At 58.1% G+C, this 57538-nt stretch carries 52 protein-coding genes and 6 pseudogenes (2 of these 58 only partly in view); 19 read left to right on the forward strand and 39 right to left on the reverse strand.

The features are described from left to right. Positions 1–1193, reverse strand: the 5' portion of a protein-coding gene (locus BFR47_RS17075; protein WP_245748989.1) for an alkaline phosphatase D family protein. The gene continues 745 nt to the left of window position 1, outside the view; the window shows 1193 of its 1938 coding nt (coding positions 1–1193); it begins with the start codon at positions 1191–1193; the stop codon falls past the left edge of the window. Between the two features lie 304 nt (positions 1194–1497). Between BFR47_RS17075 and BFR47_RS17080 the strand changes: the two are divergent. Then, a pseudogene (locus BFR47_RS17080) lies at positions 1498–2516 on the forward strand (AI-2E family transporter). A gap of 103 nt (positions 2517–2619) precedes the next feature. Here the strand turns inward: BFR47_RS17080 and BFR47_RS17085 are convergent. From BFR47_RS17085 to BFR47_RS17095, 4 genes are read right to left on the reverse strand one after another with little or no spacing between them, the layout of a single operon-like run. Beyond that, complete coding sequence (locus tag BFR47_RS17085; protein ID WP_245748990.1) at positions 2620–3111, reverse strand: ureidoglycolate lyase; 492 nt, start codon at positions 3109–3111, stop codon at positions 2620–2622. Positions 3112–3160: 49 nt separating this feature from the next. After that, a complete protein-coding gene (gene uraD, locus BFR47_RS17090; protein ID WP_071474181.1) occupies positions 3161–3676 on the reverse strand; it encodes a 2-oxo-4-hydroxy-4-carboxy-5-ureidoimidazoline decarboxylase in 516 nt (171 codons plus the stop codon). Continuing rightward, positions 3676–3975: a hypothetical protein gene (locus BFR47_RS18900; protein WP_245748991.1), complete on the reverse strand. Its 300-nt coding sequence runs from the start codon at positions 3973–3975 to the stop codon at positions 3676–3678. The genes uraD and BFR47_RS18900 overlap by 1 nt, the downstream gene beginning before the upstream one ends. Further along, on the reverse strand, positions 3972–4595 hold the full coding sequence (locus tag BFR47_RS17095; protein WP_245748992.1) for a polysaccharide deacetylase family protein: 624 nt from the start codon (positions 4593–4595) through the stop codon (positions 3972–3974). Before BFR47_RS17095 ends, BFR47_RS18900 begins: the two co-directional genes overlap by 4 nt. Before the next feature lie 396 nt (positions 4596–4991). Here BFR47_RS17095 and uraH point away from each other — a divergent pair, with 396 nt between their 5' ends. After that, the gene (gene uraH / locus BFR47_RS17100; RefSeq protein ID WP_071474182.1) at positions 4992–5345 is read left to right on the forward strand and encodes a hydroxyisourate hydrolase; all 354 of its coding nucleotides are present in this window, start codon (positions 4992–4994) and stop codon (positions 5343–5345) included. Between the two features lie 93 nt (positions 5346–5438). Next, positions 5439–6782 carry an NCS2 family permease gene (locus BFR47_RS17105; protein WP_071474183.1) on the forward strand — a complete coding sequence of 448 codons (1344 nt, stop codon included), beginning with the start codon at positions 5439–5441 and terminating at the stop codon, positions 6780–6782. A gap of 84 nt (positions 6783–6866) precedes the next feature. On the opposite strand, the gene BFR47_RS17110 is transcribed toward BFR47_RS17105, so the two are convergent. Further along, a complete protein-coding gene (locus BFR47_RS17110; RefSeq protein WP_071474184.1) occupies positions 6867–7208 on the reverse strand; it encodes a DUF3461 family protein in 342 nt (113 codons plus the stop codon). A 233-nt stretch (positions 7209–7441) separates the two neighbouring features. Between BFR47_RS17110 and BFR47_RS17115 the strand changes: the two genes are divergently transcribed. Then, the gene (locus tag BFR47_RS17115; RefSeq protein WP_071474185.1) at positions 7442–7693 is read left to right on the forward strand and encodes a hypothetical protein; all 252 of its coding nucleotides are present in this window, start codon (positions 7442–7444) and stop codon (positions 7691–7693) included. Positions 7694–7749: 56 nt separating this feature from the next. Here the strand turns inward: BFR47_RS17115 and BFR47_RS17120 are convergent, their stop codons facing one another. Together BFR47_RS17120 and BFR47_RS17125 are read right to left on the reverse strand one after the other, a co-directional pair. Beyond that, complete coding sequence (locus BFR47_RS17120) at positions 7750–8163, reverse strand: DUF3461 family protein (RefSeq protein ID WP_071474226.1); 414 nt, start codon at positions 8161–8163, stop codon at positions 7750–7752. A 212-nt stretch (positions 8164–8375) separates the two neighbouring features. Next, on the reverse strand, positions 8376–9707 hold the full coding sequence (locus tag BFR47_RS17125) for an aldehyde dehydrogenase family protein (RefSeq protein ID WP_071474186.1): 1332 nt from the start codon (positions 9705–9707) through the stop codon (positions 8376–8378). Between the two features lie 268 nt (positions 9708–9975). On the opposite strand from BFR47_RS17125, the gene BFR47_RS17130 reads away from it, so the two are divergent. From BFR47_RS17130 to BFR47_RS17160, 7 genes are all read left to right on the forward strand, one after another. Continuing rightward, positions 9976–11772 (forward strand): SulP family inorganic anion transporter, encoded by a 1797-nt coding sequence (locus BFR47_RS17130; protein WP_071474187.1) that lies wholly within the window; start codon positions 9976–9978, stop codon positions 11770–11772. A 140-nt stretch (positions 11773–11912) separates the two neighbouring features. After that, complete coding sequence (locus tag BFR47_RS17135; RefSeq protein ID WP_071474188.1) at positions 11913–12893, forward strand: AAA family ATPase; 981 nt, start codon at positions 11913–11915, stop codon at positions 12891–12893. A gap of 195 nt (positions 12894–13088) precedes the next feature. Beyond that, positions 13089–14855: a cobaltochelatase CobT-related protein gene (locus BFR47_RS17140; protein WP_071474189.1), complete on the forward strand. Its 1767-nt coding sequence runs from the start codon at positions 13089–13091 to the stop codon at positions 14853–14855. A 201-nt stretch (positions 14856–15056) separates the two neighbouring features. Continuing rightward, on the forward strand, positions 15057–16181 hold the full coding sequence (locus tag BFR47_RS17145; RefSeq protein ID WP_245748994.1) for a TRAP transporter substrate-binding protein: 1125 nt from the start codon (positions 15057–15059) through the stop codon (positions 16179–16181). A gap of 65 nt (positions 16182–16246) precedes the next feature. After that, entirely contained in the window at positions 16247–16801 is a 555-nt protein-coding gene (locus BFR47_RS17150) for a TRAP transporter small permease (protein ID WP_071474190.1), read from the forward strand. 15 nt (positions 16802–16816) lie between these two features. Then, positions 16817–18160, forward strand: coding sequence for a TRAP transporter large permease (locus BFR47_RS17155; protein ID WP_071474191.1), 1344 nt, complete (start codon positions 16817–16819; stop codon positions 18158–18160). 76 nt (positions 18161–18236) lie between these two features. Beyond that, positions 18237–18761 carry a universal stress protein gene (locus BFR47_RS17160; protein ID WP_071474192.1) on the forward strand — a complete coding sequence of 175 codons (525 nt, stop codon included), beginning with the start codon at positions 18237–18239 and terminating at the stop codon, positions 18759–18761. Positions 18762–18856: 95 nt separating this feature from the next. Here the strand turns inward: BFR47_RS17160 and BFR47_RS17165 are convergent, their stop codons facing one another. The 14 genes and pseudogenes from BFR47_RS17165 to BFR47_RS17225 all read right to left on the reverse strand — a co-directional run bounded on the left by BFR47_RS17165 (position 18857) and on the right by BFR47_RS17225 (position 35024). Next, positions 18857–19150 (reverse strand): DUF6506 family protein, encoded by a 294-nt coding sequence (locus tag BFR47_RS17165; RefSeq protein WP_071474193.1) that lies wholly within the window; start codon positions 19148–19150, stop codon positions 18857–18859. 26 nt (positions 19151–19176) lie between these two features. After that, positions 19177–20124 (reverse strand): bifunctional enoyl-CoA hydratase/phosphate acetyltransferase, encoded by a 948-nt coding sequence (locus tag BFR47_RS17170; protein WP_071474194.1) that lies wholly within the window; start codon positions 20122–20124, stop codon positions 19177–19179. A gap of 215 nt (positions 20125–20339) precedes the next feature. Then, on the reverse strand, positions 20340–21191 hold the full coding sequence (locus BFR47_RS18905) for a thiamine pyrophosphate-dependent enzyme (RefSeq protein ID WP_425434034.1): 852 nt from the start codon (positions 21189–21191) through the stop codon (positions 20340–20342). 3 nt (positions 21192–21194) lie between these two features. After that, positions 21195–22099: pseudogene (locus BFR47_RS18910) on the reverse strand (thiamine pyrophosphate-binding protein); the annotation flags it as partial. A 409-nt stretch (positions 22100–22508) separates the two neighbouring features. Next, a complete protein-coding gene (gene pdxR, locus BFR47_RS17180) occupies positions 22509–23975 on the reverse strand; it encodes a MocR-like pyridoxine biosynthesis transcription factor PdxR (protein ID WP_071474195.1) in 1467 nt (488 codons plus the stop codon). A 133-nt stretch (positions 23976–24108) separates the two neighbouring features. Further along, positions 24109–25533, reverse strand: coding sequence for an NAD(P)/FAD-dependent oxidoreductase (locus BFR47_RS17185; RefSeq protein WP_071474196.1), 1425 nt, complete (start codon positions 25531–25533; stop codon positions 24109–24111). A 41-nt stretch (positions 25534–25574) separates the two neighbouring features. Further along, positions 25575–25970 (reverse strand): nuclear transport factor 2 family protein, encoded by a 396-nt coding sequence (locus BFR47_RS17190; RefSeq protein WP_071474197.1) that lies wholly within the window; start codon positions 25968–25970, stop codon positions 25575–25577. Between the two features lie 266 nt (positions 25971–26236). Then, positions 26237–26977: a GntR family transcriptional regulator gene (locus BFR47_RS17195; protein WP_071474198.1), complete on the reverse strand. Its 741-nt coding sequence runs from the start codon at positions 26975–26977 to the stop codon at positions 26237–26239. A gap of 188 nt (positions 26978–27165) precedes the next feature. Next, a pseudogene (gene guaD, locus BFR47_RS17200) lies at positions 27166–28487 on the reverse strand (guanine deaminase). 15 nt (positions 28488–28502) lie between these two features. Then, positions 28503–29351 (reverse strand): xanthine dehydrogenase accessory protein XdhC, encoded by an 849-nt coding sequence (gene xdhC / locus BFR47_RS17205; protein WP_071474199.1) that lies wholly within the window; start codon positions 29349–29351, stop codon positions 28503–28505. 282 nt (positions 29352–29633) lie between these two features. Beyond that, complete coding sequence (gene xdhB, locus BFR47_RS17210) at positions 29634–32030, reverse strand: xanthine dehydrogenase molybdopterin binding subunit (RefSeq protein WP_071474200.1); 2397 nt, start codon at positions 32028–32030, stop codon at positions 29634–29636. Beyond that, positions 32023–33468: a xanthine dehydrogenase small subunit gene (xdhA, locus tag BFR47_RS17215; protein ID WP_071474201.1), complete on the reverse strand. Its 1446-nt coding sequence runs from the start codon at positions 33466–33468 to the stop codon at positions 32023–32025. The genes xdhB and xdhA overlap by 8 nt, the downstream gene beginning before the upstream one ends. A gap of 331 nt (positions 33469–33799) precedes the next feature. Continuing rightward, the gene (locus tag BFR47_RS17220; RefSeq protein WP_071474228.1) at positions 33800–34420 is read right to left on the reverse strand and encodes a TetR/AcrR family transcriptional regulator; all 621 of its coding nucleotides are present in this window, start codon (positions 34418–34420) and stop codon (positions 33800–33802) included. A gap of 172 nt (positions 34421–34592) precedes the next feature. Continuing rightward, positions 34593–35024 carry a GlcG/HbpS family heme-binding protein gene (locus tag BFR47_RS17225; protein ID WP_071474202.1) on the reverse strand — a complete coding sequence of 144 codons (432 nt, stop codon included), beginning with the start codon at positions 35022–35024 and terminating at the stop codon, positions 34593–34595. Between the two features lie 244 nt (positions 35025–35268). Between BFR47_RS17225 and BFR47_RS17230 the strand changes: the two genes are divergently transcribed. Next, entirely contained in the window at positions 35269–35841 is a 573-nt protein-coding gene (locus tag BFR47_RS17230) for a superinfection exclusion B family protein (protein WP_071474203.1), read from the forward strand. Positions 35842–35862: 21 nt separating this feature from the next. On the opposite strand, the gene BFR47_RS17235 is transcribed toward BFR47_RS17230, so the two are convergent. The 15 genes and pseudogenes from BFR47_RS17235 to BFR47_RS17305 form a co-directional block, all read right to left on the reverse strand. After that, on the reverse strand, positions 35863–36324 hold the full coding sequence (locus BFR47_RS17235; protein WP_071474204.1) for a methylglyoxal synthase: 462 nt from the start codon (positions 36322–36324) through the stop codon (positions 35863–35865). 130 nt (positions 36325–36454) lie between these two features. Then, positions 36455–36646: a bacterioferritin-associated ferredoxin gene (locus tag BFR47_RS17240; protein ID WP_071474205.1), complete on the reverse strand. Its 192-nt coding sequence runs from the start codon at positions 36644–36646 to the stop codon at positions 36455–36457. Between the two features lie 221 nt (positions 36647–36867). Continuing rightward, the gene (locus BFR47_RS17245; RefSeq protein WP_071474206.1) at positions 36868–37290 is read right to left on the reverse strand and encodes a protein tyrosine phosphatase family protein; all 423 of its coding nucleotides are present in this window, start codon (positions 37288–37290) and stop codon (positions 36868–36870) included. 166 nt (positions 37291–37456) lie between these two features. Next, the gene (gene tuf / locus BFR47_RS17250; protein ID WP_071474207.1) at positions 37457–38641 is read right to left on the reverse strand and encodes an elongation factor Tu; all 1185 of its coding nucleotides are present in this window, start codon (positions 38639–38641) and stop codon (positions 37457–37459) included. 63 nt (positions 38642–38704) lie between these two features. Next, positions 38705–40804 carry an elongation factor G gene (gene fusA, locus BFR47_RS17255; RefSeq protein WP_071474208.1) on the reverse strand — a complete coding sequence of 700 codons (2100 nt, stop codon included), beginning with the start codon at positions 40802–40804 and terminating at the stop codon, positions 38705–38707. 76 nt (positions 40805–40880) lie between these two features. Continuing rightward, positions 40881–41351: a 30S ribosomal protein S7 gene (rpsG, locus tag BFR47_RS17260; protein ID WP_071474209.1), complete on the reverse strand. Its 471-nt coding sequence runs from the start codon at positions 41349–41351 to the stop codon at positions 40881–40883. 84 nt (positions 41352–41435) lie between these two features. Further along, positions 41436–41810 (reverse strand): 30S ribosomal protein S12, encoded by a 375-nt coding sequence (rpsL, locus tag BFR47_RS17265; protein ID WP_071474210.1) that lies wholly within the window; start codon positions 41808–41810, stop codon positions 41436–41438. Positions 41811–41945: 135 nt separating this feature from the next. After that, entirely contained in the window at positions 41946–42230 is a 285-nt protein-coding gene (gene tusB, locus BFR47_RS17270; RefSeq protein WP_071474211.1) for a sulfurtransferase complex subunit TusB, read from the reverse strand. Between the two features lie 7 nt (positions 42231–42237). Beyond that, entirely contained in the window at positions 42238–42594 is a 357-nt protein-coding gene (gene tusC, locus BFR47_RS17275; protein WP_071474229.1) for a sulfurtransferase complex subunit TusC, read from the reverse strand. 12 nt (positions 42595–42606) lie between these two features. Next, positions 42607–43008, reverse strand: coding sequence for a sulfurtransferase complex subunit TusD (tusD, locus tag BFR47_RS17280; RefSeq protein ID WP_071474212.1), 402 nt, complete (start codon positions 43006–43008; stop codon positions 42607–42609). A gap of 49 nt (positions 43009–43057) precedes the next feature. Then, complete coding sequence (locus BFR47_RS17285; protein ID WP_071474213.1) at positions 43058–43441, reverse strand: RidA family protein; 384 nt, start codon at positions 43439–43441, stop codon at positions 43058–43060. A 30-nt stretch (positions 43442–43471) separates the two neighbouring features. Continuing rightward, on the reverse strand, positions 43472–44167 hold the full coding sequence (locus BFR47_RS17290) for a helix-turn-helix transcriptional regulator (RefSeq protein WP_071474214.1): 696 nt from the start codon (positions 44165–44167) through the stop codon (positions 43472–43474). A gap of 121 nt (positions 44168–44288) precedes the next feature. After that, the gene (locus tag BFR47_RS17295; protein ID WP_071474215.1) at positions 44289–44591 is read right to left on the reverse strand and encodes a DUF2845 domain-containing protein; all 303 of its coding nucleotides are present in this window, start codon (positions 44589–44591) and stop codon (positions 44289–44291) included. Positions 44592–44696: 105 nt separating this feature from the next. Further along, positions 44697–45191: an acetolactate synthase small subunit gene (gene ilvN / locus BFR47_RS17300; protein ID WP_071474216.1), complete on the reverse strand. Its 495-nt coding sequence runs from the start codon at positions 45189–45191 to the stop codon at positions 44697–44699. Next, positions 45191–46908: pseudogene (locus tag BFR47_RS17305) on the reverse strand (acetolactate synthase 3 large subunit). Before BFR47_RS17305 ends, ilvN begins: the two are co-directional and overlap by 1 nt. A gap of 890 nt (positions 46909–47798) precedes the next feature. Between BFR47_RS17305 and leuA the strand changes: the two are divergent. The 4 genes and pseudogenes from leuA (at position 47799) to leuD (ending at position 52473) form a co-directional block, all read left to right on the forward strand. Continuing rightward, on the forward strand, positions 47799–49364 hold the full coding sequence (gene leuA, locus BFR47_RS17310) for a 2-isopropylmalate synthase (protein ID WP_071474217.1): 1566 nt from the start codon (positions 47799–47801) through the stop codon (positions 49362–49364). 2 nt (positions 49365–49366) lie between these two features. Beyond that, on the forward strand, positions 49367–50467 hold the full coding sequence (gene leuB, locus BFR47_RS17315; RefSeq protein WP_071474218.1) for a 3-isopropylmalate dehydrogenase: 1101 nt from the start codon (positions 49367–49369) through the stop codon (positions 50465–50467). Then, a pseudogene (gene leuC / locus BFR47_RS17320) lies at positions 50467–51863 on the forward strand (3-isopropylmalate dehydratase large subunit). Before leuB ends, leuC begins: the two are co-directional and overlap by 1 nt. 10 nt (positions 51864–51873) lie before the next feature. Next, positions 51874–52473 carry a 3-isopropylmalate dehydratase small subunit gene (gene leuD, locus BFR47_RS17325; RefSeq protein ID WP_071474219.1) on the forward strand — a complete coding sequence of 200 codons (600 nt, stop codon included), beginning with the start codon at positions 51874–51876 and terminating at the stop codon, positions 52471–52473. A 60-nt stretch (positions 52474–52533) separates the two neighbouring features. On the opposite strand, the gene BFR47_RS17330 is transcribed toward leuD, so the two are convergent. Beyond that, positions 52534–52824 (reverse strand): PilZ domain-containing protein, encoded by a 291-nt coding sequence (locus BFR47_RS17330; RefSeq protein WP_071474220.1) that lies wholly within the window; start codon positions 52822–52824, stop codon positions 52534–52536. A gap of 188 nt (positions 52825–53012) precedes the next feature. Here BFR47_RS17330 and thiB point away from each other — a divergent pair, with 188 nt between their 5' ends. Genes thiB through thiQ form a run of 3 tightly spaced genes read left to right on the forward strand, consistent with a single transcriptional unit; the run spans position 53013 to position 56276 of the window. Beyond that, positions 53013–53996 carry a thiamine ABC transporter substrate binding subunit gene (gene thiB / locus BFR47_RS17335; protein WP_071474221.1) on the forward strand — a complete coding sequence of 328 codons (984 nt, stop codon included), beginning with the start codon at positions 53013–53015 and terminating at the stop codon, positions 53994–53996. Continuing rightward, positions 53996–55597, forward strand: coding sequence for a thiamine/thiamine pyrophosphate ABC transporter permease (gene thiP / locus BFR47_RS17340; RefSeq protein WP_071474222.1), 1602 nt, complete (start codon positions 53996–53998; stop codon positions 55595–55597). The genes thiB and thiP overlap by 1 nt, the downstream gene beginning before the upstream one ends. Further along, positions 55581–56276, forward strand: a complete 696-nt coding sequence (gene thiQ / locus BFR47_RS17345; protein WP_071474230.1) for a thiamine ABC transporter ATP-binding protein — start codon at positions 55581–55583, stop codon at positions 56274–56276. The genes thiP and thiQ overlap by 17 nt, the downstream gene beginning before the upstream one ends. Here thiQ and BFR47_RS17350 read toward each other — a convergent pair. Then, positions 56273–57538 (reverse strand): annotated as a pseudogene (locus BFR47_RS17350) (PhoH family protein) (it continues 112 nt past the right edge of the window). The gene thiQ and the pseudogene BFR47_RS17350 sit on opposite strands and share 4 nt — an antisense overlap.

A 57538-nucleotide genomic window follows, 5' to 3' on the forward strand; every position in this document is an offset into this window, starting at 1 on the left:
AACAGATGATCGATCAGTCGATCCTGGGATTGCGCGGTCGGCCGCTTGCACCAGGCATCGAGCAAAGCCATCGGTTCATCTTTGAAGGCATCGGGATCGTTGCCCCAACCCTGACAGAGCAGGTAGCCCACCAGCGCATTGCCGATGATCCTGCGCGAAAAAGGATGACCATAGGCGCTTTCTTCCCAGGCCGCGGTCAGGTTCCAGTCATCGGTGACATCATGATCGTCGAAGATCATCAGGGTCGGCAGGTGAGCGAGCAGGCGGCGCACCGCCGGCAATCCCTCCACAAAGGCGGCCAGCCGTTGCCGTTCGGTCTGATATTGCTGCTGTCGTTCCGGGCTCAGTTCCGGCTGCGCGTCGGACAGGCCGCGCCAGGGCTCCGGTGACCAGACCAGAAGATACATGGCCAGCACCTCGGCCAGGGTGATCAGATGGTTGTCGGCACTGCTGGTGGTGAAGATGGGCTTGCGCGCCCCTTCGAAGAAACGCTGCTGCAGCGTCTGGTTGCCTTTGATGCTGGGCAACAGCTCGCTGCGACGATAGTAGTTGAGCGGACTGGCGAAGAGCTCGGCGCTGTCGGCGACCAGGGCGCCCTCCAGGGTTTCCGGATACAGCCCCAGCTCGTCGATCAACTGATGAATGGCGGTGAGCATGGGCCCGGCCACGTCGTCCGCATAGATTTGATCCCCACTCAGCATCAGCACCGCCGGGCGACTCAACGGCTGGGCATGGCATTGCTGCAGCCAGGCATCGGCCGCCACCAGTCCGTCGGGCGCGGCGTGATGGGGTTTGCGACAGGAGCCGTGCAATACCTCGTCCAACCGGCTGCGGATCACCAGACTCGGCAGGCACTCCTCCGGATAACACAGTTCGGCGGCCCAATCGGCCATGCCGTGCCAGTCATCCTGTGCCGACTCACGCCATTGCAGATCGTACGCAATCAAGGTGTCGGCCGGCAGCGGGGTTTCAAGCGTGATGTCCAGCAGCTGGATAAAACAACGCTCTCCCACCTGCAACTGCTGCTGCCGGTCGCCGGTGATGTCCTGGGGCGGGCTGTCGGGCAACAGCAGCCGGAATTGTACCGGCGTCCGGCTGGCCAGCCAGAACACCAGTCGCTCGCAGCTGGCCCGGCGCAGTAGGGGTCCGGCGAGAATGGTCGTATTCATGTCGTGTTCGGTAGCTAGATTCATGCCAGCATCATAACGGGGTCGATCACCACAGGAAAGACAAGACGCTCGGGCTGCGCCGAGCCCTGCCGTTATCCCGGCCTGAAGAGCGAGCCATGTCTGGTCTGAATGGCAGATGCCGGCGCCAGCCCCTTGCTGCCACGAGGGGAGATCAAGGCTGGCAGCCAGGACAAGTCCTGTGCTGGCGCCAGCCTTTGTCGCCGAACCACTGGCTTCGGCCTCCGCCCTTCTTTACCATGGGTTCAGTGTCTTATCAGGGATCACCACTACCATGCGCGAAAAACTCGAACAACGCTCTTTTCTGTTTATGCTGCTGTTGGTCAGCCTGCTGTTCGGGTTGCTGCTCAAGCCCTTCTGGGGCGCCATTTTCTGGGCCTGCGCCATCGGGGTCATCTTCAACCCGCTGCAGGAGCGCATTCTGCGTCTGATCGGCCCCAAACCCAATCGTGCCGCCCTGCTCACCCTGCTCCTCTGTATGTTCATCGTGGTGCTGCCGGTGCTGCTGATCGCCACCTCCTTTATTCAGGAAGGGCTGGCGCTCTATCAACGTATCGACAAGGGCGAGATCAACCCGGCCGGGTGGCTGGAACAGATGCGTGACGCCTTTCCGTTGATACCCGAGCTGCTGGAGCGACTGGGCATCGATATCGACAGTATCCGGCAGAAGCTGTCCGAAGGCGCCGTGGCGACCAGCAAGCTGCTGGCAGAAAAAGCCATCGGTGCCGGCCAGAGTACCTTCGCCTTCGTGATGAACGTGGCCTTGATGCTCTACCTCAGTTTCTTTCTGCTGCGCGACGGCCACCAGCTGATCGAACTGCTGGTCAAGGCATTGCCGCTGGGGGATGCACGTGAACGCCGGCTGTTCAGCAAGTTTTCGGAAGTCACCCGGGCCACGGTCAAGGGCAACATTCTGGTGGCCATGGTCCAGGGCGCCTGGGGGGCTTTATCTTCTGGGCGCTGGCGATTCCCGGCCCCTTGCTGTGGGGAGTGGTGATGGCCTTTCTGTCGCTGATCCCGGCGGTAGGCGCCGGCCTGGTGTGGCTGCCGGTAGCGTTGTACCTCTATGCCACCGGCAACTGGATTGCCGGCTCGGTACTGGTCGGCTTCGGAGCCCTGGTGATCGGCCTGGCCGATAACGTCCTGCGCCCGTTGCTGGTAGGCCGCGATACCAAGTTACCCGATTATCTGGTGCTGTTCTCCACCCTCGGCGGCCTGAGCCTGATGGGCATCAACGGCTTCGTGATCGGCCCGCTGGTGGCGGCGCTGTTCCTGGTGTTCTGGGATATTTTCACCCGCGAATTCAACGGAGAAGATCCGTATCAATAGCGAGGCGTGAAGCGTGAAGCGTGAAGCGTGAAGCGAGCAAGAATTGGAGCTTCCTCTTGCCTGCGGCAAGAGGAAAAATACACGGCTTAGTCGAGTTCTACGGTCAGCCGGATGGACTCGTCAAAGTAGAATTCGTCACAGTTGTTGCCGGGACCGCGCGATCGACCACCAGGAACTCGTCGCCATCGTGCAGTGCCATGATCGGATGATGCCAGACGCCACGGTGATAGTTGACGCCCTGACGACCGCCGGCGCGGAAGGCGCGCACGGTCGCCGGGTCGATATTCATGCTGCCGTCGCCAACAGGGGCAACCACCAGCAGAAACTCGTGGCCGGACAGCGGGATAAAGGACTGGGAACCGAACGGGTGACGTTCCAGCATCTTGATCGGCAGCGGATACGCCAGGGTGTCGGCCCGGAAAATATTGATAATGCCCTCGCCCTGTTCGTCCAGCTGCACATCACCCAGCTTGTGGTAACGACGGGTAGAACCGTTGTTAATCATGAAGTAATCGCGACCTTCAGACTCGATCACGTCGCCAAAAGGGGCGAACGCTTCCCGAGTCAGCGGCTCTATCTTCAGGGTCTTGATCATTGCTCCCTCCGAAAAGCATAACAACGGGGTGAAACCACCCCGTCCCTTATTACATAGCGCTCAGACGGAACTGAGCTATCTTGTTGATTTCTTTAACTGCACGGGCAAATTCGGTGTCGTAGTCATTGTGAATACGCTCTTCGAATGCCGCCAGGATCTGGTGCCGGTCAGACCCTCTCACCGCCATGATGAAAGGAAAGGCGAACTTTTCCTTGTAGGCGTTATTCAGCTCGGTAAAACGGGCAAACTCTTCGGCGGTACACTCGCTGATGCCGGCGCCGGCCTGCTCGCTGGTAGAGGCTTCGGTCAGCTCGCCGCGCTGGGCGGCCTTGCCGGCCAGATCCGGGTGAGCGTTGATCAGATCGAGCTGCGCCTGCTGGTCGGCATTGCTCATCACCGCCGCCATGCGGCGGTGCAGCTGTTCGATGTGGTCATCTTCCGCGGTCAGCCCCTGATCGAAGGTCTGCTCGGCCACCCAGGGAGAGTGCTCGTAGATGTCGGCGAACGCGGCCACGAATTCGTCGCGGCTCATGGTGCTGGGAGTACAGGTAGTAAAACGGCTCATTACTTGTTTCCTTTATAGGGATGGTGCTCGTGCCAGTGCCGGGCTATATCGATACGGCGGGTAAACCACACCTGATCGTGGCTGCGGGCGTACTTGATGAAACGCTCCAGACCCGCCATCCGGCCAGGGCGCCCCAGCAGGCGGCAGTGCATGCCGATGGACAACATCTTGGGCGCCTCGGCCCCCTCTTCGTACAACACGTCGAAGGCGTCTTTCAGGTACTGGTAGAACTCTTCACCGTTGTTGTAGCACCCCTGACCGAAGCGCATGTCGTTGGTGTCCATCACGTACGGGATCACCAGGTGGCCCTGACCATTGTTGTCGACCCAGTAGGCAGATCGTCGGCGTAGGAGTCGGAGTCGTACATAAAGCCGCCCTCTTCCATCACCAGCTTGCGGGTGTTGGGGCTGTCACGGCCGGTATACCAGCCCAGCGGCCGTTCACCACAGACTCGCTCGAAGATTTCCAGCGCCTTGTGCAGATGCTCCCGCTCTTCTTCTTCGCTCATGAACTGGTAGCTGATCCACTTGTAGGCGTGGGAGCAGATCTCGTGACCTTCGTCCATGAACGCCCTGGCGATTTCCGGATAACGCTCGATGGCGGTGGCCACGGCGAAGATGGTCAGGGGAATGTCGTAACGCTTGAACAGGCGCAACAGACGCCACACACCAGCACGGCTACCGTATTCGTAGATAGACTCCATGCTCATGTGACGGGCATCGGGAAACGACACCGCGGCCGGCATTTCGGACAGGAAAGCTTCGGATTCGCCATCGCCATGCAGCACGTTACGCTCACCGCCTTCTTCGTAGTTCAGCACAAAGTTGATGGCGATACGGGCCTGGTTCGGCCACCTGGGGTGAGGCGGGTTGGCACCATAGCCGACGAGATCGCGAGGATAGTCGTTGTGTTGGCTCATCGAAAAAACTCCTTGAAACGCAGGTTTGAGACACCAGCCGAGACAAGATATGCAGCAGGGGCTGGCCAGTCATAATATTGATTTTATTGTATACAATAAAATCAATATGTGTAAATAACAGGTTTGATTTTTGTATCACATCATACCGAAAATCTTGCTTTGAACCACCAAAGTAAAGACAATCCTGCCTGGTCAGGATAATAAATAATGCAATGTCACCGGAAATTGTGATCATTATGCTTGATTATGTTAATTAAATGTAGACTAGGCGATATTATCTTGATATAAAACTAACCCTGTCACCGCACTCTCCTGGCCACAATATGGAACAAGGAAAACCGCGAAGACAGTACCTTGAATGAACGGAGACGCGTAATACGCGCAAGGTAACGAACCATGGGAAGATTAACCACACATATCCTCGACGCTTCGAAGGGCCTGCCCGGCTCCGATATTAAAATCGAACTGTATCGGGTTGAAGGTGAGCACACTACTTTGATCAATACTGTGTACACCAATAGCGATGGCCGTACCGATGCCCCCGTGCTGGAAGGCGAAGACTATGTGCCCGGCAAATACCAATTGGTGTTTCATACCGGTCCCTATATGAAGAGACAAGGTGTTGAACTGCTGGAGCCAGCCTTTCTGGATGACGTCGTCATTCGCTTCGGCCTGGCCGAAGGCCAGGAACACTATCATGTACCACTGCTTATCTCACCCTACAGCTACTCTACCTACAGAGGCAGCTAACGGGTAGCATACAGCACCAGCCAACGCCGAAGGTCACCACATATCGTTCGGCATTGGCTGTCTGTCATTCCATCTACTCGAGGACTTCCGGTCATGGAAAATGCCAAACATGAGTCAACCCCGCAATCCATCCCAACTTCCGGGGGCATGCTTGAAAAGTGGTTTAAATTGAGTGCCCATGGCACCTCGGTCAAAACCGAACTGGTTGCCGGCCTGACCACTTTTATCACCATGGCCTACATCATTTTTGTTAACCCCAATATCATGGCCGCCTCGGGCATGGATGCCGGCGCCGTCTTCGTGGCCACCTGTATCGGTGCCGCCATTGCCACTCTGTTCATGGGTCTGTACGCCAACTGGCCGGTCGGTCTGGCGCCGGGTATGGGCCTGAATGCCTTTTTCGCCTTCACCGTGGTCGGCGAAATGGGTTACAGCTGGGAAGTCGCGCTCGGCGCCGTGTTCTGGTCCGGCGTGATTTTTACCGCCATGAGCTTCTGGAAAATTCGTGAATGGGTGCTCGACGCCATTCCCGAATCGTTACGCTATGCCATGACGGCCGGTGTCGGCCTCTTTCTTGGCCTGATCGGCCTGAAAACGGCCGGTATCGTCACCGCCAGCCCGGCCACCCTGATCACCCTCGGCGATTTGACGCAACCCAGTGCCTGGCTCGCCGCCGTCTGTTTCCTGACCATCGCCATTCTGGTACATCGCAGGATATTCGGCGCCGTATTAATCGGCGTGATCGGCGTGACTCTGGCGGGTCTGTTGATGGGCATCGTCGAATACAACGGCGTCTTCGCCATGCCCCCCGGCATCGCCCCCACCTTCATGAAACTGGATATCATGGGTGCGCTGGATGTAGGCATGATCACCGTGATCCTGTCGTTTCTGTTCGTGAACATGTTCGACACTGCCGGCACCCTGATGGGCGTGGCCGAGCGGGCCAACCTGCGTCGGCCGGACGGCTCCATCGAAGGCCTGAAAAAGTCCCTGAAAGCCGACAGCGCCTCTTCCGTCATCGGTACCTTCGTTGGCTGCCCGCCGGTAACCAGTTATGTGGAAAGCGCCGCCGGCGTGGCCGCCGGGGGCCGCACCGGCCTGACCGCGGTCACCATTGCCGCGCTGTTCCTGCTGTCGATGTTCCTGTCACCGCTGGCCGGCATGATACCGCCCTACGCCACTGCCGGTGCCCTGCTCTACGTGGCCTTCGCCATGATGAGCAGCCTGGCCAGGATCGAATGGGACGATTATACCGAGATGGCCCCGGCCGCCATCACCGCCCTGATGATGCCGCTGACCTTCTCCATCGCCAACGGTATCGCCATGGGCTTTGTCAGCTACGCCGTTCTCAAGTTGGCCACCGGTCAGGCGCACAAGGTCTCGGTCGGCGTCTATGTGCTGAGCGCCATCTTCATTGCCAAGTTCATTTATATGTAACGCCACGATGTAATGGCTCGGACAAACAAAAAACCACCGGCTCAGACCGGTGGTTTTTTTATGGTGGCCAGACGATGCCGGTAGTCAGTCCGGCAGTTCGGCCAGCCTTCGTTTGAGTTCCGCCATCTTGTCCTCCATGACCTGCTCGAGCTGCTCCAGATTCTGTACTATCGCCATTCGTGGATCGGGCTGGCGTTGTTCCAGTATCTGCTCAAGCTCGGCACGAACCTGCTGCAACGTGGCCTGAACCTCGGAATGGTTATCGCAGGGAAAACGAAACTTGAGGCTGGCCGGCAGGCAGGAGTCGGCGGGGCGTTCGAAATAGACCTTCAGCACCTCATGATCATGATGACGGCTGATGGTGAAACGACTGATGGCATCGATGTCATCGATGCCCATGGCGGTCAATGTCGTGGAAACTGGCATACCGATAATCCCTATTGGCCGGAAAGAAGACAGCGTAGCAAAACCGACCTTGAAATGACATTACAAGCTGTTAACACAGCCTAGCGGCTGTTTGCCCCCGCGATTAGAACCAGTCAACCTGAACGATGAGTCCAGCTGGCCCTATCGTTCTGGTGACGCTGGTGCTAGCCGTCAACCGCCGTGCCTTTTAGATTGGTATCTGTACCCAATCTCAACCAATAAGGAACCGGTTTATGTCGGAACAAAAGGAAGTGACCATCCATCTGAACGATGCCACCGCCCGTCTGTTTGCCGAGTACGAAGCCTTTACCCGGGTCACGCCGGAAGTGTATGTGCAGCAACTGATCGAAAAGACGATGCCGACGCTGGAAGCCATGGTTGGGGCATTACGCGATGCCAATGGCGATGAAGAGGCGGTCATGGAGTTGTTTGGCAAGAAAATGGCGGAGTCGATGTTGAGACAGCAACAGGCTCAGGCATCCTGAGTCGCCGTCACCAGAACAGCAGCATCGAAAAGGGCGGCCGAGCCGCCCTTTCTGCATTAGCTGAGTGCTTCAATCTGCCGGCGGAGTTCGTCCAGCTTCGCCTTCATCACCTGCTCCATATGCGCCAGATCGGCCAGCAACTGCTGTTTGGTATCCTGCGCCGCTACGTCATCACCCGCCGGCACCTCGGCGGGCTGCAGCAAGGCCTGCAATTCTGCCAACGCCTGACGAAGGATCGGGCTGGTGTCTTCCAGCTTGTGCCATGCTTCGGTTTTCTGAAATTCGACCGGTACATTGGTCCTGGCGCGGGCAAAGGTGAACTTCTTGCTGCGCGACAGGAAAGATCCGCTCGGCCGGCGATAATAGACCTTGAGCACATCGGCCCGGACCTCGCGGCGCAGGCTGTAACGGCTGATGCTGTCGAAAGAAGTGATTCCCATCTGTTCCAGGGTTGGATACGTTGCTGTCATCTGTTTGCCCAAAAAAGTAATACGACTAAAAATATACTGCTACAACAAGCAAGTAGCAGTGTATTGCACTAGGGGCGTCGGATCCGTGACAGTAGATAAAGACGGGGCCATTCCTGGCGGGAGAACTCACGCAATACATAATAGCGGGAATTGTAAGCAAACCCTGCCAGAAATGACAGGGCCAGATGTTAATACCGGCTGGAACCAGCCTGCTAGACCGATATCAGCAATGTCTTCAGGTGGCAGAAGGCCTTGATGTTGAACCGCCCCTCCGGCGCCGGGCTGAATCCGGACGGATAGCCCTTGCCCTGATAAGGATCCATATTCACCAGGCTGGATCCAAACGGCAGCCGTCGCGCCAGCCGTTCGCCCTGAGTCAGATCCCGGGTCCAGATGCTTACGGTGCCGTCCGGCCCCAGCTCCTGACACATCTCGCTGATCGCATCCATGTGCGGCACCCGGAGCACGCAGGCCAGGGGACCACTCAGTTGCCGGCGAAACACCGGCATCTCGGGTTGTACCCGATCCAGCAGGGAAGCGGGATAATACCAGCCTTCCCCGGCCGGCAACTCACAACCCTGTTCGACCCGGGCACCATCGGCCAGTGCCGCTTGCACCTGTTGGTGCAATTCATCCCGCTGTAACCGGGTGGCCAGCGGCCCCAGCGTGGTACTCAGTTTGTCCGGCTCTCCCGGCTGCAACTCGGCGAGCCGGGCCGAAAGCCGGGCCACAAAGTCATCGGCAATGCCCGGAGTCACCATGAAGCCTCTCGCCGCATGACCCAGCTGGCCGGCATTGCGAAAACGGGAGCGCAGTGCCGCCTCCACCGCCATATCCAGATCCGCATCATCCAGGATGATATGCAGCTCGGTTTCATCCAGTTCCAGCACTATCGGCTTCAACTGCTGTCCGGCCAGTGCCGCCACCCGGCTGGCATCTTCCCGGTTGCCACTGAACGCCAGCGCCTTCACCCGGTCGTCGGCAATCAACGCGGCAACCTGCGACTTGGTAATCAACAGGCTGGACACCAGCCCATCGGGCGCACCGGCCTCGGCCAGCAGCAATTCGATTTCCCGGGCACAGTGCGGCAGGTTCTCGGCCAGCTTCAGCAGCATGACGTTACCGGCCATCAGAGTTGGCGCCAGCACGCGAAACACCTGCCACAAAGGGAAACGCCAGGAGCTCAGCAGCAGTATCGTACCCATGGGTTCGAAGGTGGTCATGCTTCGCGCCAGCGGCAGCATGGCCTGACCGTGGGCGGCAAAGTAGGCACACTCCAGCGCACAGCGGTCCACCTCGGCCAGGGCTTCGCTCAGCAGCTTGCCCATGTCCCGGGTCATGCACAGTGCCAGTCGCTCCCGATTGGCGGACAACAGTGACGCCAGCCGGTTCAGCAAGGCGCTGCGTTCGGCAAAGGCGCTATGCCGCCACGCCTGTGCGGCCTGACAGCTCTGCTGTACGCGTCGTTCGAGTTCGGAGGCAGACAGCGTATCGATACGCTCCACCTCAGCCCCGGTTGCCGGGTGATACGAGATAAATGCCATAATGCCCCTCCCAGCTGTTTTCTGCCTGGCTGGCGGTGCAGAATGGCACCTCCACTTCGGCAAGGGATGACGGCTGCGGTGATATAATAAAAAATACGAACTGCGCCACCGCCGCCGGCTCATTGTAAAATCGTTTCTGCCGTGACGTTATCCGGATGTTAACAGTGCAACAATGGCCAGTTATCCTCGATCGATAGATCCAAACCTTATCGCCCGCCGCCAGGTTCCTGACGGCAACGGATGCACGACAACACAAGGGAGAATAAAGATGGCAAACAAGGCCCTGAGCAAACCGGATATCTGGACCCGGTTGCTGCCGTTCCTGCAGTGGACGCCGCTGGTCAATGGTACCAGCCTGCGGGCAGACGCTCAGGCCGGGCTGACCAACGCCGTTATCGTGTTGCCCCAGGGCGTGGCCTATGCCCTTATCGCCGGCTTGCCGCCGGAATACGGACTCTACGCCGCCATCATACCGGCCATTATCGCCGCCCTGTTCGGCTCTTCCTGGCACCTGATCTCCGGCCCGACCGCCGCCATGTCCATCGTGGTATTCACCTCGGTCAGCCCGCTGGCAGAACCGGGGACGGCCGAATTCATCGCCCTGGCGCTGACCCTGACCCTGATGAAGGGGGTCTTTCAACTGGTGATGGCTGCGGCCCGGCTCGGCGTGCTGGTCAACTTCGTTTCCCACTCGGTGGTGATTGGTTTTACCGCCGGCGCCGCCGTGGTCATCGCCGCCAGCCAACTACAGAATCTGCTGGGATTGTCGCTGCCAACCGACGGCAGCTTTACCGACAATGGCTGGCAGGTATTGAGCCATTTGTCCCAGGCCGATCCCTACAGTCTGGCGGTGGGTCTGCTGACCCTGGTAAGTTGCATACTGATCAAGAAAATCCGTCCGCGCTGGCCCAATATGCTGCTGGCCCTGGCGCTGGCCAGCGGACTGGCGCTGTTACTCGACCCCGGGCAACAGCATATCGCCATGGTGGGGGCCATTCCCGCCAGCCTGCCACCATTGAGCATGCCCGATCTCAGCTTCGGCAGTATCAGCGCGCTTTCCTCCGGCGCCCTGGCCATCAGCCTGCTCGGGCTGGTCGAAGCCTCTTCCATCTCCCGGGCCATCGCCAGCCGCTCCCATCAGCGACTGGATGACAATCAGGAGTTTATCGGCCAGGGCCTGTCGAATCTGGTCGGCGCCTTCTTCTCCTGCTATGCCTCTTCCGGCTCATTTACCCGCACCGGCGTCAACTATACCAGTGGTGCCCGAACCCCCCTGGCGGCGGTATTTGCCTCGCTGTTCCTGCTGGTGATACTGCTGCTTTTTTCCGGCATCACCGCCTGGCTGCCCATCCCGGCCATGGCCGGTCTGCTGCTGGTGGTGGCCTGGAACCTGATCGATGTGCGTCACATCAAACTGATCTTCCGTGCGGCCAGGTCCGAAACCACGGTCCTGCTGGTCACCTTTGCCGCCACCTTGCTGGTGGCACTGGAGTTTGCCATTTATGCGGGGGTGATACTGTCACTGGTGTTTTATCTGAAACGAACCTCGACCCCGCGCATCGTGTCCATCCTGCCGGACCCGGATGCCAGGCACCCGTTCTTTGTCAGCGCCGAGCAACGACGCCTGCCCTATTGTCCGCAGCTGCGCATCATTCGCATCGAAGGTTCGCTGTTTTTCGGGGCGGTAAACCATGTGCAAGAATACCTGCAGAATATCCGCGAGCCCCGCCTGCTGATCGTGGGCAACGGCATGAATTTCGTGGATATCGTCGGTGCCGAAATGCTGTTGCAGGAGTCTCAGCGGCGACGGGCCGCCGGGGGCGATCTCTATCTGGGCAACCTCAAGGAGGGGGTGCTGCGGACCTTGAAGCGCAACAACCTGATCGAGCAACTGGGTGAGGATCATATTTTCATCAACAAGGGCCAGGCCATTCACCGTATCTACAACCAGCTGGATCCGGCGGTTTGCAAAACCTGTACCGCCAGAATTTTCCAGGAATGCCATATCGCCCCGCCGGGTGAAAAGCCGCTCGAGGGTAGCACCATCACGCGACAGAAAGTCTGAACACTGCCGGCAGCTCAGGGGCCTGCCGGCGGCCCACTGGCTACATCCCCCCGTGCTAACTGGCCCCTGCCCGGGGCCGGACCGGCAGATACACTGTTAACACTCTGTTTACCCGTGTCGCCGCAAACGAGGGCAATACCATGACCAGTCTTATTCACGACCATCCCAGCCGGCTTGTTTCGGTACGCGAACTGTTCAATATCGATTCCGACTTCAAGGTGCCGGTGTTCGATAACAAGGACGAGCACGTGCCCGACATCGATCCGGCCTATTGCTTCAACCCGGACGTGACCATGGCCATACTGGCCGGCTTTACCCGCAATCGCCGGGTACTGGTTCAGGGCCTGCACGGTACCGGCAAATCCACCCATATCGAACAGGTCGCCGCCCGGCTGAACTGGCCCTGCGTGCGGGTCAATCTGGACGGTCATATCAGCCGGCTGGATCTGGTGGGCAAGGACACCATAGCGCTGAAGGACGGCAAGCAGATCACCGAGTTTCAGGAAGGCATAGTGCCCTGGGCCCTGCGCCGGCCGGTGGCGCTGATCTTCGATGAATTCGATGCCGGTCGCCCGGACGTGATGTTCGTGATCCAGCGGATACTGGAACAGGATGGCAAATTCACCCTGCTCGACCAGAATCAGGTGATCAACCCTCATCCCTACTTCCGGCTGTTCGCCACCGCCAATACCGTGGGCCTGGGCAATGTCAACGGCCTCTATCACGGCACGCAGCAGGTCAACCAGGCGCAAATGGACCGCTGGAACATCGTGGCCAGTCTGGATTACCTGCCCCGGGAAGACGAAATCAGCATCGTGCAGGGCAAGGTTCCCCGCTACGCCGACGAGCGTGGCTACCAGCTGATCAGCACCATGGTGGCGGTGGCCGAGCTGACCCGTTCCGGTTTTGCCGCCGGCGATCTGTCCACCCTGATGTCGCCGCGCACCCTGATTGCCTGGGCCGAAAATACCGAGATATTCGGCGATCCGGCACTGGCGTTCCGGCTGTCGTTCCTCAACAAGTGTGACGAGGCCGAACGCCCGCTGGTGGCCGAGTATTACCAGCGCTGTTTCGATCAGGAACTGGAAGAGTCTCAGTCGCTCAAACTGGCCCTGATGTAATCGATATGATCGGATTGAACCGACGTTAATCAAGGTGGATACCCGCATGCTGCGTGAGGGAGGCAAAACGGCTGACTTCCCGGCTCGCCGCCACTCCTGCATGGAGACTCGGCGGCACGGTTCATGACGCAGATGGCCGGCCAAGCGAATCCTTTCCCGTCGGTTCCCTCTCTCGCCTTGTGAGGAAGCCCCAAGATGACCAAGCCCCACACTACTCCGGGTACTCCGGACTCGGATCAGGCCCAGCAAGAACGCCGGCAGCAACGACTCGAAGAACTGAGCGCCGCCCTGATCCGCGCCCTGTCGGACCAGCATGCCCTGCGTTACCGCGGCCACCGGCTGGAATGGCAGGGACGGCCCTATCCGCTGCGCGCGCCTCATCTGCACCCACAGCAGGGACTGGACGACCTCGGCTCCTTTCGTGGCGTCGCCGATGCCATCGCCCTGCGACTGCGCCACAACGATGCCGACCTTCACCGGCAATGGTTGCCGACGCCGCCCGTCGCCCGCCTGATATTCGAACTGTTGGAGCAGCTCCGGGTCGAGTCTCTGGTCGAATCCTGGCACCCGGGCAGCCGACATAATCTGCATCACCGCTTTGAGGCCTGGAGCAATCAATTCCAGGCCTCGGGCCAGACCGAAAGCCATATCGGACTGCTGTTGTTCACCCTGGCCCAGATGAGCTGGGTTCAGCTTGGCGGCGGGCCGCTGGACGAGCCCACCGAGATGATGATTGAGTCGACCCGCATGTTCCTGTTGCGGGAAATCGGTCCCGCCTTCGGCCTGATCCGCCGCCACCGCCATGATCAGGCCGCCTTTGCCGAGCAGGCCCTGTCCATCGCCCTGTGTATGAACGAGCTGATCGATGATCTCGGCCAGCGGCAAGGCGCCGATGGTAAGCAGGAAGACGCGCTCACCGAAGATACCAAACGGGCGTTCGGTCTGTTGCTGGATCTGGATGGCGGCGATGAGGCCGGCCTGCTCTCGGCCGAACAGGCCTACAATAACCGTCTGCGCGAGGCCGCCGATAATCTGGACTACCGGGTTTACGACCGCGGTTTCGATCGGGAATGGCCAGCCCACAAGCGGGTACGGCCCGAGCTGTTGACCCGACTGCGTGAAGGTCTGGATAACCGGATCCGAGAGCAGGGCCTGAACCTGAATGTGCTCACCAAGAAACTGCGCCAGTTGCTGGCTCGCCCACAACGCCAGGGCTGGCGCTTCGGCGAAGAGGAAGGCCAGCTCGACGGTCGTCGTCTCTCGACGCTGGTCACCTCGATAGCCGACCGGCGCGTCTTCAAGCAGGACAAACTGGAGCCGAAGGGGGATGCGGTCGTGACCTTCCTCATCGATAACTCCGGCTCCATGCGTAACCATATCGAAAGCATCAGCATGCTGGTGGATACCCTGGCCCGGGCGCTGGAGCGAGTGGGTGCCAGGGTGGAAATACTGGGCTTCACCACCGGGCACTGGAACGGTGGCCAGCCACTCAAACGCTGGCAGCGCCAGGGACGCCCGGCCAACCCCGGCCGGTTGAACGAACGCTGTCACCTGATTTACAAGGACGCCGATACTCCCTGGCGACGGGCGCGCCGGGATATCGCGGCGCTGCTCAAGGATGATTTGTTCCGCGAGGGGCTGGATGGCGAGGCGCTGCAGTGGGCCGAACAACGACTGTTGGCACAGCAGGCCCGGGATAGACTGTTGCTGGTGATCTCCGACGGTTGCCCCATGGATACCGCCACTCGCCAGTGCAACGAACAGGATATTCTCGATCTGCACCTGCGTCAGGTCAGTGGCCGGCTGGAACGGGAGGGACGGATTGCGCTCTGCGCCCTGGGCGTGGGGCTGGACCTGAGTGATTATTATCGGCACAGCCAGTTACTGGATCTGAGCCGGTCTCTGGACAACAAGGTGTTCGACGAAGTGCTGGCACTGATCGGCAAATCAATGCGAGATTAGGGAACAAAAAGATAACAAATACTTTACATTGATGTGCTCGTAACTGCCTAAAATTAAGGGGTTTTAATACTGGTCCCAGTCTGATGATTCATGTGGCCCTAACCATTTCAAGCGCCAGCTTCGACTATTGTCAGTGGGTCATTCGTCTCATCCTGACCAGAAACAGGGGTCACCCGGCCCGTGATTTTGGCATGAGGCGGCATGAATAAAGCCAGTTGTAGGCAGAGTGAAAGCTTTCACCTGCTTGGCATCACGGAAGGTCCCCGCTCCCCCTCAGTGGCGGAGCATCAGAAACTGGAGCAAGAAGCCATGATTTTAAAACAACGCTTTGTAAAACCCCTCACAGTCGCACTTTGCCTGACGGCGGCGGCAGTCACCAGTTCACTGGCTCAGGCCGCCACCTTCAGAGTGGCGGTGGGTGACGGCGCCGGCAGCGCACAGCACGCACTGGGACTGAAATTTGCCGAAGAGTTCAAGGCAAAGACCGGCGGCAAGCATGACACCAAGCTGTTCCTCAACGGCCAGCTGGGCGACGAGCAGGCCACCGTCAACGACGCTTCCATGGGGCTGCTCGACTTCTCCATCCTCGCCATCAACAACGTCACTCCCTTTTCTCCCACCGTCGGCGTACTCACCCTGCCCTACATGATGCAGAGCCTGGATGACGCGGTGAAACTGACCCAGGGTGAGGTCGGCAAGGAGCTGACAGAAAATACCATCCGCGACGCCGGTGTTCGCATCGTCGGCTGGACCTATACCGGTTTCCGGGTACTGACCAACTCCAAACACCCGGTGAACAGCCTTCAAGACCTGCAGGATCTGAAGATCCGCGTTCCTCAGAACGAAATCATGATCGATACCTATCGCGCCTGGGGCATCAATCCCACCCCCATGGCCTGGTCCGAAACCTTTACCGGTCTGCAGTTGGGGGTGGTCGACGGGCAGGACAACCCGTATCTCACCATTTATTCCATGAAGTTTGATGAAGTACAGAAGTACATCACCGACATCCGTTATCTGTTCTCCATCGAACCGCTGGTTGTGTCTGAAGCCGTTTACCAATCTCAGCCCGCCGATGTACAGCAGGCCATTCTGGAAGCCGGCAAGGCAGCCACCGAGCACAGCGCCAAGTGGCTGGTTGAGCAGGAAGACAAGATCAAGGCCGAGCTGACCAGCAAAGGCATGGAGATCACCACCCCGGCCGATGGCGAAAAAGAGTGGATGGATAAAGCCGTCGAACAGGTCTGGCCCAAGTACTATGAACAGCTCGGTGGCAAAGAAAAGTTGAATGAAATCCTGACTTCCCTGGGACGCGACACCATCTAAACCGTTGCTTCAACCAGAATGCACCCGGCTTCTTGCGGGTGCATTCTTCTCAGAGAGGTATCGCCATGACCATTGGCAAACTGCTATTCAAGATCATCGATAATATAGAAAATGTCATCTGCAGAACGCTGCTCGCTTCTTTTGTTATTCTGCTGTTCATACAAATCGTATCGCGCCAGGTATTCAATTACTCCATTTCCTGGAGCGAAGAGTTGTCAACCTACATGTTTGTGTGGTTCGTGTATTTCGGCGCCAGCTATGCCACCAAACTGGCGGCCCACAACAGGGTGACTTTTCAGTTCAAATTCTTTCCTCCTGTCGTTGCCGTCATTTCAGAGGCCATAGCGGATCTGATCTGGGTATGCTTCAACGGTTACTTCGTCTTCCTCAGTTATGACTTTGTATTCAACAAGATGAATCTGTTCTGGAAATCCCAGACCCTGGGCTTCCCGATGAAATATGTCTATATGATTCTGCCCATTGCCTTCGCATTGATGACGCTGCGCATTTTGCAGGTCAATTATTACAAGCTGGTCAAAGGCATCGATATCCGGGATCCGGAATCTCTGGAAGTCGAGAAACTGATCGAATCCTCCGACCAACAAAACAAATCGAGTTAAGGCAGGAGCAAACCCATGGTTGAATCATCTGTCGTCATGATATTATTCGGGAGCTTCCTGCTGTTATTGCTGCTTGGCGCTCCCATCAGTGTGTCTCTGGGGGTATCCGCTCTCGCCTCTTTCCTTTATCTCGGCGAGAACCCCATCAAATTCGTGCAAATCGCCTTTACCTCTGTGGGCTCTTTTCCCCTGATGGCGCTGCCGGCCTTTATTCTGGCCGGTGCCCTGATGGAGGCGGCGGGCATCTCAAGGCGGCTGGTGGATCTGGCCGAAAGTTTCGCCGGCCCCTTTACCGGCGGCATGTCCGCCGCCACCGTAATGGCCTGCATGTTCTTCGGCGCCATTTCCGGCTCCGGCCCGGCCACCACCGCCGCCGTCGGCATGCTGATGATACCGGCCATGGTGGATCGCGGTTACAGCAAGGGTTACGCCTCGGCCATTACCGCCTCTTCCGGTGGTCTGGGCGTGGTGATCCCGCCTTCGATCCCGATGGTTATTTTCGGTATTTCGGCCATGGGCATGATGCCGCCTCCCGAGGCCATTGCCGCACACGGCCAGTTCCAGTCGGTTTCCATCCCCAAGCTGTTTATCGCCGGCTTCCTGCCGGGCATGGTGCTGGCCGGAGGCTTGCTGATCATGAACTATTTCCTGTGCAGGAAGCATGGTTATAAAGGCACCACCGAAAACTGGTCGGCCGCCACAACCCGTACCGCCCTGCGCAAGGGATTCTGGTCGGTACTGGCACCGGTCGTGATACTCGGGGGCATTTACAGCGGTCTGTTTACGCCGACGGAATCGGCCATTGTCGCCATCTTCTATACCCTGGTGATCGGTTTCTTCGTGCACCGGGAGCTGAAATTCAAGGATGTGATGCGCTCGCTGGAAACCACCACCTGGCTCACCGGCCGTGTGTTGCTGATCCTGTTCACCGCCACCGTCTTTGGCCGTTTGCTGGTAGAAAACCAGATCCCGGCCATCGTCGCCTCCTCCATGCTGGAGATGACCACCAACCTGTACATTATCTGGGCCCTGATCATCTTCTTCCTGCTGTTTGTCGGCATGTTCATGGAAACCCTGGCCGCCATCATGATACTGACCCCGGTACTGCTGCCGGTGGCCTATAACCTGGGTATCGATCCCATTCACTTCGGTATTGTGGTGGTGTGCTGTCTGTCCATCGGCTTCCAGACCCCACCGCTGGGCGAAAACCTGTTTATCGCCTCCGGTGTGTCCGGTACCTCCATCGAGGAAATATCGCTGCGTGCGCTGCCATTCGCCATAACGTCGGTGCTGGCCGTGTTTATCATCGCCTACATACCACAGATCACCCTGCTCCTGCCCCGGCTATTGGGGTATTAGCGCCAGGCTGACTATCATTGAACAAGGGTCGGCACCTGTCGGCCCTGTCTTTGCATTTACCATGAGGAATGCGCCGATGTTGCCGGAAGTGAACAAAATTCTCTACTGTACCGACCTGTCCAAGAATGCCTCGTACGCCTTCCAGTATGCCGTTTACCTGGCCAGAAAGACCGGTGCCGATATCCATATCCTGAAGGTGGTCGAAGAACTGTCCAGCGACGAACGACTGACCCTGCAGTCCTACATTCTCAACCAGAGCAGTCGCGAGGAGTTTTTACACCACCGGATTAACAGTGCCCGGGAGCAGCTACAGCAGCGCCAGGACTATTTCTGGGAGGTCATCGCCCCCGAAGACAAGGACATGCGCACCAAAATCGTCGGCTGCGAGGTGGTGGAAGGCTATCCTACCCAGACCATTCTCAAACGTGCGAAAGAGCTGGACTGCGATCTGATCGTGATGGGCGCTCACGAGAAGGGCTGGTTTCATACCCTGCTTGGCAGCGTGGCCAAGAATGTACTGCGGGAGTCGCGTATCCCCACCCTGATAGTGCCGCGCCCGGAAAAAGTCGCCACTGCCGAACCGGCGATCCAGAAGCACTGACTCCCGCCCTAACGGCAAGGCCAAAAAAAGACGAGACCGGAGTCTCGTCTTTTTTCGTTGATGGCGGATCCAGCGCGGGATCCGTCGAAGCAGATTCAGGGCCAGTCGACCCGGCTCTGATCCTGCTCACGGTACTGCACCCGGCCCAGGGGCACATGATCGTTGATCGCCTCGCGGATCTGCGCTTCCTCCTCGGCACTGAAACCACCGCACAGCTCAATCACCTCGATGCGACGGGTCAGCATTTCCTGGGCCGCCATGATGGCTTCTTCCAGGCTCTGTACGCCGGACACGGCGATATCGAACAACTCACTCTTGATGCGGCCATGGTGCTTGAACAGCTCCAGATCCGCTCCTTTTACAATAAAACCATAACGGCTGAGCGACATAATCGACTCCTTCACAAAAGCTGAATTCAGGATACCGGCACCATAACAGTCGCCGTCTGATGCGCGCAATACAGGGACGCCAGGGCACAGGAGGCCAGGCGAGCCTCCGGTGGATCGGCACGCGAGGTCAGGATGATCGGCACCCGGGCACCCAGCACCAGACCGGCGGCAGTGGCTCCCATAAAATACACCATCTGCTTGAACAGGAAATTACCCGACTCCAGGTTGGGCACCAGCAGAATATCCACCTGTCCGGGAACCTTCCCCTTGATGCCCTTGATGGCCGCCGCTTCCGGCGACACCGCATTGTCGAACGCCAGCGGACCTTCCACCACGGCGCCGGGCAGCGCCCCCATGGCCGCCAGCTTGACCAGCTCGGCCGCGTCCTGACTCGATGGCATGCTCTTGCTCACCTCCTCGGTGCCCGACAACAGGGCGACCTTGGGTTCGTGATTACCCAGCGCATGCATGAAGCCGACGGCGTTACGGGCAATATGCAGCTTGTCGAGTACCGATGGTTGCACGTTGATCACCGCATCGGTGATACACAGCGCCTTATCGGTACCGGGCACCGTCATGTAGAACACATGGCTCAGCCGGCTGTCGGTACGCAGACCCGCCGCCTTGTTGAGCACGGCACGCAGCAGAATGTCGGTGTGTACATGCCCCTTCATGATGGAATGCGCCTCACCCTGACTGACCAGCGCCACCCCCAGCCGGGCCGCCTCGGTTTCATCGGCGGCATGGACCAGGCGCACCTGCTCCAGTGGCCAGTCCAGCGCCTCGGCCTGACGGCGCATGGTCTCGATATCTCCCACCAGTATCGGTTCGATCAGTCCCTGTTCGCTGGCCATGCGGGCGCTGGCCAGCGAGACCTCGTTGACGGGGTTAATCACTACTGTGGTGACTCGGGGTTGTTGACGGGCCTGCGCCAGCAAGCGGGCGGGGCACTCCTTTGGCTTGGTACTCAACATGATTCCCTTCCTTCCTGACTGACAGAAGACAACCGGACACCACTGAGGGCAGTGATCTCGGGTTATATCCCGTGTTGGACTCTTCATAAAAACGATAATGAAGCAGAGGAAAAAAAGGGCGGGTTCACACCGCCCTTGTTATCACCGTTCAACGACATCGCCGATGGATAAATCTCATCCGGCATGGCTGCCCGCCGGGTGGGCAGCCAGCGCTATCAGCAATAGTCCTTGTACTTGTCCAGGTGACGTACCGGCTTGGACAGGGCGTCACGACGGAAGGGGTCGCCCAGTTCGCGGGTACAGAGAATTTCGATAACGGTAGTCTTGCCTTCCTTCTGGGCGGCACAGGCGGCCTTCAGCGCCGGACCTACGTCTTCCAGACGGTCAACCGTGACCCCTTCGGCACCCATGGAGCGGGCGATGGACGCGAAGCTCGGGTTTTCCAGGTCACCGGCGACGAAACGACGGTTGTAGAAGTCGACCTGGTTCTTCTTCTCGGCGCCCCACTGACGGTTATGGAACACGATGGAAGTTACCGGAATGTTCTCACGCACACAGGTCATGATTTCCATCATCGACATACCCCAGGCGCCGTCACCGGCATAGGAGATGGCGGTACGCTCGGGCGCGGCCACCTTGGCACCGATGATGGTGGGCAGGGCGTAACCACAGTTGCCGAAGCTCATGGCGGCGAAGAAGGAACGCGGCTTCTCGAAGCGCAGGTAGCTGTTGGCCACCGAGTTGATGTTACCGATATCGGTGGACACCATGGCGTCTTCCGGCATGGCTTTTTCCAGCTCGCGCAGTACCTGGCGCGGATGCAGGAAGTTGCCCTCTTCTTCGGCCTGCTCGGCAATCATGTCCAGCGAGTAGTCGTCTTTTTCGTGGATCCACTCGTCCAGTTCTTTTTCCCAGGCTTCTTTCTCGGCGGCGATTTCGCTGGCACGGGCGCCCTTGGTTTCCAGGCAGTGCACATTCATCGCTTCCAGGCGACCCAGCATGGATACCGCGGCGGCCTTGGCATCGCCACAGATACCGACGGAAATCTTCTTCACCAGACCCAGCATCTTGGCATCGCAGTCAACCTGGATGATCTTGGCGTCTTTCGGCCAGTAATCCATGCCGTGCTGCGGCAGGGTACCGAAGGGACCGAGGCGGGTACCCAGCGCCAGTACCACGTCGGCACGGGAAATCAGCTTCATGCCGGCCTTGGAGCCTGGTAACCCAGGGGACCACACCACAGCGGGTGGCTGGCGGGGAAGGAGTCGTTGTGCAGGTAGCTGTTCACCACAGGGGCACCGAGGAACTCGGCCAGCGCCTTGCACTCTTCAACCGCACCAGACATGACCACACCGCCACCGGAGATGATGACCGGGTTCTTGGCCTGGGCCAGCAGCTCTGCCGCTTCCTGCAGGCTCTGCTCACCACCGGCACCACGCTCGATGCGGATCGGCTGGGGGATTTCCACGTTGATGTCGCCGTAGAAGAAATCACGGGGAATGTTCAGCTGGGTAGGACCGTTTTCCAGCATGGCACGGTCGAAGCAGCGAGCGGTCAGCTCGGCCATGCGAGCCGGGTTGGCCACATGCCCCTGATACTTGGTGATGGTTTCGAAGAACGGCAGCTGCTGTGCTTCCTGAAAACCACCCAGGCCCTGGCTCATGGAGCCGGTTTCGGGAGTGATACAGACCACGGGGCTGTGTGCCCAGTAGGCGGCGGCGATGGCGGTAACAAAGTTGGTGATGCCGGGGCCGTTCTGGGCGATACAGACCCCATGGCGACCACTGACACGGGAATAACCGTCGGCCATGTGGCCGGCACCCTGCTCGTGGACTACCGGGATCAGGCGGATACCGGCCGGAGCGAAAATATCCATGGCATCCATGAAGGCAGAACCCATGATGCCAAAGGCATCGGTTACACCGTTGGCCGCCAGAGTTTCGACCAGAGCTTCACTAGGAGTCATACGTGGCATAGCTGTCTTCCTTTTGCTGTGTCCTGTCGGTAGCGGTAGGTTCCGCCACCCCGGAGTGTTCAATCCAATGTTCGGTTCAAGCAGGTTTACGTTCGTTATTATTGATTCAGGGCGAATCGCAAGCGCACGGTCATCTTGGTCTCTCCCCCAGGCTTCCCCTCCCGGACGAACTGACTTTCGCGGATGACGCCTGATGGCGTTGATGCGATTCACTGAGGAGTAGAGTAGGAACTGGGGGGGTAACTGAGTAGGACCAGTTACATAACAAGCGTTACGCCAGCAGAAAATCAATTACTATTCAATGATTTAAAATGTAAAGAGGCGCCACTGGGCGCCTTTTAATTAACACTTTATAAACATTGATCATCACCGGAGTAAACCGCTGGCTACCGGCAAGCAGGCGAAGGCCTCAGACCATGTCCTCGATCAGCTCAACCAGTGCCTTGATGCCCGGCCGTATCTTGTCGGCCGGTATCGAGGAATAACCGAGGCGGAAATAATTGAGCGGCGCCGGCTGCTCCTGAAAGTAAATATCACCGGGCTCGATCAGAATGCCCCTGTCGGCCGCCTCCTTGCGCAGCAACCGACAGTCCAGCCCTTCCGGCCCCCGTACCCAGTAACAGGAGCCACCGAAGCTGGGCTGACGGCTGGACGAAGGAAGGTATTCATTCAGCGCCTCCCCCATCGCCTGCCAACGCTCTTCGTAGGCCTTGGCGATATTCATGATCAAGGCGTCGTGATAGCCCCGCTCCAGAAACAGCGCCACCGAACGCTGGTTGTTGGCCGCCGGATGACGCAGGATCAGCCGGCGCAAGGCCCGGGCTTCGCGGATCAGATCGGCGGGACCAACCAGATAGCCCAGTCGCAGCCCCGGCGCCAGCGTCTTGGACAGACTGCCGACGTACAGCACCCGGTCGTTGGTATCCAGGCTCTTCAGTGCCGGTATCGGATTGGTCTTGAAGTTACTTTCGCACTCGTAGTCATCTTCGATGATCAGAAAGTCCTGCTCACAGGCTTTTTCCAGCAGCGCGTAGCGGCGCTCCAGCGGCATGGTCACCGTGGTCGGACACTGGTGGCTGGGGGTGGTGTAAATGGCATCGCAGCCATCGAGCCGCTCATCGACCATCAGTCCCTGCTCGTCGACCGGCAGACTGCGTACCCGGGCCGGATTCATGGTGGCGATATTGCGGATATCCACATAGCCCGGCTCTTCGATGCCGATGGTGCTGTCTTTATCCAGCAGCAGCCGGGCCAGCATATAAAGTGCCTGCTGGGCCCCCACCGTCACCAGGATCTGATCCGCCGAGGCCCAGACTCCGCGCCGTGGCAGCAGCCGGGTGCGGATCTGCTCGATCAGCAACGGGTCATCGGCATCGAAACGATCCGAAGCCCAGTCCCGGATCGCCGGCACGCTCACCGCATCCCGGCAGCACTCGCGCCAGTTGTTGTTGGGAAACAGGTTGGTGTCGAACTGGCCATAAATAAAGGGATAGGGATACTTCTGCCAGTCTTTGGGCTTGGTAATATTGTGCTGGCTACTCGGATTAATCTTGAATTTTCGGCTCCAGTCCGGCAGATGGCCGCCCTCTTTGTTTTTGCTCGGTTGCGGCAGCTCCGGCCGGCGGGACAGGATGTCGGGATTGACGAAATAGCCACTGCGTTCCTTGGCAATCAGATAGCCATCATCCAGCAGGTGTTCATAGGCCAGCACCACCGTATTGCGGGCGATACTCAGTTGTTTGGCCAGCTTGCGGCTGGAGGGCAGTGGACTGTCCGGGGGAATGTTGCCGTTAAGAATGGCGGCGGCAATCTGCTCGCGCAGTTGCTGCTGCAGGCTGGTGGTTTTTTCCGTGGAGAAATGAAACAGCGGGAACATGAAGCGACTTACCTGTCTGCAAGTGAGAAATCAGGCTACAACAATGCCGGGGCACCCTGCGCCATTAGATTACCCATTTGTAACCCAATGTGTGCAAAAGTAAAGCCCCGGCACCGAACGCCTTCAGCTCAGCTTATAAATGCTCGTCTCGCAGCTGGTACCAGTGATACAGCATTCTCTGCCCCAGCCGACGGAAGGGAGCGAACATATGGCCCGGCAATGCCGAATTGTAAATCGGCAGTTCGAAGCCTTCCTTGATACCCGCGACGCGCTGGGCCATGCGCCGACCGGCGTGAGCCGAGAACATGACCCCATTGCCGCCGTAACCCAGCGCGTAGAATACCTGTTCTTTCTCGTCGGGCTGGGCAATGCGCGGCATCATGTCGTGACTCACATCCACCCAGCCCCACCAGGAGTAATCCACCTTGATGCCGTTGAGCGCCGGAAACTTGCGATGCATGCCGTCGATCAGCAGTTGCAGATGCTTGGGGTTGGGTGCATCACTGCCGGTAATGGAGCTGCGGCTGCCAATCTGCAAGCGATTATCCGGCAACTTGCGGTAGTAATGGCGCAGGGTACGGGTATCGGTAATCACCTCGTTGGTCAGGAAGTTACAGTCTGCAATTTCCTGATCCGTCATCGGCCGGGTCACCAGCGAGTTGGACAGTATCGGCATGATTTTGTTGCGCAACTGGCTGTGCAGCCCCTGGGAAGTATAGCCCCCGGTTGCCACCGCCACGGCCCGGGCACGCACAATACCCCCCGGCGTCTTCAGGTAATGGATGCCATTTTTGGTTTCCCAGCCGATCACCGGGCTGGACGGATGTATGGTCGCCCCCAGCTCGCGCGCCATACGGTGATAACCCTGGGCCAGTTTAAGCGGGTGCACACCGATGCCGTCCGGCTCGTGCATGGCCCCGACCGCTTCGGCCTCGTTGACATAGTTGCGGCTCAGGGTGTCTTTATCGAGGATCTCGGTGTGATAGTTGAATTTTTCCCGCAGCACCTTTGCTTCGGCTTCCAGCTTGCGCAGCGCCTTCTCCCGGTGGGCGATGTACAGGTGACCGCCATCCTGAGGGTTACAGTCGATATTGCCATCCCGGATCAGCCCCTTGAAGGTATCGAAGCCTTCCCGCACTTCCTCGTGCATCTTCTGGGCGGTATCCAGACCCCAGCGCTGGATCCACTGGGAACGGCTCAACCGGCCCGAGGCGTTCTGAGCCTGACCACCATTACGGCTGGTGCAGCCCCAGCTGATCTGGTTGGCTTCCAGTACCGTGGCCTTGATGCCGTGCTCCTTGGCCAGAAAAACCGCGCAGGTCAGGCCGGTAAAACCGCTGCCGATGATCGCCACGTCCACGTCCACATCCTGGGTAATGGGGCCATCATCTTCCGGCGGTGTGCCGGCAGTGGCCACCCAGTAGGTGGGCGCATACTGCTGGCCGCGCCCCGGCGTGGCCGCCACCAGCGGATCGTAGGTGGGATCATAACTGTTCAGCACACTTTTGGCCTGAGCCGGCTGGCGGAGATCCGCCTGGGTTTTGTTGGCAATATCCATATTCTTGTTCCCCGGATGAGAAGGTGAAGCCCTGATGATGATTACTGGGGATCCAGCAAGGGACGGTCTTTGCGGAAGGCCTGCTTCAGCACCAGCTTGCCGTCTTTCAGGGTAAAGATATCGACGCCATCAGCCTCGATACGCTTACCATCCGGACAGGTGGCACAGAAAGTCCACTGGGACACGCCCTTGTCACCGGCGGCAAAATGGCTGGTACCCTGCCAGCTGACATCGGGATAGGTGGTCCACACCTTGACGAAGGCGGCGGCCACCTCGGCGGCACCGTTGAAACGGGTACCGTACGCTTCGGCACCGGCGGCGCCCTCAAACACACAATCCTCACTCATGCAGGCCATGACACCTTCGATATCGTGACGGTTGAAGGCGGCAAACAACTGCTCCAGCAAGGCAACGGTTTTCTGATTTTCGGCTGACATGACATTCTCCCTTGGCAACCCCAAACGGGCTGTGCGATGACCATAGATTCAACAGCCGTGGCTGTTGTTTACATGTTCACAACATTAGGAGTCCGGCGACGATGTCGGTAGCGCCAGTTGGACGTCTTGACTTGGACCACGGTATTTTCGAGGCACAGCATCGGCAAAAAGCACCGCAGCAGAGCAGCGGCTTGAACAGGAGAAAAAGCAGGAAAACAGGAAGATAAAAGCAGCGGGGCCGTTGATTTGCCCCGCACTCAGGGGGATTAACGACTACGGCCGGGCTTTTTTTTCACCACACCGGAAAACACCACATGCAGATCGGTGGACGCGGCTTCGTTGTCCAGATTCAGTTTGCCTTCGATATGATCCAGATGCTCTTTCATCATGGCGACGGCCTGCTTCGGGTCACCGGATTCGATAGCCTGCAGCAACGCTTCGTGCTCGTTGAAGGAGCAGTGCGCCTGATGCCCCACTTCGTACTGAGCGATAATCAGCGAGGTCTGTGACACCACGCTGCGCTGGAAGTTGAGCAGCGGGGTATTGTTGGCCATGTGGGCCAGTTCAAGATGAAACTCACCGGAAAGACGAATACCGCTGCCCCTGTCGCCACGGGCAAAGGCGTCCTGCTCTTCCTGCACCATGGCACGAATACGCTGCAGACTCTCGGGAGTCGCGTTCTTCACTGCCAGTTCGATCACCGCCAGCTCTACCACCCGACGGGCGGCAAAGATCTGACGGGCTTCGTCCACACTCGGTGCCGCCACCACGGCACCACGATTGGGCCTGATACTGACCACCTGCTCGTGGGACAGTCGCAACAGGGCGCGACGAATAATGGTCCGGCTGACGCCGAAGATTTCGCCCAGGGCCTCTTCGCTGAGCTTGGTGCCCGGCGCCAGCCGCTGTTCGAGAATGGCGTCGAAGATATGTTCGTAAACAATATCATCCTGGGTATTTGAGCTCGACTTGACGGGTCTTGGCTCCAGTTGACTGAGTGAACTCATGATGTTGGTTTCCGGTTATGGCCTGCATATACGCCAAGGGGGATGCCGCATGCTTGCCTGTTGGTTAAATTTTTATAATCTCGTATACAATATTACTGGCTTTTGAGCAATACGACAGCCGTAATATAAAAGTCTGTGACTGAACACAAAAAACGCCGTGAACCGGCGCTTTTCATGTTTCATCAGACTCAGAGCGGCTTGGGAGTGTCATCCCGCCGATACTGGCAGTCACCGTAAATATAAGTCTCGGCTATCACCCTGTCGTCGCCGAGCATCATCAGCACGAATAATTGTTCGAACAGATTGTGAGCATTATTCATTCGCGTCTGTATCAGTGGGGTCGCATGCAGATCCAGCACCACAAAATCCGCCTCCTTGCCGACCTCGAGATTGCCGATACGGTCGTCCAGGCTCAGCGCCCGGGCGCACCGAGGGTGGCCAGATACAGCGCCTTCAGCGGGTGCAGCTTGTGCTGCTGTAACTGCTGGATCTTGTAGGCCTCGGCGATGGTCTGCAGCATCGAGAAGCTGGTGCCGCCGCCCACATCGGTGCCCAGGCCAACCCGGATCTGCCGGGCTTCCATCGCGGGCAGATCGAACAACCCCGAGCCCAGAAACAGGTTGGAAGTCGGGCAGAAGGAAATCACCGAATCGGTCTCCCCCATACGCTCGCATTCCTCCTGCTCCAGGTGCACCGCATGGGCAAACACCGAACGCGTGCCGAGCAGCCCAAAATTGTCGTAAACATCCAGGTAACCCTTGCGCTCGGGAAACAGTTCCCTGACCCATTCGATTTCCTGTTTATTTTCAGACAGGTGAGTCTGCAGATAGACATCCGGATATTCCTGCAGCAAGCGACCCGCCACGGCCAGCTGGTCGGCGGTGCTGGTGGGTGCAAAGCGCGGCGTCACCGCATAGAGCTGACGCCCCTGCTGGTGCCAACGCTCGATCAATGCCTTGCTGTCGGCATAAGCAGACTCGGGAGTATCGAGCAGATAGTCGGGGGCATGCCGGTCCATCATCACCTTGCCGGCGATCATGCGCATGTTGCGTCGGTCGGACTCGCTGAAAAAGGCGTCTACCGAGGCCTTGTGTACGGTACCGAACACCATGGCGGTCGTGGTGCCATTGCGCAGCAGTTCATCCAGAAAAAAGCTCGCCACCCGACGAGCATGCTCGGGGTCGGCAAACTTGCGCTCTTCCGGAAAGGTATAGTTGTTCAGCCAGTCGAGCAGCTGCTCACCATAGGAGGCGATCATCTCGGTCTGGGGAAAGTGAATATGAGTATCGATAAAACCGGCGGTGATCAGCTTGTTTTCAAAGCGGAGCACCTCAAGATTCGCCGGCTGGCGCGCCAGCACCTGTTCGGCCGGGCCGATATCACAGATATGGCCGTCGGCCACCACCAGCACACCGTCTTCATAATAGGCATGGCTGGCGTCCAGCCCGACCTGGGCCGGATCGGCCAGGCTGTGCAGAATGGCGGCGCGATACGCGGTCGCTTGCGTCATGTAAAGGCTGCTCCTTTAAACTGGGTATGATGAGGACGAAGACGGTACAGCGTCGTCCGCCTCGGGTTTCGCCGCGATACCGGGCACCGTCACCGGCTGCTGGTAGGCGGCAATCAACTCGCCGGCCACCGATACCGCAATTTCTGACGGATGCTTGCCGCTCACCTCGGGCAAGCCAATGGGGCAGATCATTCGGGCCAGCGCCGCCTCATCAAAGCCCCGCTCTTTCAGCTTGTAATCGAACCGCTTGCGCTTGGTGCGCGAGCCGATGACGCCGAAATAACGGGCATCGCCCCGCTTGAGAATGCGGGCACACAGTTCCAAATCGAGCTGATGATTGTGGGTCATCACCAGATAGAAGCTGCCGGCGGGCTGGCCGTTAATCTCGGCCACCGGATCCTCACTCACGATGTTGGTCACACCGGCGGGCAGCTCGGCGGGAAACTCCGCCTCCCGCTCGTCTATCCAGGTTATGCGAAACGGCAGCGTGGCCAGTATGTGCACCAATGCCTTGGCCACATGACCGGCACCGAACAGCACCAGATGATGGCGCGCCCGCACCACCGGCTCCAGCATGATGGTAGCCATGCCGCCACAACACTGCCCCAGACTGGCACCGAGATTGAAGCGTTCCACCTTCATCTGAGGCTCGCCCTGCAGCAGCATGTTTCGCGCCAGCTGCAACGCCTTGTATTCCAGGTGACCACCGCCGATGGTGGCGTAGCAGCCCTGTTCGGTCACCAGCATCTTGGTACCGCTGTCGCGAGGCGTAGAGCCCTTGTGCTCGACCACCGTCACCAGCACGCAGGGTTCGCCCTTGCGTTCCAGCTCGGCCAGCACCTGAATCCAGTTGTCCTTGAACATAACTTCACCTCTACTACCGCCTCTACCACCAACAGCAAACGCAGGCTTTATCTCAGGAGAAACGTCGGATTAAGGGTCTACTCCTCCGACCTTCTGTTTCAGGGATGAAACAGAGAGCGTACATGGGGTGAGCTTGCCTCGCCGTGACGAACTGTTACAGCCTGACCGAACATCCTGTGAATGTTCGCAGCAGGCTGAAACAGTGAGCGGCAACTCCCACAGCGAGTCGACGGAGCGGGCCCTTTGTCCGACTTATGCAACCTGACCAGACTATGCCCGACGTTACTTAGCCAGCACATCCTCGGTCACGGCTTCGTTCTGCTCCACCAGCGCCTGCATCTGCTCCACCGCCCACAACACCCGCTCGGGGGTGGCCGGGGCATCGATATGCGGATATTTCTTGTAATCCGACACGCTGGCCACCGCATCTTTCAGCGCACACCATACCGAGATGCCGAGCATGAAGGGCGGCTCGCCCACGGCCTTGGAATGGAATACGGTGTCTTCCGGGTTCTTGCGGTTTTCCAGCAGTTTGACCCGGAAGTCGAGGGGCGTATCGGCCACCGCCGGGATCTTGTAACCCGCCGGGCCGTTGGTCATCAGCCTGCCCTTGTCGTTCCATACCAGCTCTTCGGTGGTCAGCCAGCCGGCCCCCTGAATGAAGGCGCCCTCGACCTGGCCGATGTCGATGGCCGGGTTCAGCGAGTCACCCACGTCGTGCAGGATGTCGGCGCGCAGTATCTTGTATTCGCCGGTCAGGGTATCCACCACCACCTCGGAACAGGCGGCACCGTAGGCGAAGTAGTAGAAGGGACGACCGGATCCGGTGGCGTGATCGTAATAGATCTTCGGCGTACGGTAGAAACCGGTGCTCGACAGGGAAATCTGGTTGAAGTACGCCTGCTGCACGAACTCCTGGAACGACAGGATCTGATTGCGGATCCGCACGAAGTTGTTCTTGAACACCACTTCTTCCGGGCTGACCTGAAAGTGCCCCGCCGCCCAGTCGATCAGCCGCTGCTTGATGATCTGCGCCGCATTCTGCGCCGCCTTGCCGTTCAGGTCGGTGCCGCTGGAGGCCGCCGTAGGCGAGGTGTTGGGCACCTTGTCGGTGTTGGTGGCGGTGATCTGGATACGATCAATATCCACCTGAAACTCTTCCGCCACGATCTGGGCCACCTTGATGTTCAGCCCCTGTCCCATCTCGGTGCCGCCGTGGTTGAGATGGATGCTGCCGTCGGTATAAATGTGCACCAAAGCGCCGGCCTGGTTGAGGAAGGTAGCGGTGAAGGAAATACCGAACTTCACCGGGGTAATGGCGATGCCCTTTTTCAGGATCGGGCTCCGGGCGTTGAAGGCCTTGATCGCCGCACGACGGTCGGCATAGTCGGAAGATTGTTCCAGCTCCGCCACCAGCTCGTGAATGATGTTGTGCTCCACCGGCTGGTGATAGTGGGTGACGTTGCGATCGTCCTTGCCGTAGAAGTTGATCTTGCGGATCTCCAGCGGATCCTTGCCAAGAACCGAGGCAATCTCGTCCATCACGTGCTCGATGGTCATCATGCCCTGGGGACCACCGAAACCACGATAGGCGGTGTTGGAGGCGGTGTTGGTCTTGCAGCGATGGCCGATCACGGTGGCCTCGCCCAGATAGTAGGCGTTGTCCGAGTGGAACATGGCGCGGTCGACAATCGAGGGCGACAGATCCGGCGAATAACCGCAGTTACCGGCAACGGTAATCTCCGCCGCCTCGATGCGGCCGTTATCGTCGAAACCGATCTTGTACTGGTTGAAGAAGGGATGACGCTTGCCTGTCATCATCATGTCTTCGACCCGCGGCAGCCGCATCTTGGTGGGACGACCGGTAAGGCGTGCCACCACCGCCGCCATGCAGGCGGGGCCGGCGGCCTGGGTTTCCTTGCCGCCGAAACCGCCGCCCATGCGGCGCATGTCGATCACGACTTTGTGCATCGGCACGTCCAGCACGCTGGCCACCAGTTTCTGTACCTCGGTCGGGTTCTGGCTGGAGGTGAACACCATCATGCCGCCGTCTTCGGTAGGCACCACCGAGCTGACCTGGGTTTCCAGATAGAAGTGTTCCTGACCGCCGATATGCAGACTGCCTTCGATCACATGCTTCGCATTGCGGAGCCCGGCGGCGGAATCGCCACGCTGCTGCTTGTGACTCTCGGTCACGAACAGCTCTTTTTCCAGCGCCTCCTCCACCGACAGCACCGCCGGCAGATCTTCGTATTCGACGATGGCCGCCATCGCCGCCCTGCGCGCGGTTTCCAGATCTTTCGCCGCCACCGCCAGTATCGGCTGACCGACATACTCGACCTTGCCATCCGCCAGCAGCGGATCGCCGGCCAGCACCGGGCCGATATCCAGCTCGCCCGGCACATCTTCGGCGGTAATGGCGATGGTCACGCCATCAAACTGGTAGCAGGGAGCAACATCGAGTTTGGTGATGCGGGCATGGGCCCGCTCCGACAGCCGGGCATACAGATGCAGCTGATTGGGGAATTCGAGCCGATCATCGATGTACTGGGCTTCGCCGGCCACCTGCATGGCGGCGCTGTCGTGCGGCACCTTCTTGCCCACGCCGGTCTGCAGGCTCTGTTTGACCCGCTCCATCATCTCGTCGATGGTGAGTGTGTTACGTTGCTTGTTAGACATAAGACGTCACCCTGGTTTCCAGTTTCAGACTCTGCTGCTCGATGAAAAACTTGTAGAGCAGGTTGGTGGCGGTTTTACTGCGGTATTCCTTGCTGGCCCGAAAATCGGACAACGGCTCGAAATCACCGTTCAGCGCCTGCATCGCCGCCTTGACGGTGGCATGATTCCAGGGCTGGCCGAGCAGCGCCTGTTCGCAGGCGGCGGCGCGTTTGGGCACCGCCGCCATGCCGCCGAAGCCGATGCGCACATCGGTCACGGTGCCGCCTTCAATGGTCAGGTTGAAGGCGCCGCACACCGCGGAAATATCGTCATCCAGTCGTTTAGACAGCTTGTAGACCCTGAAGTGCTGGTTGGCCACCGGCTTGGGCACTATCACCTGCTCGATGAACTCGCCCGCTTCCAGCGCGGTCACCTTGTAGCTCAGAAAGTAGGCCTCTATCGGCAGTTCACGACGCCGGTCGCCCTTGCGCAGTATCAGCCGGGCATCGAGGGCCATCAGCACCGGCGGTGCATCACCGATGGGCGAGGCGTTACCGATGTTGCCCCCCAGGGTGCCCTGGTTGCGGATCTGCAGGGAAGCAAAACGGTGCAGCAGTTCACCGAGGTCGGGAAAGACGCGGCTCAGGGCGTCATAGCTGTCACTCAGGCTGCGGGCGGCGCCGATCACCAGCTGCCGGTCGCCTTCTTCCAGTCGTTTCATGTCGGCCACATTGCCCACATAAATCATCTTCGGCAGCTCGCGGTGAAGCTGGGTCACTTCCAGCGCCAGATCGGTCCCCCCGGCCAGCAGCCGAGCGTCCGGGTGCTGCATCAGTAGCGTCGCCAGCTCATCGCTGCTGGTGGGAGAGAAGCACACCTTGCCGTTTCCGTTCAGGGTAACCAGGGTGTCGGTCTGGATCTGATCGAGCCGTGCCAGTACCTCGGCCTCGTAACGGGAGAACTCGTCAGCCAGCTGCGGCTGCTCGGCGATGGCTCTGGCGGCATCGACGATGGGACGATAACCGGTGCAGCGGCACAGGTTACCGGCCAGGGCTTCGAGAATGTCGTGCTTGTCGGCCGCCGGTTTGTTTTTGCTCAGGGCAAACATGGACATGATGAAGCCGGGGGTGCAGAAGCCGCATTGTGAACCGTGAAAGTCCACCATCGCCTGCTGCACCGGATGCAGACTGCCGTCTGTCGACTTGAGATCTTCCACAGTGATCAGCTGCTTGCCGTGCAGCGCCGAAACGAAGGTCAAACAGGAGTTTACCGTTTGATAACGAATATGCTCGCCTTCCCGCTCACCCAGCACCACGGTGCAGGCGCCGCAGTCGCCGGATGCACAGCCTTCTTTGGTCCCGGTCTTGCCCACGCGAGTACGCAGGTAATTGAGCACCGTCATATTTGGCGAGAGGTCTTGTTCCTCCCGCAACTCCTGGTTAAGCAGAAACTTAATCAAGGCTTGCCTCCTTCAGCGAGTACACCGCACACATTGCCCACCACCGGAATGATAGTATCTTTACGTGTAATTAAAGTTAAACTTGACCGGGTAGTCAACAAATATTTTACTATCGGGTAACACCGATGCCGGGTCTGGCCGTTAACCGGTGGCCATGGCTGATGATTCATCAACGATGGATACGGAGATTAACGACGCACTATTGGCCTTGATATAAAGTGTAGCGGGAGCACTGCCGGATAAGGGCGGGAATGACAGTCGGCGGCGGGAGCAGCCCGATGACGTCAGCCGGCGGGTACCGACGTCATCGAACGGGGAAGGCAGGGCCTCGTCAGGAGGCCGGCAAAGATTGCACCCCGCATCCGGCTATCACCAGCCGGGTGATCACCTGGGCCGCCCGTTCGAAATCGTCATCGTCCAGCTCCTCCTTGCCCAACGCCATGGTGATCTGCCAGTTGAAGTCCGCATAGGTCTGGGTCGATGCCCAGATGGCAAACAGCAGATGATGAGCATCAACCGGCGCCATCAGCCCCTGCCCCATCCAGTCGGTCAGCTTGGCGCTCAGGGTACGCGTCTGCTCGCTCAGTCGCGCAATGATATCTTCCGGCAAGTGAGGGGCACCGTGCATGATTTCGCTGGCAAAGACCTTGGAAGCATAGGGGTAGTCTTTCGAAATCATCAGCTTGGACTTGATGTAGGCAGTCAGCGCCATCACCGGATCCCGATATTCGATAAAGGGCGCCGAGGCGGCCAGCAGGGGCTCGGTCACGCTTTCGAGCACGGCACGATAAAGTTTTTCCTTGCTGCCGAAGTAGTAGTAGATATTGGGTTTCGGCAGTTCGGCCAGTTCCGCGATGGCCGCGGTCTTGGTGGCGGCATAACCGTTTTCGGCAAACACCCGGCTCGCGGCACGGATGATGATTTCTTCGTTCTTAACTCTGATCCGGGACATACTGATTTTCAGGCTCCAGGCCATAAAATGAGAAGCTATTTTTGTTAACCATACCGGAATCCAGTAGAAAAGAGTAAAAAAAAGCGCCCACATCCGCGGGCGCCGAAAAATGAGTAACCAAGGTTACCCCTCGACCAAAATAACTCCTTTACCCAGGATATCAGCCGTCGTGTTAGCTGCAATCGGCAGCCAGTTCGGCCAGAGAGATACCCGCCACGGCGCAGGCTTCATCGACGTCCGAAAGATCACCGGTGACCCCTACCGAACCCAGAATGTGCTGTTGCGCGTCACGGATCAGTACCCCACCCGGTACCGGCAGAATATTCCCCTGAGCCAGGACGTTCACAGCCGCCATAAAGGCGGGACGAGCCGCCGTCATTTCGGCAAGACCACGAGAGCTGCGGCCCAGGGCGATGGCACCCCAGGCTTTACCGATAGCGATATCCGGTCTCAACAAACTGGAGCCGTCTTGACGTTGCAGCGACACCAGGCGACCCGCGTTATCCAGCACAACGACGGTGAGCGGCGCGGCAGCAACCTCCAGCGCATGCTGAAAAGCACCACGCGTGATCGTCAGTGCCTGTTCAAGTGTAACTGTACTCATTACCTGGACTCCCTGTCGGCTGTAATAATAGAGATTAATTGAGTACCAATAAAACACAAAACAGACACAATGTTAATATTTTTTGTGCACAATGATTATAAAGGTAATTTATTGCCCGCTTATTCGCCGTCAGGGTATCCGCCCTGGCTTGCCACGTTGTTCCCTTTTTATGGCGTGAGCATGGCATGGGTTTTGCTTTGGTTGCTGCCATGACAGACAGGCGTCTGGAGATGTGGAGAAAGGCATGCTGGATGTAAGACAGATTTCACCGCTTAACTGGTTTATGTGCTGGCTGCTGCTGAGCTGCACCCTGATCACCCTGCTGCCAGCCAGCCTGTTTTCCGGCACCGTTGGTCTCTGGCTGGGTGATTATCGACTGCTGTTTGTACTGGGGATGATTGCGGCCGCGTCCTATTTTTTGTCTCATGCCGCTATCATGCTGTTTCAGCATGTGTTTTATCGCAAACAGCGCCTGATGCAGCAACGATTGCTGAAAGAGTTACTGGACTACCTCGACGCCAGTGAAAAGGCGGTATTGAGAGAGTTCGTCATACAGCGTAAAAGTGTCATAAAATTGCCGGTGACCGAGCCCGCCGTCAAAAATCTGCTGGAACAGGGCATTCTGACCTACGCCTTTGGTGAGCCCGGCGATGCGGGGCTCAGTGCCATCAAACCCCTGACGATCACCATCGCGGCCCGTCCGCTGCTCACCTTCAAGGTACTGGGCCTGAATCCTGCCAATATGACCGAAGAGCAGAAAAACCAGATATTGAACAACAGGCCCAGATACGCCTACAAACAACTGGACCGCAGCTGACGGCCCGATCAGGCGTCGGGCTTATTGCCCGGTTCTCTCCTGCAAATAACCGGCGTAATCGGGGATCTGAATACTGAAATCCCGGCTCATCTGGGTGCTGTCCATCAGCATGTCGGCGGTGGCTATATTGGTCGCTACCGGTATATTCCACACCGTCGCAAGGCGCAGTAACGCCTTCACATCCGGATCATGAGGTACCGCATTAAGCGGATCCCAGAAGAAGATCAGCACATCGATTTTGCCTTCGGCGATCAGGGCGCCGAGTTGCTGGTCCCCCCCCATGGGCCCGGACATCAGACAGCGCACCGGCAGCCCCACCTGCTGACTGAGCATGCTGCCAGTGGTGCCGGTGGCGTACAGGTGATGCAGTTTCAGCGCTTCGGCCCGACGGCCGACCCACTCCAGTAATTGCTCTTTCTTGTGATCATGGGCCACCAGCGCCACATTTTTATGGGCCGGCAATATCCTTTGCGTTTCTTTCATCAATATCCATGTCCTTGCTGAAAAGTCAGATCCATACTAGCCAAAACTGCGGCGAATAAGCAGCCCTAAACGCAAAAAAGCCCCTTATCGGGGCTTGTCGCGGCGGGTGAGCAGGTACTAAGTGGCGTTTTCAAGCCACCTCGTAGTAGAGCTGTGCCTTGGCATTTTCTTCTGCCAGTATGGCCAGGGCAACCGGAATGCACTTACCACACTGAGCCCCGACGCCGAGTTCCTGCTTCAGATCTCTGAATTCGGTGTTGCCTTCTGCAACCGCGGCTTTTAGCTGACGTTCGGTAATACCCTTGCACAAACACACATACATAGACAAACCCTCCGCTTAGAGATAATGAATCTAAATGATAGCGGTTATCAATGCAAGTGGTTATTTGTCGAAAAAAACGGCTTCAATCACAGATCCGGGGATCGCTCCTTGCCCGTATTAACGCCCCGGTATCCGCCGCCACAGCCCGACAGCATCAGGCGATGGCCACAGAGCCGCTGACAGCGCCCTTCCCGCCCAGGAAAAGAAGATCCGAGGCAGCTCTACCCCGCGGTTGCGCCCAGTCGCGGCGCCAGTGCAGACAGGTCGTAGCCGGCTGCAGTCGCCAGCTGCAACAACTCCGCCGCCGGTTGCTTGCCAGCCTGCGCCAGGGCCCACAAGGTGATGGAACGGGTTCCGGTACGACAGAAGGCCAGCACCGGCTGACGAGGCTCCGCCAGCACCCGGGCAAAGGCCGCCACCGCCTCTTCGGTAAACTGACCGGAAGTAATGGGGATCCAGTACCAGTCAAACCCTTGTGCTCGCGCCTCGGCCGCGATAGTTTCCGCCGCCGGCTGCCCATCGGTCTCACCATCGGGTCGGTTACAAATCAGCGTGTGATAACCCGCCGCTTTTAACTGGGGTAAATCGGCGGCGGTGATTTGCCCGGCCACGGCGAAAGAGGGAGTGACTTGTCTGATATCCATATAGCTAACACCTCGCTTGATTACTCAGGGCTGCTTGAAACCACAATGGCGGGATCCACTACCGCAAACAGAAAAACATTAGATAAGGCCAATGCTTTTCTGTTTGCAAGCGGTAAACGAAAAAAGGAGGCCGAAGCCTCCTTTTTTGTGCAATCAAGAAACGTTATTACTTAACGATCTTGGCTACAACGCCGGCACCTACGGTACGGCCACCTTCACGGATGGCGAAACGCAGACCGTCTTCCATCGCGATAGGAGCGATCAGGCTGACAACCATTTTGATGTTGTCGCCAGGCATAACCATTTCAACGCCTTCCGGCAGTTCGATGGTACCGGTCACGTCAGTGGTGCGGAAGTAGAACTGAGGACGATAGCCTTTGAAGAACGGAGTGTGACGACCGCCTTCTTCTTTGGACAGCACGTATACTTCGGATTCGAAGTCGGTGTGCGGCTTGATGGAGCCCGGCTTGGCCAGAACCTGACCACGCTCAACGTCTTCACGCTTGGTACCACGCAGCAGAACACCTACGTTCTCACCGGCACGACCTTCGTCCAGCAGTTTGCGGAACATTTCAACGCCGGTACAAGTGGTCTTGACGGTATCCTTGATACCAACGATTTCCACTTCTTCACCAACTTTAACGATACCGCGCTCAACACGACCGGTAACAACGGTACCACGGCCCTGGATGGAGAACACGTCTTCGATCGGCAGCAGGAAGGCACCGTCAACGGCACGCTCAGGCTCGGGGATGTAAGAATCCAGAGCAGCAGCCAGTTCCAAGATCTTGGGTTCCCACTCGGCATCGCCTTCCAGGCCTTTCAGAGCAGAGCCCTGGATAACCGGAATGTCGTCGCCCGGGAAGTCGTACTCGGACAGCAGTTCACGAACTTCCATTTCTACCAGTTCGAGCAGCTCTTCATCGTCAACCATGTCACACTTGTTCATGAACACAACGATGTAAGGTACGCCTACCTGGCGGGCCAGCAGGATGTGCTCACGAGTTTGCGGCATAGGACCATCGGTCGCAGCAACAACCAGGATAGCGCCATCCATCTGAGCAGCACCGGTGATCATGTTTTTAACGTAATCGGCGTGGCCAGGGCAGTCAACGTGAGCGTAGTGACGTGCTTCGGTGTCGTACTCAACGTGAGAAGCAGCGATGGTGATACCACGAGCTTTTTCTTCCGGAGCGTTATCGATCTGGTCGAACGCGCGAGCGGAGCCGCCCCACTGCTTGGCCAGCACGTTGGTGATGGCAGCGGTCAGAGTGGTTTTACCGTGGTCAACGTGGCCGATAGTACCAACGTTTACGTGCGGTTTGTTACGTTCAAATTTTTCTTTAGACACGGACTAGTCCTTCCTAGTTTGATCCCACTCGCTGTACGGGTGGGGAGTTTAAACAAAGATTAGTTAACCTTTACGAGCAGCAATAAGCGATTCTGCCATGCTGCTAGGTACTTCGGCGTACTTGGCAAACTCCATGGAGTAAGAAGCACGACCTTGCGACTGTGAACGCAGGTCTGTAGCGTAGCCGAACATTTCAGACAGCGGTACCATGGCATTAATAACTTTGCCGGTAGGACCGTCTTCCATGCCTTCGATGATACCACGACGACGATTCACGTCACCGATCACATCACCCATGTACTCTTCCGGCGTTTCCACTTCAACCTTCATCATCGGTTCAAGCAGCACGGGGTTACACTTCATGAAGCCCGCTTTAAACGCCATGGAACCGGCGATTTTAAAGGCCATTTCAGAAGAGTCAACATCGTGATAGGAGCCATCGTACAAAGTGACCTTGATGTCTTCGATCGGATAGCCCGCAAGAACACCTTGCTTCATCTGTTCCTGAATACCTTTGTCTACGGCCGGGCAGAATTCCTTGGGAATAACGCCACCGACAACGGCATTCTCGAACTTGTAGCCAGCACCGGGTTCCTGCGGTTCAATCTTGATCCAGACGTGACCAAACTGACCACGACCACCTGACTGACGTACGAACTTGCCTTCCTGCTCCACAGAGCCACGGATGCTTTCGCGGTAGGCAACCATGGGTTTACCCACGTTCGCTTCTACCTTGAACTCGCGTTTCATACGGTCAACGATGATGTCCAGGTGCAGCTCGCCCATACCGGCGATAATGGTCTGACCGGATTCTTCGTCGGTCCAGACGCGGAAAGACGGATCTTCCTGCGCCAGACGACCCAGAGCCAGACCCATTTTTTCCTGGTCGGCTTTGGTCCTGGGTTCCACGGCCACCGAGATAACCGGCTCGGGAAACTCCATCCGCTCCAGAATGATCGGCGCGTCCGGGGCACACAGGGTGTCACCGGTAGTCACGTCTTTCAGACCGATAGCGGCGGCGATATCACCGGCACAGACGGACTTGATCTCTTCACGCTTGTTGGCATGCATCTGTACGATACGACCAAAACGCTCGCGCTTGCCCTTGACAGAGTTCAGCACGGTGTCACCGGAGTTAACCACACCGGAGTACACGCGGAAGAAGGTCAGGTTACCTACGAAGGGGTCGGTCGCAATCTTGAACGCCAGGGCGGAGAAAGGAGCCGCATCGTCGGCAACACGGGTATCCGGCGTTTCGCCGTCATCTTTAACGCCGGTAATGGCGGCAACTTCTACCGGTGAAGGCAGGTAGTCAACCACCACGTCCAGCATGGCCTGTACGCCTTTGTTCTTAAACGCAGAACCACAGGTAACCAGAATTACTTCGCTGTTCAACACACGCTGACGCAGGGCAGCCTTGACTTCGGTTTCTGACAGCTCGCCGCCTTCCAGGTACTTGTCCATCAGTTCTTCATTGGCTTCGGCAGCTGCCTCAACCAGATTCTGATGCCACACTTCGGCCAGCTCTTGCATCTCGGCAGGAATGTCTTCGTAGACAAAGGTGGTACCGTTGTCTTCTTCACTCCAGTTAATGGCCTTCATCTTGATGAGGTCAATAACGCCTTTGAAGCTTTCTTCAGAGCCGATCGGCAGCTGAACAGGTACTGCCACGCCTTTCAGACGAGACTTGATCTGTTCAACCACGCGTAAGAAGTTGGCGCCGGTACGGTCCATCTTGTTGACGAACGCAATACGCGGAACCTTGTACTTGTTAGCCTGACGCCAAACGGTTTCAGACTGGGGCTGAACGCCACCCACCGCGCAATAAACCATGACAGCACCGTCGAGCACCCGCATGGAACGTTCAACTTCGATAGTGAAGTCAACGTGTCCGGGGGTGTCGATGATGTTGATCCGGTGCTGGGGGTACTGATGTGCCATACCATCCCAGAAACAGGTGGTCGCAGCAGAGGTGATGGTAATACCACGCTCCTGCTCCTGCTCCATCCAGTCCATGGTGGCGGCACCATCATGGACTTCACCGATTTTATGACTCACACCGGTGTAAAACAGCACACGCTCGGTGGTCGTGGTTTTACCGGCATCAATGTGCGCACTGATGCCGATATTGCGGTAGCGTTCAATGGGAGTTATACGAGCCACAATGAAATCCTCTTGCTAAGGTCAAGTGTCCTTAGTCAGCAATCAAAGGGGCACGGCCTTGGCCGCGCCCATCCGATTACCAGCGATAGTGTGCGAACGCTTTGTTAGCTTCAGCCATGCGGTGCACGTCTTCACGCTTCTTGACCGCAGAACCTTTGTTTTCAGCGGCATCCAGCAGCTCGCCAGCCAGACGCTGAGCCATAGATTTTTCACCACGCTTACGTGCGGAGTCTACCAACCAGCGCATGGCCAGGGCATTACGACGCACGGGGCGTACTTCAACCGGCACCTGGTAGGTAGAACCACCTACACGGCGCGATTTAACTTCAACAGTAGGACGAATGTTGTCCAGCGCTTCTTCGAACAGCGCCAGATGCTCTTTGCTGGTTTTTTCAGCAACGATTTCCAGAGCACCGTAAACGATCTTTTCAGAAGTAGATTTCTTACCATCTACCATTACGATGTTTACGAATTTTGCCAGCAGCTCGGATCCGAACTTGGGATCCGGCAGGATTTTACGCTGGCCGATTACGCGACGTCTTGGCATTGCAAACTCTCCGTAACTTCAGGGATAACCCAAAACACAACAGGTTAAAAAATAAAATGTTTGGCCTTACTTAACGGAGAACCATTAAGACTTGGGCTTCTTGGCACCGTACTTGGAACGGGCCTGGCGACGAGCGGAAACACCTGAGGTGTCCAGTGCGCCACGTACGGTGTGATAACGCACACCGGGCAAATCTTTAACACGACCACCGCGGATCAGCACTACGGAGTGCTCCTGCAGGTTGTGGCCTTCACCACCGATGTAGGAGTTAACCTCAAAGCCGTTGGTCAGACGAACACGGCACACTTTACGCAGTGCAGAGTTCGGCTTCTTCGGGGTGGTGGTGTATACGCGGGTACATACACCGCGTTTTTGCGGGCAAGCTTCCAGCGCCGGCACGTTGCTTTTAGCAACGGCTTGTTGGCGAGGCTTGCGAACCAGCTGGTTAATTGTTGCCATTAACAGCTCCTGAAAAGTATCGTTCTACAGTTGTGAAAAATCTATCCCCAAAAGCGGGGACGCAAAATTCTATGCTTGCCGTGCTGGCGAGTCAAGATTTATACAATTTCTGGCGGATGATTTATGCCGATGGCCTCACCAGGCCTGGGGACTGCCCAGCTCTGCCACCAGTTCGACCAGCCGTTCCATGGCAATGGACTCACCCACCCCGGGGTGCAGCCCCCGGGCTTGCAGGTCTTCCTGCATCACGTACAGCCGGTCACTGTCGGCCAGTGTTTGCAACCGCGCCTGCCAGGCGGGCACGGTAGCGGCGATCACCGCATCCTGCCATAACACCAGCCGGTCCTGCGGCTGCAGATGATGCAGCGCCTGTTCCAGCGCTCGATGACCGAAGGGGGAATCTTTTACCGTATGCAACATGATGACCTCAGAAACTCAGCCGTACATTGTAATCGGCCAACCGCTGTTGCAGCTCATGCCATGGCAGCACCGTCGCCTCTATCGTCAGCCTTTCCACCGACAGGCCCCGCTCGGCCAGTGCCTCGGCACAGAGATAGACGTTCTCCACATCGTACAGCGCGAGCAGACCGAAGGTCGGTGCATAGTCACGCCCCAGCACCCGAGCCGGATCCTGCCCGGACAGCAGTTGATAGACACCGTCGTCGATAAAAAACACCCCGATGTCTTCACTCAGGGCCGAGGTGGCCAGCACCGCATCCAGCCCTTCCCGGCCAGAGGCCGAACCATGGGGCGGCGTACGAAAAATAAAGGCGACCTTATTCATAAACATAAATCATCAGAATTGCACCACCCTGTCGGCACTCAGTGCCGCCTGCGCCAGCGAACCCAGCCCACTGAGGCGGAAAGGCGGTGCCAGGTTCCACTGTGCCAGTCCGGCCTGAGTGGAATTGTTCTGATCACTCACCCCCCGGCGCAGCGCTGCCGCGACACAAACATCCAGCGTCAGATCGTGCTCCCGGGCAAGCTCAGTCCAGGCCAGCTGCAGATGGTGCTCATCACCGGCCGGCTGTACCAGCTGACTGGCGTTATGCACCCCTTCCTGATAGAAGAAAATCTGGCTGACCACATGGCCTTGCTGCAGCACGGCACGAGCAAAGCGATAGGCATCCGCCGCCGACTGGGTGCCGTAGCAGGGGCCGGTGACCAATAGTGCAAACTGCAGGGAGGCTGGTTTCATGGCGGGATCCGAACCGAATGGGGCAACCGATGGTTGCCCCGGACAAGACTTACTCGACGTAGGCAACCGCTTCTACTTCTACCAGCACGTCTTTGGGCAGACGAGCCACTTCCACGCAGGAACGCGCCGGCGCACCCAGGGTAAAGTAGCTGGCATAGACTTCGTTGAAGGCGAGGAAGTTGTTCATGTCGGACAGGAAGCAGGTGGTCTTGAGCACACTGGAGGCATCGGCACCGGCTTCAGCCAGTACCGCCATCAGATTGTCCATTACCTGTTTGGTCTGGGCTTCGATACCGCCTTCGACGATATCCATGCTCACCGCATCCAGCGGGATCTGGCCAGAGGTGTAAACCATGTTGCCGATGCGGGTAGCCTGAACATAAGGGCCAATGGCGGCCGGGGCATTGTCGGTGGCGATGATAGTTTTAGTCATGGGTTCTCCTGATTATGCGATGGCTCTTCGTCATCGCGTTTTTTTTTGTCGAATATAAAGATACACCGTGTGTTTGGAAATATTGAGCTTTTCCGACACCATGGCGATAGCGTCCTTGATGTCGAAAATGCCTTTTTCAAACAGGATGGTGACGATCTGCTTGTTCTTGGCGTTGTTGGCTACCTGGGCATCGGCATTGATCGCTTCTATGGTGCGTTCCACCGTCAGGGTCACCAGCTCTTCGACATTATTGTTGAAGTTTTCCGGCGAGACCTCGGCGCGCTCCGCCACCTTGGGCATAAAGTCGGCCATCAACTCGTGGAACGGGGCCCCCAGATGCAGGTTGATACACAGCAGGCCGATGGTCTCACCCTGCAGGTTACGCAATAGCTGGGTCGAGGACTTCACCGGGGTGCCGATCCGGCTCTGGGTAAAACGGGTCTGCGCCACCCCTTGCCGCTCCAGCTCGTGCAACAACTGCTGGGTCTGTTCGCTCATCGGCGCACCGACCTGGCGGCCACTGAGGCCACCATTGACAATCTTGAGTACCGAGTGGTCAGGGTCTTCCAGCGAATGCAATACTACCTCACAGTGCTTGCCGAACATCTCGGCCAGCCCCTCGACCAGACTGCCGTAAAGGTCCAGCAGCTGCCGCTCCTGCTGACTGGAGCTGCTCTTGGTTGCGCTGTTTTTAAGGGAACGGGCTGTCCCACTTTCCGCTGGCATTTCTGGCTCCCACCCAAATATCTGGTTCTGATTCTCAACTGATGATGAAAGATGTCAACTATTTTTGAAGTCAGCTGAGAGCCAGCTCCCAACAGGGAGGATATCCAGTTGACCGGTCCGGTCAGCCCCGGGGACCATTTTCGATGCTGACAATTTCCCCCCTTCTGATGGTGACAATCTGCATGAACTGGTAGCGGCCAAAATGATAGGTCCAGCGCTCCCCGTCCGGCTCCTGATACCAGCGACCATAATGGTTGCGATAGTGCCGCCAGGCCGTCTCCCGTACCAGAGGCTCACCACAGTAGAGCAACAACAGGGCCACGGGATCACCATCGGTGATCAACCGGTTATTGCAACGCATGCTGTCTGCCTGGGCCGACGACAACCACAACCAGCACAAACACCCTAACCACCAGTAACGCATCGTCACCTCCTTGCCCCAAGCATAGTGCGCTCCTGGCTGGCCACGACCTTTGCAGACAATAAAAAACCGCCCGCAGGCGGTTTTTCAACATCGGGCGCCAGTCACTCAGGCGCGCAGGGATTTCTCGCCGCGCGACACGCCGCAGACGCCGCTGCGCACCACTTCCACCACCTCGGTGGTTTCGCTCATGTTGCGGATAAAGGCGTCCAGCTTGTCGCTGGTACCGACCAGTTGCACCGTATACAGATGGGGGGTCACATCGACGATCTGGCCACGGAAGATATCGGCGGTGCGCTTGACTTCATCGCGGTTGGCGCCGTCGGCGCGCACCTTGACCAGCACGATTTCCCGCTCGATATGATCGCCATCACTCAGGTCGCTCACCTTGAGCACATCCACCAGCTTGTTCAGCTGCTTGGTGATCTGCTCTATCACCCGCTCATCGCCGGTGGTGACGATGGTCATCCGTGACAGGGTGGGATCTTCGGTGGGTGCCACCGTCAGGGTTTCGATGTTGTAAGCCCGCTGGGAAAACAGACCCACGACCCGGCTCAGCGCCCCGGATTCATTTTCCAGCAACAGGGATATAATACGCCGCATCAGGTTCTCTCCGTTTTGCTTAACCACATTTCATCCATGGCTCCGGTTTTAATCTGCATGGGATAGACATGCTCTTCCGGATCGATCTGAATATCCATAAACACCAGCTTGTCGGTCAGGGAGAAACATTTCTCCAGCGCCGCATCCAGCTCTTTGGGATCGGACACCCGAATGCCCACATGGCCATAGGCCTCGGCCAGCTTGACGAAATCGGGCAGCGAGTCCATGTAGGAGTGACTCTGGCGTCCTTCGTAGAACATCTTCTGCCACTGCTTCACCATGCCGAGAGCCTGGTTGTTCATGGAGATGATCTTCACCGGTATGTTGTACTGCATACAGGTGGACAGCTCCTGGATATTCATCTGAATGGAACCATCACCGGTCACGCAGACCGATACCGCATCGGGGCGGGCCAGCTGGGCGCCCATGGCCGCCGGCAGGCCGAAGCCCATGGTGCCGAGACCACCGGAGTTGATCCACTGGCGCGGTTTGTCGAACGGGTAGTAGAGGGCGGCAAACATCTGGTGCTGACCCACATCGGAGCTGACCATGGCTTCGCCCTTGGTGATGCGGTAGACCGATTCGATGACCTGCTGCGGCTTGATGTACTGCTCACTGGTTTCGTAACGCAGACACTGACGGGCACGCCACTGTTCAATCTGGGCCCACCAGTCTTCCATTGCCTGCGCGTCCGTTTTCAGACCCAGTTCGCGAATGGCTTCCAGCATTTGCGCCAGCACCGTATCGGCGGAGCGACGATGGGAATATGAGTCTTGATGTTCTTGGAGATGGAAGTGGGATCCACATCCACATGCACTATGGTGGCATGGGGGCAGAACTTTTCGACGTTGTTGGTCACCCGGTCGTCGAAACGGGCGCCGATAGCCAGGATCAGATCCGAATTGTGCATGGTCTTGTTGGCTTCATAGGTACCATGCATGCCAAGCATGCCGACAAACTGCTTGTGAGTACCGGGCATACTGCCCAGCCCCATCAGGGTATTGGTGACCGGCAGATTGAACATCTCCGCCAGTTGAATCACCAGGGCGCTGGCTTCGGCCGTCACGGCACCACCACCGACGTACATCACCGGACGCTTGGCTTCGGCCAGGGCTTTCATGGCCTTCTTGATCTGGCCTTTATGGCCCACCCCGGTCGGATTGTAGGAACGCATCTCCACCGAGCTGGGGTAGACATAGGGATGCTTTTCTTTCGGATTCTGCACATCTTTCGGCAGATCCACCACCACGGGGCCGGGGCGTCCGGTGGCGGCAATATAATAGGCTTTCTTGATCGCCAGCGGGATATCCGAAGCTTTTTTGCACAGGAAGCTGTGCTTCACGATAGGCCGGGAAATACCGATCATATCGGTTTCCTGGAAGGCATCGTCACCGATATAGAAGGTGGGTACCTGACCGGACAGGATCACCATGGGAATGGAGTCCATATAGGCGGTAGCGATACCGGTGATACAGTTGGTTGCTCCCGGCCCCGAGGTGACCAGCACGGTGCCGACTTTACCGGTTGAACGGGTATAACCGTCGGCCATGTGCACCGCCGCCTGCTCATGGCGTACCAGCACGTGTTCAATTTTACTGTTTTCAAATAAGGCGTCATAGATATCAAGCACTGAACCGCCGGGATAACCGAATATATGTTCGATTCCCTGATCTTCCAGCGCCCGCACTACCATTTCCGCGCCTGATAACATCTCCATGATAAGCCCTCCAGGCTCTGCTCCGTTCACCTTGCCATCTTTCGCCGTCAGGGCAACCCGGCCGGACGGCCGCAACATGACAAAGTAAGCAGTTTTTATCTTTATAAAACAAACACTTCTGCCAGTCAGGATACAAATAAGCAGAAAAAGGATCAAAAATCACCTTAACCTGCTTTAAATCGCTTGTCCACGAGCTTTGTAAAAAGCGCCGTCCGACCTATGCTGGCAGAACTCCCGCTTTTTTATAGCATGGTCACCGTCAGGAAAACGGGGCCAATTTGATCATGATCGCCGGACCACCTCGGCCTGCTCAATCGGCATGCCGCTATTGAGCATTCCACGGCCAAAAAGTGATGTTATCTTGTTCACCCAAGGAAAATGCCGGGCGCAACGTCGTTCATGCTCTCGCCCGAGCCATAGTCGCACCCACCAACAACCCGGATTTTAATACAGAGAGATGACATCCCTATTAAGCGCTTTTATTCAATAAAAACCCCGCCGGGCCAACCCAGCCCATCCATCTGCATATGTCGCCACATGCAGACATAAAAATAATAATAAAATTAAAATTACAGCATAAAGCACCACTAAATCCGGAATAAGCCATCATCCCCACCAATCAATATTCCAGGGGTTAAGGATCTAAAATATTGACATCAACAGCGATTCCCGTTATTGGTATAGCCTTGTTAACGGAATTCTTCCTCGGTGATGAGTGATATGCAAAAAACCATTCAGCTACTACTACTAACCTCAGATGTGCTCAAGCGCACGGGTCGGGCGTAGCTGGAATTCATCATCCACATATTCTCAAATAAAAAACCCGTGCCATCCGCACGGGTTTTTTATATCTGTTGCGGAAGGCACGGATTCAATAGAGGGAAAGCGACATGTCGAACCAAGTCATTATTTTTGATACTACCTTGAGAGACGGTGAGCAGGCGCTTTCCGCCAGCCTGACGGTCAAAGAAAAGCTGCAGATCGCCCTGGCACTGGAACGCCTCGGGGTCGATGTCATGGAGGTGGGCTTTCCCATCTCGTCTCCCGGCGATTTCGAATCGGTACAGACCATAGCACGCCACATCAAGAACAGCCGAGTCTGTGCCCTGTCACGCGCCCTCAAGGCGGATATCGATGCCGCCGGTGAAGCGCTCCGCGTCGCGGATCAATTCCGTATTCATACCTTTATTTCCACTTCCGACATTCACGTACAGAGCAAACTGCGCAAAGACTTCGATTCTGTGCTGGAAATGAGTGTTGGCGCGGTCAAGCATGCCCGTGGTTACACCGATGATGTTGAGTTTTCCTGTGAAGATGCGGGCCGTACCCCCATCGACAACCTGTGCCGCATGGTCGAAGCGGTGATCAAGGCCGGTGCCACTACCGTCAACATCCCCGATACCGTGGGTTACACCGTCCCCAGCGAATTCAGCGCTATCATCCAGGCGTTGTTCAACCGCGTGCCCAACATCGACCAGGCGGTTATTTCCGTCCATTGTCACGATGACCTGGGTATGTCGGTAGCCAACTCCATCGCGGCGGTGCAGCAAGGCGCGCGTCAGATCGAATGTACCATCAACGGCATCGGCGAACGGGCCGGTAACTGTTCACTCGAAGAAGTGGCCATGGTCATGAAGACCCGGGGCGAACTGCTCGGGGTGCACACCAATATCAAGCATCAGGAAATCTATCGCACCAGCCAGCTGGTCCGTAATCTGTGCAACATGCCGGTCCAGCCCAACAAGGCCATCGTCGGTGCCAATGCCTTCGCCCATTCCTCCGGTATCCACCAGGACGGCATGCTGAAGAACAAGAACACCTACGAGATCATCACCCCGGAAAGCATCGGCCTACCGAAAAACCAGCTCAACCTGACTTCCCGCTCCGGCCGCCACGTGATCAAGCATCGTATGGCCGAGATGGGCTATGGCGAGCAGGACTATGATCTCGATACCCTCTATACCAGCTTCCTGGCACTGGCGGATCGCAAGGGTCAGGTGTTCGACTATGACCTCGAGGCGCTGGTGTTCTTCAGCCAGATCCACGAAGAACCCGAGCAGTTCAAGCTCAAGTATCTGAGCGTGCAGTCCGGCAGCAACGTCATGTCCACCGCCAGCGTACGCATGGAAGTGGGCGGCGAAGTTGTCAACGAGGCCGCCGTGGGCAACGGCCCGGTCGATGCAGTTTACCAGTGCATCAATCGCGTCACCGGCTACGACATCCGCATCGACAAGTACGAGCTACAGAGCAAGGGCGAAGGCAAAGATGCCCTCGGCCAGGTGGATATCGTTGCCGAATATAAAGGACGCAAGTTCCACGGCATGGGACTGGCCACCGACATCGTCGAATCCTCCGCCCAGGCGCTGGTGCATGTTATCAACAGCATCTGGCGAGCCGAGCAGGTCGCCGAAAAGAAAGAAGAAATTCAGAATAAAATTCGTATGGAGACAGTGTGAGTATGAGTGCAAGCTACAAGGTTGCCGTGTTGTCCGGTGACGGCATCGGCCCCGAGGTGATGGCAGAAGCCCTCAAGGTGCTGGACAAGGTACAGACGGAGTTCGGCTTCAGCCTGGAACTGAATCACTTTGATGTGGGTGGCATCGCCATCGACAACCACGGCACTCCCCTGCCGGCGACGACCCTGGCCGGCTGTGAAGCCGCCGATGCGGTGCTGTTCGGCTCGGTGGGCGGTCCCAAGTGGGAAAACCTGCCCCCCAACGAACAGCCGGAGCGCGGCGCTCTGCTGCCCCTGCGCGGTCATTTCAAGCTGTTCTGCAACATGCGGCCGGCCCGCATCTATCAGGGACTGGAAGGTTTCTCGCCGCTGCGCGCCGACATCAGCGCCCGCGGCTTCGATATCGTCTGCATGCGTGAACTGACCGGCGGCATCTACTTCGGTCAGCCCAAGGGCCGCGAAGGCACCGGCGCCAACGAAAAGGCGTTCGACACCGAGGTCTATCACCGCTTCGAGATCGAACGTATCGCCCGGTTGGCCTTCGAGGCGGCCCGCGGTCGTCGCGGTATCGTCACCTCGGTCGACAAGGCCAACGTGCTGCAGGCCTCCATCCTGTGGCGTGAAGTCGTCATCGAGGTCGCCAAAGACTACCCGGACGTGACCCTGAACCACATATATATCGACAACGCCACCATGCAGTTGATCAAGGATCCGTCCCAGTTCGACGTGATGCTGTGCTCCAACCTGTTCGGCGACATCATCTCCGACGAAATGGCGATGATCACCGGCTCCATGGGTCTGCTGCCTTCCGTCAGCCTGAACGACAAGGGCTTTGGCCTGTACGAACCGGCCGGTGGCTCCGCCCCGGATATCGCCGGTCAGGGCATTGCCAACCCCATCGCCCAAATCCTGTCGGCCGCCCTGATGCTGCGCTACAGCTTCAAGCAGGAAGAAGCCGCCCAGGCCATCGAACGCGCCGTGAGCGAAACCCTGGCCGCCGGTTACTTCAGTGGCGACCTCTACAGCAATGATGCCGCCCACCCGGTGCAGACCACCGCCCAGATGGGTGAACAGATCGCCAGCCGTATCAGGAGAGCAAACTAATGGCCAAGACCCTCTATCAGAAAGTATTTGATGCCCACCTGGTGCGCGACCAGGCCGGCGAAACGCCGTTGCTCTATATCGACCGCCATCTGGTGCATGAAGTGACCTCGCCCCAGCCTTCGACGGCCTGCGCGAAAAGGGTCGCAAGCTGCGTCGCCCGGACAGAACCTGGGCTACCATGGACCACAACGTGTCCACCGAAACCAACGACATCGCCGCCTCCGGTGAAATGGCCCGTATCCAGATGGAAACGCTGGCCAGCAACTGCGAAGAATTCGGTGTGCCGCTGTATGATCTGCACCACAAATATCAGGGCATCGTGCACGTCATCGGCCCCGAACTGGGCCTGACCCTGCCCGGCACCACCATCGTCTGCGGCGACTCCCATACCGCCACCCACGGCGCCTTCGGTGCCCTGGCTTTCGGTATCGGCACCTCCGAGGTGGAGCACGTCATGGCCACCCAGACCCTGAAACAGGGGCGCGCCAAAACCATGAAGATTCAGGTCAACGGCAAGCTCAAGCCGGGCATCAGCGCCAAAGACGTGGTACTGGCCATCATCGGCAAGGTCGGCCACGCCGGCGGCACCGGTTATGTGGTGGAGTTCTGTGGCAGCGTCATCGAGTCGCTGTCGATGGAAGCGCGGATGACCATCTGCAACATGGCCATCGAGCTCGGCGCCAAGGCCGGCCTGGTGGCTCCCGATCAGATCACCTTCGACTACCTCCAGGGCAAGCCCTTCGCACCCGAAGGTGACGAATGGGAGCAGGCCGTTGCCTACTGGCAGACGCTGAAGTCCGATGACGGAGCCGAATTTGACGCCGTGGTCGAGCTGGAAGGCGCCGATATCGCCCCGCAGGTGACCTGGGGTACCAACCCGGGTCAGGTCATGCCGGTGAACGGCATCATTCCGGTACCGGCAGACATTGCCGATCCCACCGAGCGTCAGTCGGCGGTCAAGGCGCTGCAATACATGGATATTCCCGCCGGTGGCAAGCTCACCGACGTCGCCATCGACAAGGTATTCATCGGCTCCTGCACCAACAGCCGTATCGAAGACTTGCGTGCCGCCGCCGCCATCGCCCAGGGCCGCAAGGTGGCCACCGGCGTTCAGGCCTTGGTGGTTCCCGGTTCACAACAGGTGAAGGCCCAGGCCGAAGCCGAAGGTCTGGACAAGATTTTCATCGAGGCCGGCTTCGAATGGCGCCTGCCGGGCTGCTCCATGTGCCTGGCCATGAACAACGACCGGCTCGCGCCGGGCGAACGCTGCGCCGCCACCAGCAACCGTAACTTCGAAGGCCGTCAGGGCCGGGGTGGTCGCACTCATCTGGTGAGCCCGGCCATGGCCGCCGCCGCCGCGGTATTCGGACACTTTGTCGACATTCGGGAATTATAAGGGGTATAACATGAGCGGATTCAAGCAATTAACCGGTATTGCCGCCCCTCTGGATGCGGCCAACGTGGATACCGATCAGATCATTCCCAAGCAGTTTCTGCAGAAGGTGACCCGGTCCGGCTTCGGCAAGCACCTGTTTCACGACTCGCGCTTTCTCGACGATGCCGGCGAGCAGCCCAACCCGGAGTTTGTACTGAACCAGGCGCCCTATGATCAGGCGGTGATCCTGCTGGCCCGGGAAAACTTCGGTTGTGGCTCCAGCCGCGAGCACGCGCCCTGGGCACTGGCCGACTTCGGCCTGCAGGCGGTCATCGCCCCGAGCTTTGCCGACATCTTCTACGGCAACGCCATCAACAACGGCATGGTGCCGGTACGGCTGACCGAGCAGCAGGTAGAGGCCCTGTTCCAGTACCTCAACGCCAACCGGGGCGCAGAGATCACCGTGGATCTGGAAGCCCAGCAGGTGCGCGCCGGCGAGCACGTGTTCTCGTTCGAAATCGACGAGTTCCGCCGCTACTGCCTGCTCAACGGTCTGGACAACATCGGCCTGACCCTGCAGCATCAGGATCAGATCGACGCCTATGAGGCCAAGCAGCCCAGCTGGCTGTAATCCCCTCGCAAAAAATATTTCAACGCCGGCGCAAGCGGCGTTGCTGTTTAAGCGGAAAGCTCAGCACACTTCGCTTAATGCCAGCGCCACCATATCCGTCCTGTCTCCCGTATCCACCCGTATCACGGTCGCCACCGCCATCAACGGTTCTACACCGGCATCCACCGATGGCAGCACCAGCCGCCATTCCTGTCCCAGCTGACATTGACCAGCGGCGACCTCCATCAAGACCCCTTCGGCACTGAGATTACGGCAAATCCCTTCTACTCTGGCGCTGGTCGTGGCCAGAATAATCCTGGCGTTGAGCTGCATTCGGCTGAATAGTCGTTGTTCCTCATGAGCGGGTATCATCCTTCACCTTCCTTACGAGACTGTGATTGACAAGAAACTGGTTTAGCAAAACGAATCGCCCTACAATAGCGTCCATTCTAAACGGGGTGCGGCCAGCCGCTGAGATCATACTCGTGCATCCTCCCCCGGATCGTGCCGGCGCAGGAATCCAAGCTCTCGGCCTTCCCCCCATCTACAAGGAGTGGCCCGTGAACAAGTTCCTGATTGCCCTGTCTTTGCTTGCTGCCGGTCAGGCCGCAGCGCAAACACCGACCCTGACCATCTATACCTATAGCTCATTTGCGTCCGATTGGGGGCCGGGGCCGGCCATCAAGCAGGCCTTTGAAGCCGAATGCGACTGCCAGCTTGAGTGGGTGGCACTGGATGACGGTGTCTCCATCCTCAACCGGTTGCGGCTGGAAGGCCGCAATACCAGGGCCGATATCGTGCTGGGGCTCGACAACAACCTGCTGCAGTCCGCCAAAAGCACCGGCTTGCTGGCAGAACATGGCCAGTCGCTGGACGGCATCACCGTACCCGGCGGCTGGACCGACACCACTTTTGTGCCCTACGACTATGGTTATTTCGCCTTTATCTACAACGCCGACAAGCTCGAGCAACCTCCGCAGAGCTTCGCCGAGCTGCTCGAACGGCCCGAACTGACTCTGCTGTATCAGGATCCGCGTACCAGCACACCAGGCCAGGGACTGATGCTGTGGGTACAGAAGCTGTATGGCGATGAGGCACCGGCGGTGTGGCAGAACCTGGCCAAGCGGACCGTATCGGTCACCAAAGGCTGGAGCGAATCCTACGGCATGTTCCTCAAGGGCGAAGCGGATCTGGTGCTGTCATACACCACCTCTCCGGCCTATCACATCGAGGCCGAGCAAAGCACCCAGTATCGGGCCGCCGGCTTCGAGGAGGGTCACTACCTGCAGGTGGAAGTCGCCGCCCGGGTCAATAGCAGCAAAGAGCCAGAACTGGCCGCACAATTTATGCAGTTTATGATCAGCCCCGCCTTTCAGCAGCACATTCCTGCCGGCAACTGGATGTACCCGGTGATCGAAACTCCCTTGCCCGCCGGGTTCGATGCCCTGGTTAGCCCCGAACACAGCCTCAGCTTCAGTGCCGAAGAAGTGGCCGAGCAACGCAGCGGCTGGCTCCGACAGTGGCTGGGTGCCGTCACCCGCTGATGTCCCGGAAATACTGGTGGGTACCAGGCGGCCTCAGCCTGCTTGGTATCCTGCTGCTGACGGCAGGGCCCATTACCGCCCTGTTGGTGCAAAGCAGCCAGAGCAGCCTGTCACGGTTGTTCCATGACAGCTACCTGCATCATGTCGTCTGGTTCAGCTTCTATCAGGCGCTGCTGTCTACTCTGCTGAGTCTGCTGCTGGCCATTCCTCTGGCTCAGGCGATGTCTCGGCGTCAGTTTCCGGGCCGGGGGCTGTTATTGCGGCTGTTCGGGCTGTCATTGGTGCTGCCGGTGATCCTGGTGGTATTTGGCATCGTCACCGTGCATGGCCGCCAGGGTTGGGTGAACCAGCTGCTGCAGTCTCTGGGGTTCGAGTCTGTCGGTTACCTCTATGGCCTCTCCGGCATACTGCTGGCCCACGTGTTCTTCAACATGCCGCTGGCGGCCCGTATCCTGTTGCAGGCCATCGAGGCCATACCGGCCAGTCACTGGCGGATGGCCAGCCAGCTCGGCTTTAGTGGCTGGCAGCTGTTCCGCTGGCTGGAGTGGCCGATGATCAGAGGCGCGTTGCCGGCCCTGGCCAGCATGATTTTCATGCTCTGTTTCACCAGTTTCGCCACCGTGATGGCCCTGGGCGGCGGCCCAAAATCCACCACTCTGGAAGTGGCCATTTATCAGGCTCTGCGTTTCGATTTCGATCTGCCGCTGGCCGGCATGCTCGCCTTGCTGCAACTGTTGTTCTGCAGCGGCTTTCTGTGGTTGCAATACGGGCTGACCAGGGCCTCACCGGAACAGCACGCCAGAGCGGAAGTCGCGATTCGCCCGGACCGGGGGGTTATCGGGGTACGCCTGTGGGATGCCCTGGTACTGACCCTGTGCCTGGGACTGTTCCTGCCTCCCTTGCTGGCCATTATCGGCAGCGGACTCAATCCTCGACTGTGGGCGGCACTGAGCTCATCTTTGTTGTGGCAGACCACCCTCACCTCGGTGATCATTGCCGGTGGCGCGGCGCTGCTGTCGCTGCTGCTGACACTGGGATTGCTCGGCAGCAGCCGCTATCTGCGGCTGCAGCTGCAGCGCAGGCGGAGCGCCGCCATGATGGAAGCCGCCGGCTCCGTTATCCTGGTGCTACCGGCAGTGGTGCTCTCCACCGGGCTCTTTATTCTGCTGCGCGATATTGCCGATGTGTTTACTCTGGGCCCGGTGCTGGTCTTACTGGTCAACGCGTTGATGGCACTGCCTTATGGACTGCGCGCCTTGCAGCAGCCAATGGACCACGTCGCCCGCCAGTATGATCGGCTCTGCACCAGCCTCGATATTCAGGGGCTGGCCCGGCTAAGGCTGGTGGAGTGGCCCCAGTTGCGCAAACCGCTGGCGCTGGCATTGGCGCTGGCGATGATGTTGTCGCTCGGCGATCTCAGCGCCATTGCCCTCTTCGGCAGCCAGTCGCTGCAAACCCTGCCCTGGCTGTTGTATCAACAACTGGGCAACTATCAGATGATAGATGCCGCCGCCACCGCCCTGGTGCTGTTGCTGCTGAGTCTGGGATTATTTGGCTTGATAGAAGGCGTGCTGGGAGGCAAAGATGCTGCAACTGAATAACCTCTGCTCCCGTTACCCGGAGCAGGAGCTGTGCTTTTCTCTCACCGCCGACGCCGGTGAAATCACCGCCCTTATCGGCCCCAGCGGAGCCGGAAAGTCCACCCTGCTGGCCATGGTCGGCGGCTTTACCCCCATTGATTCGGGACAACTGCTGCACGATGGCCGCGAATTATTGTCACTCACCCCGGCACAAAGACCCATCACCACGCTATTCCAGGACAACAACCTGTTCTGGCACATGACGGTATATCAGAATATCGCCATCGGCCTGTCCCCTACCTTGCGGCTGACACCGGTACAAAAGGCCACCGTTGAACAGGTCGCCGGTCAGGTAGGTATCGAGATGCTGTTGCATCGTAAGCCTTCGAGCCTTTCCGGCGGGCAGCAACAAAGGGTGGGGCTGGCTCGCTGCCTGGCACGCAGACAGCCGGTACTGCTGCTGGATGAACCCTTTTCCGCCCTGGATCCGGCTTTGCGTTTCGAACTGCTGGAGCTGCTACGCTCGCAAACCGATCAGCTGCAGCTCACCGTCCTGCTGGTCACCCATCATCCGGACGAGGCCGCCAGAGTAGCCGATAGCATCGCTTTCGTGCATGACGGGCACATTCTGGAGCAGGGAGCAAGGGAGCTGCTGTCCGCTCCCCGCACCGAAGAACTGAAGGCCTATCTCGGCCGTTAGAGGTTTTCTTCCGCGAAGGAAGCCAGGCGGCTGCGAACCACTCCATTGAGGTAGATGTTGGCGCTGCCTTCGAAGTCCTTGAAGCGCTCGACGATGTAAGTCAGCCCGGAGGTCACCGGGGTCAGATAGTTAGAGTCAATCTGGGCCAGATTGCCCGAGCACACCAGCTTTGTGCCTTCACCGCAGCGGGTGATGATGGTCTTGAGCTGGGAGGCGGTCAGATTCTGGCATTCATCCAGCAGCACAAAGGTGTTCTGAATACTGCGCCCACGCATGAAATTGACCGATTTGAACTGGATATTGGCCTTACCCATGATGTAGCTGAGCGAGCCGTCCATGCATTCATCCTGCTTGTGCAGCACTTCCAGAGTGTCGGTGATGGCCGCCAGCCAGGGGGCCATTTTTTCTTCTTCCGTGCCCGGCAGGAAGCCGATACTCTCGGCAATCTCCGGGGTGTTACGCGTGACAATCACCCGATCATAGATGCCTTTCTCGATGGTCATCTCCAGTGCCGATGCCATCGCCAGCAGGGTCTTGCCACAGCCCGCAGGCCCCGTCAGGATCACCAGCTCGATATTGGGGTCAAGCAACGCATCCAGTGCCATGGCTGGTAAATATTCTTGGGATGAATGCCCCATGCCTTCCGTCCCATCATCCGCTCCCACCCCAGATCGACGAAACGAACCTTGCCAGCGGCCTTATCCAGTACCCGGCCGGCAAAGTCGTTGGTATCATCGATCAGATACTGGTTGATGTGGGCTCCCGGCAACAGCTCCTCGGCTACCGTATGGATGACCTCTCGGCCGTGGGTTTCGCTTTCGCACTCGCCCACCTTTTCCCAGAAACTGCTTTCCTGATGATAGAACCCCTTCGCTAACAAACGGATATCATCGATCAGCTGATCAGAGCGGTAGTCCTCCACATATTGCAGGCCGGCGCCCTTGGCCTTGAGCCGCATATTGATGTCTTTGGTGACCAGTACCGCCATGCCTTCCGTGGTATGTTTTTGCAGATAGAGCGCGGTATTGATAATGCGATTATCGGCTTCGTCATCGGTAAACACCGCATAGCCTTCCGGCAGATGTCTGTCGGTGATAATGGCAATGGAGCCAGAGGCTCATCGTCCTTGAGCCCTAACGGCACCCCGGCCACAATCTGTTCCGGGGTTGCATCATGAAAAATATCCTCCAGCGTCCGAATGGCCACCCGCGCATCGCGACTGACATCTTTTTGCCGATCTTTGATCCGATCCAGCTCTTCGA

It is taken from the genome of Oceanisphaera psychrotolerans (assembly GCF_001870485.1).
GTDB classification, from domain to species: Bacteria; Pseudomonadota; Gammaproteobacteria; order Enterobacterales; family Aeromonadaceae; genus Oceanimonas; species Oceanimonas psychrotolerans.

Coding starts and splice junctions, on each gene's coding strand:
- BFR47_RS17085 (WP_245748990.1), bottom strand. CDS start 3,111: ATGATCAAGACCCTGAAGATAGAGCCGCTGACTCGGGAAGCGTTCGCC.
- uraD (WP_071474181.1), bottom strand. CDS start 3,676: ATGAGCCGTTTTACTACCTGTACTCCCAGCACCATGAGCCGCGACGAA.
- BFR47_RS17095 (WP_245748992.1), bottom strand. CDS start 4,595: ATGAGCCAACACAACGACTATCCTCGCGATCTCGTCGGCTATGGTGCC.
- uraH (WP_071474182.1), top strand. CDS start 4,992: ATGGGAAGATTAACCACACATATCCTCGACGCTTCGAAGGGCCTGCCC.
- BFR47_RS17105 (WP_071474183.1), top strand. CDS start 5,439: ATGGAAAATGCCAAACATGAGTCAACCCCGCAATCCATCCCAACTTCC.
- BFR47_RS17110 (WP_071474184.1), bottom strand. CDS start 7,208: ATGCCAGTTTCCACGACATTGACCGCCATGGGCATCGATGACATCGAT.
- BFR47_RS17115 (WP_071474185.1), top strand. CDS start 7,442: ATGTCGGAACAAAAGGAAGTGACCATCCATCTGAACGATGCCACCGCC.
- BFR47_RS17120 (WP_071474226.1), bottom strand. CDS start 8,163: ATGACAGCAACGTATCCAACCCTGGAACAGATGGGAATCACTTCTTTC.
- BFR47_RS17125 (WP_071474186.1), bottom strand. CDS start 9,707: ATGGCATTTATCTCGTATCACCCGGCAACCGGGGCTGAGGTGGAGCGT.
- BFR47_RS17130 (WP_071474187.1), top strand. CDS start 9,976: ATGGCAAACAAGGCCCTGAGCAAACCGGATATCTGGACCCGGTTGCTG.
- BFR47_RS17135 (WP_071474188.1), top strand. CDS start 11,913: ATGACCAGTCTTATTCACGACCATCCCAGCCGGCTTGTTTCGGTACGC.
- BFR47_RS17140 (WP_071474189.1), top strand. CDS start 13,089: ATGACCAAGCCCCACACTACTCCGGGTACTCCGGACTCGGATCAGGCC.
- BFR47_RS17145 (WP_245748994.1), top strand. CDS start 15,057: ATGAATAAAGCCAGTTGTAGGCAGAGTGAAAGCTTTCACCTGCTTGGC.
- BFR47_RS17150 (WP_071474190.1), top strand. CDS start 16,247: ATGACCATTGGCAAACTGCTATTCAAGATCATCGATAATATAGAAAAT.
- BFR47_RS17155 (WP_071474191.1), top strand. CDS start 16,817: ATGGTTGAATCATCTGTCGTCATGATATTATTCGGGAGCTTCCTGCTG.
- BFR47_RS17160 (WP_071474192.1), top strand. CDS start 18,237: ATGTTGCCGGAAGTGAACAAAATTCTCTACTGTACCGACCTGTCCAAG.
- BFR47_RS17165 (WP_071474193.1), bottom strand. CDS start 19,150: ATGTCGCTCAGCCGTTATGGTTTTATTGTAAAAGGAGCGGATCTGGAG.
- BFR47_RS17170 (WP_071474194.1), bottom strand. CDS start 20,124: ATGTTGAGTACCAAGCCAAAGGAGTGCCCCGCCCGCTTGCTGGCGCAG.
- BFR47_RS18905 (WP_425434034.1), bottom strand. CDS start 21,191: ATGCTGGGTCTGGTGAAGAAGATTTCCGTCGGTATCTGTGGCGATGCC.
- pdxR (WP_071474195.1), bottom strand. CDS start 23,975: ATGTTCCCGCTGTTTCATTTCTCCACGGAAAAAACCACCAGCCTGCAG.
- BFR47_RS17185 (WP_071474196.1), bottom strand. CDS start 25,533: ATGGATATTGCCAACAAAACCCAGGCGGATCTCCGCCAGCCGGCTCAG.
- BFR47_RS17190 (WP_071474197.1), bottom strand. CDS start 25,970: ATGTCAGCCGAAAATCAGAAAACCGTTGCCTTGCTGGAGCAGTTGTTT.
- BFR47_RS17195 (WP_071474198.1), bottom strand. CDS start 26,977: ATGAGTTCACTCAGTCAACTGGAGCCAAGACCCGTCAAGTCGAGCTCA.
- xdhC (WP_071474199.1), bottom strand. CDS start 29,351: ATGTTCAAGGACAACTGGATTCAGGTGCTGGCCGAGCTGGAACGCAAG.
- xdhB (WP_071474200.1), bottom strand. CDS start 32,030: ATGTCTAACAAGCAACGTAACACACTCACCATCGACGAGATGATGGAG.
- BFR47_RS17220 (WP_071474228.1), bottom strand. CDS start 34,420: ATGTCCCGGATCAGAGTTAAGAACGAAGAAATCATCATCCGTGCCGCG.
- BFR47_RS17225 (WP_071474202.1), bottom strand. CDS start 35,024: ATGAGTACAGTTACACTTGAACAGGCACTGACGATCACGCGTGGTGCT.
- BFR47_RS17230 (WP_071474203.1), top strand. CDS start 35,269: ATGCTGGATGTAAGACAGATTTCACCGCTTAACTGGTTTATGTGCTGG.
- BFR47_RS17235 (WP_071474204.1), bottom strand. CDS start 36,324: ATGAAAGAAACGCAAAGGATATTGCCGGCCCATAAAAATGTGGCGCTG.
- BFR47_RS17240 (WP_071474205.1), bottom strand. CDS start 36,646: ATGTATGTGTGTTTGTGCAAGGGTATTACCGAACGTCAGCTAAAAGCC.
- BFR47_RS17245 (WP_071474206.1), bottom strand. CDS start 37,290: ATGGATATCAGACAAGTCACTCCCTCTTTCGCCGTGGCCGGGCAAATC.
- rpsG (WP_071474209.1), bottom strand. CDS start 41,351: ATGCCAAGACGTCGCGTAATCGGCCAGCGTAAAATCCTGCCGGATCCC.
- rpsL (WP_071474210.1), bottom strand. CDS start 41,810: ATGGCAACAATTAACCAGCTGGTTCGCAAGCCTCGCCAACAAGCCGTT.
- tusB (WP_071474211.1), bottom strand. CDS start 42,230: ATGTTGCATACGGTAAAAGATTCCCCCTTCGGTCATCGAGCGCTGGAA.
- tusC (WP_071474229.1), bottom strand. CDS start 42,594: ATGAATAAGGTCGCCTTTATTTTTCGTACGCCGCCCCATGGTTCGGCC.
- tusD (WP_071474212.1), bottom strand. CDS start 43,008: ATGAAACCAGCCTCCCTGCAGTTTGCACTATTGGTCACCGGCCCCTGC.
- BFR47_RS17285 (WP_071474213.1), bottom strand. CDS start 43,441: ATGACTAAAACTATCATCGCCACCGACAATGCCCCGGCCGCCATTGGC.
- BFR47_RS17290 (WP_071474214.1), bottom strand. CDS start 44,167: ATGCCAGCGGAAAGTGGGACAGCCCGTTCCCTTAAAAACAGCGCAACC.
- BFR47_RS17295 (WP_071474215.1), bottom strand. CDS start 44,591: ATGCGTTACTGGTGGTTAGGGTGTTTGTGCTGGTTGTGGTTGTCGTCG.
- ilvN (WP_071474216.1), bottom strand. CDS start 45,191: ATGCGGCGTATTATATCCCTGTTGCTGGAAAATGAATCCGGGGCGCTG.
- leuA (WP_071474217.1), top strand. CDS start 47,799: ATGTCGAACCAAGTCATTATTTTTGATACTACCTTGAGAGACGGTGAG.
- leuB (WP_071474218.1), top strand. CDS start 49,367: ATGAGTGCAAGCTACAAGGTTGCCGTGTTGTCCGGTGACGGCATCGGC.
- leuD (WP_071474219.1), top strand. CDS start 51,874: ATGAGCGGATTCAAGCAATTAACCGGTATTGCCGCCCCTCTGGATGCG.
- BFR47_RS17330 (WP_071474220.1), bottom strand. CDS start 52,824: ATGATACCCGCTCATGAGGAACAACGACTATTCAGCCGAATGCAGCTC.
- thiP (WP_071474222.1), top strand. CDS start 53,996: ATGTCCCGGAAATACTGGTGGGTACCAGGCGGCCTCAGCCTGCTTGGT.
- thiQ (WP_071474230.1), top strand. CDS start 55,581: ATGCTGCAACTGAATAACCTCTGCTCCCGTTACCCGGAGCAGGAGCTG.